We start from the raw sequence: 56581 nt of genomic DNA on the forward strand, positions 1-56581 counted from the left end.
GCGTGAGGCCCTGGCCGTGTGGGTGAACCACTACAACTACCATCGGCCTCATACCTCCTGCGGGAACGCCCCGCCGGCCTCGTTGGCCCCGGCCCGAGTCAACAACGTCATGACCTCCTACAGCTAGGGCGGATGCTCCGCGCTCTGCGCTTTCCCCTTCGGTTGAGGGGGGTTGGGATGACCAGCCAGTTGCCCGGCTGGACATGCCCACACCCTGGGGTGCGGGCTTGACGCTTCCACGCCCCTGCCCCGCGGCCCCGCCAGATGGCGGGCCCGAGACAGCAGCTCCACGTCCGTTTCGACTCTCCCGACGGCCTCGGGCGAGCCCGACCCCTGCTCCACGCTCCTCCTGCACAGCCCACGCCCGGATGTTGATCGCGGCGTTCACGTCGCGGTCGATCACCAGGTGGCAGGCCTCGCACTCGAAGGTCCGCTCGGCCAGGGACAGCGTGGATTTGACTGTCCCGCAGCGCGAGCACGCCTTCGAGGAGGGTGCGAATCGGTCGATCATCTTCACCTGGGACCCTGCCCAGGAGGTCTTGTAGTCCAGCTGCCGGCGCAGCATCCCCAGCCCGGCATCCAGGATCGCCCGGTTCAACCCGGACTTGGCGGCCACGTTCCTACCCGGCGCCTCGAGCGTCCCGCGGGCCGAACGGGTCATCCCCGCCACGTTCAGGTCCTCCAGGGCGACCACCGCGAAGTCCGTCGCCAGTCTCGTGGACACCTGATGCAGCAGCCCCGCCCGACGTAGGGCGATCCCGTGCTGGAGTGCCGCGATCTGCCGGCGCACGCGCTCGCGGCGGTTCGAGCCGGGCTGGGTGCGGGCGTAGGCGCGCTGGAGGCGGGTCAGGCGGGCGGCCTGGCGGGCACCGGGGCGGCCGTTGTCGATGACCTCGCCGGTGGAGAGGGCGGCCAGGTGCTTGACGCCCAGGTCCACGCCGACGGCTCCGTTGGCGCGCTGGCGACGGCTGGGCCCGGTCCGGATGGGGGTGGGGTCGGCAACGAGGATCGAGGCGTACCACCGTCCGCCGGCCTGGGAGATGGTCATGGACCGGATCTGGGCGCCGCGGCGGCAGGCGCGGACCAGGCGGCTGGTCTTGTCGTAGGTGCGGATGGTCCCCAGGGAGGCCAGGCGCAGGTGCCGGTGGTCGGTGATCACCCCGCGGCGGGGCTCGCCGCGCTTGTAGGGGGTGCCCGCGGCGCCGATGACCTCGGGGGCGGGGATGGTGAAGCTGTCCCGGGACCGGCCCTTCTTCTTGAACCGCGGCAGGCCGACGCGCGCGCCGGCGCGCGTGCCGGCGCGCGTGCCGGAGGCGGAGGCCATCCAGTTCTCGGTGGCCTTCGCGGCGTTCTGGAGGCCGGAGACCAGGACGCGGCGGGGCACGGTGTGCATCCAGGGCTCGGCGTATCGCTCGTCGGTCCATGCCTCGGCCGGGTCGGCGCCGGCGGCGATCGCGGCGGCGGCCTCACGGTGGCGGCGGATCAGCGGGGTCAGGTGGGCCGTGGAGTACGACTGGTAGCTGGCCACGCGGAGGGTGGGGTCGGCGGCGCGCTCGGCCTTCATGCGTGCGGCCAGCTCGGGGCCGGCCAGCCCGGTCTCGGCCAGCTCGGTGCGACGGGCGGCACCGGCGGCCAGGGCGGCCCGGTTGTGGGCGATGAGCATGTTGTAGGCGACGCGCGCGGCGCCGGCGTACTGGGCCAGCAGGGTGGCCTGGGCGGGGTTGGGGTCCAGGCGGTGCTTGAACGCGCGCAGCCTCGGGGCCAGGTCGGTACCCGTAGTAGTCGTCATCGCTCACACCTCCTCCTGCGCCAGCATCGTCCATCCGTTCAGGGGCATGGTCACCCACCCCCCGGACACGTTACGGCCTCGCTCACCCAGACGGGCAGGAGGCCAACACCCTGCGCATCGCCGCGCGCTCGCGCTCGGTGACGCTCAGCCCCCACTTGGCCTTCACCACCACCTGGTGCTCCACGAGCTCACATCGGCCCGCAACGGTGTCCGGCAGCCAGTCCGCCGCGGTCGCATCCGACTTCGAGGTGTTCGCCGGCCCATCCACGGCCAGCAGATTCGCCGGGTCGTTGGCGAACGCCGTGCGCTGGGACTCGTCCCACGCCCACGCCCCGGAGGCCCAGGCATCGGCAAGGGAGACCGTGTGGTCGATATGCACGGCCTGGGAGTCCTGGGAGGAGAAGGGGATCGTAGCGCCGCTGTAGGGGTCCACGAGCTGGCCGGAGAGCACCTTGCACCCCTGCGTGCCGGGCTTGATCTGCACCTGTGTCAGGTCGCGCCGCAGCACGTCGTTGCGGGTGTCACAGCCGTTGCGGTCCACGTCCGCCCAGCGCTGGCCGAATGCGTCTCGCGTGTAGGCGCTGGCCGGTGCCGCGGAGGTCAGGGCCAGCTGCTCGAGCTGGCCCCCGACCGGGCCGGCCGCCGGCGTCGGGGACGTGTCGCCGAGTGAGGGCAGCTCCACTCCGCTGGGCAACGCCACCTTGGGAAGCTTCACCTCTGGCACCTGGACCCCCTGCACATGTCCACCCCCGACGGCGCCAACCACACCCAGAGCGGCCACCACGGCGACGACGCTCGAGACCCATCGACGCACGCTCACGAGCCCGCCCCCTCACCCTCCTGCGGAGTGGGCACAGCCTCGATCACGGCGTGCAGCCCATGGCTCACCCGCAGCCGGCGCGCGGCCTCGGCGGTAGCCGCCCGGTGCAGCTCCACGGGAATCACCTCGATGCCATCACCCATGTCCGGCTCCTCCATCTCCGGCAACCACCTGTAGAAGGAACCGCGGGAAGCGTAGGTCAACATCAGCGCGGCACCGGCCTGCTCATGCACGCGCAAGGTCTCGGCGATCAGCTCCTCCACGAGGCGCTCGCGGTAGTCCTCCAGGCGGGTCATGGCCGAGTCGATCCAGGACCAGTCCCGCGGCGGGTTCTTGCCGAACTCCCAGCGGGTGATGCTCTTCTCCGCGACACCCAGGGTGTCGGCGAGGGCGTCGCGGGACAGACCGAGGGCCTCTCGGCGGCACTTCAGCTCGATAGCGTTCATGGCTCAGACCTCCGCCTTCTGGTCGGCCGGCTCGTCCTGGTCGGTCACGCCGTACTCCTGACGCAGGGCCTCCTCCTCGAGGCGCAAGCGGGTGATGGCCTTCATCAGGGGCTCGCGACGGGTGTGCAGCTCGTTGTTGGCGGCGTCCTCCCAGCTGTCCAGGGTCCAGCCGGCGCCCTGGATCTTGCTGACCATGACGGCGTCGGGGGCGCGCAGGTCGTTCTTGATGCGGGTCCAGGTGGAGGGCGAGGTGAAGCCGGCTTGCCGAGCCATCTCGTTGACGGAGTAGTAGAAGGTGGTCATGGGGGTGCTCTCTCAATCTGGAGGCGACAGAATCACCTCACGTAGGTCTAGCGATACACGTCAAACCATACGCGTCATTCCATACCCCCGCAACCCTTATCCACAACCTTCCCCCCGTCACCACTGCCCCTGCTACGGTTTGCACAGGTCGAACGTGAGCCCATCCCGTAGGGCCTGCGACTTAGAAGCCCTCCTGGCCATCCCCCCTCCGCGCCGGGAGGGCTTCGCTCTGCCTGGCGCCCAGAAGGGACATCACGGCCGCGCGACGGCCTTATCCACGGTGAAGGACACCCGCGGATCGGAGGAGCCATGAGTATCGAGGTCGAGCACCTGGAGGCCGCCCTGGCCGAGGCCAGCGAGGTGGTGACCGACAGCGAGCGCGCACATGCGAGCACCGCAGCCTGCCATTGGTGGCACTGCTGCCAGGTGCTACAGCGGTTCATCGACACCCCGGACGCCTTCCCGCCTGTGGCGCCGATCGCCTAGACTGGACCCCAGAAGCGCCCCGCTTTCCCGTTGATCTGACAGTCGCAGGAACCTCGCGGGGCGCTTTCGCGCGCCCAGAGCTTGTTGCCCTCCACCTGCCAGCCCACCTAGTATGTTGACGTCAGATCAACGTAAGGGTGGAGGTGTCCCTGATGATCCAGGTGTCCTGGCAAGGGCGGATGACCACGTCCCTGCCGTCCACAGATTCCGAGGTGGCCCGCTGGGTCGCCCACGACCGTCCCGAGATGGTGCGCGCCCAGACCGCCGACGGCACCGCCTACCGGCCCGACGCCGCTCAGGTCCTCGCGTTCATGCAAGCCCAGGCCCACCTGGCCCAGATGCTGCGCTTCCAGTACGCCGCCGCCCACGGGCTGGTGCCCGCGCACGCAGGCGCCGTGCTGACCGCGCCCTAGTCCCGCCACTTCTGCGGAATGGCATCCACCATCATCTCTCGAAAGGTCTCGGGAGCGTCTGCCTGGCCCCTCATGGTTGCCTTGTCCTGCACTACCACCGCGACGAGCAGAAACAACGGAGTGAGAGTACTGAGGATGTAGCCCGGAGCAGACCACATCTCCGCCGCAAGGCCCATCACCAGTAGCCACAGAGACCCGTAAAGGATCGTCGCCCATGCGGACCACGGAAACCGCTTCCATCCCGTAGGGCGAAGACTCGCCAGCACCCGCAAGCTGGTTGCCGCCAAGACCGCAAGGACAGCAGACTCCTTTACCCATGCAGGCTCGTCGGCGGTCGCGCCAGCCGCCGCCAGCAGAGCACCCCCCGCCGTTATCACGGAGGCCAACAACGTGATAACCGCCGCTCTGTATCTCCCCTTCCTCGCCCACTTCTCTTGCAGCTCCTTCGCGCGAGCAGCCACCACATCATCGGGCAGTGGGTCAGCGGGCCGTGGTGCTCGATCTTGGGCAACCACAGCGCGGAAAGCAGCTACCACTCCGCACACCCCCAGCACCCAATCGACCACGTTCAGCGATCCGCTCCTGCGCCTCGGTGCGCGCGACATCCTCAGCACCCCCTCTCGAGGACGCGGGTGTGTCGGGGCGTCTGCCCGGGACTCAGCGCCACGTGTTCAAGACCCGTGCTCTCGGTCATGGTCGTTCTCCGTTCAGGTAGTTCGGCGCCGTTTCAGTCGTCCTCGCCGCGCAGGTAAAAGCGCAACACGCCCACGATTCGCTTGTGGATCTCAGGGGTGGCCGTGACAGACATGGGTACGAGCACAAGTCCTCGAACCAGCCCCCCGGACAGACCAATGCCCACACCCGCAGCCGTCAACGTCTAGGGGATGGGCGCCATTGCGGCCGCGCAGCCTCAGTACCGGGTCACCTTAAGGGTGGTGTTCGTGCAGGAGGCGGCCTTCTTCACCAAGAACGCCTTCTCCGTGGCGTCAGCCTTCAACCCCCAGCGGATCTTCACCGCGGTCCAGTCAGCGATGTACTTGCACTGGTTCTTCGGCGGCAGCCACTGCTCCGGACCGCGGGCCTGCTTGGCCGAGTTCAACGCCGAGGTCTGCGCGTTCAGCGACCGGTCATCCCCCAAGTCGTTGTAGAACGCCACCCGCTTGGCCTTGGTCCAGTACCGAGCTCCCGAGCCCCACGCCTCATGCACGGGCACCAAGTGATCGATCTGCAGCGTCGATGCAGACGTGTGCGTGCGCAGATCCCAGCTGCTCACCCACTTGCCCGTGGCCACCGTGCACTTACGGGCCGTCGTGAACTTCGGGGTGGTCTTGGACTCCGCGATCAACACCTCCGCCCGCGTGTTCTGGCAGTCCCTGTTCGCATCCTTCCAGTCCCCGAACTGGGCGGCCCGGTCATAGCCGGCATTTTTCTCCGCCGCCACCGGCAACGACGCCACAGCCGTGCGCAACGGGGCCGAGTACGTGGTGCCGGCCGCCGCCGGGCCCGCACCCCCCAGGACAGCGGTGGCGACGAAAACAGCAGCAGTGGCCAGAGAAGCCAGAGAGCGTCGTGACATGGGCGAGTTCCTTGCTCGAGTGGATGACGCGATGCGAAGTCGCATCGCAGCTGAGCCTAAGGGGACTGGTACACGGATAGGTGACAGTTTGTCTCACGCCGCGTGTGCGGTCGTAGCCGAACAGACCAGCGGCCTCGAACGCTGACCCATCTCCGCGCCGGGAGCGCTCAGGCGCGCTCGGCGTACAGCTCCATCAGGCGCGTCTGACGGTCCTTCTCGGTCGCCCCCGCCGGCAGGCTGAGAAGGCCGTCCATGACGCGATCCAACCCGGCGTGCGCCTTCACCAGCGCAGGGTCCATCGCCAGCGGGTTGTAGTGCTGGGCCAGCGAACGCTCCGGGTGCAACGCGCGGGCCTCGAGCACCCCCTCACCTGCGGTTATGAGCTTCGACCGGTCCGTCTCGGACAGCTCCGGCAACGGCAGGGTGTTCCACACCAGCGTGTTCGAGAACCGCAAGTCCGACTTGATCTGTCCACCGACCATGCGCTGCCATGCGATGAACGCCGACGACGAGATCACTGCGAAGGCTAGGCCATCCTCGTCCGGGACGACGAAGTTTGCATCTCCCGCGATGACCTCGGGATCGAAGCGTGCGGCCGTGAAGAAAGCCCTGTTCTCCGACACGTGGCGGGGAATGCACAAGTACGCCTGGGAGGGAGCCCGGCGTTCTCCAAACAGGTGCGGCGTGGCTGCGAGCTTCCGCGTGGCCGCGCGCTTGCTCGCGGCCCGGTACTCCCGATTCCGCTCGATGCGCTCGCGCAGGAACGGAGAGCGAGCGACATCATCGGCATCGACGTCGACCAGCCACAGGCACCAACGGTCGAGGTCGTGGATGAGCTCGCGGGCGCCGACGAATCGGCGCACATATTTGGAGGCCCTCGCGTCAGCCAGCGCGGTGGCATGGCCCTCCGTGTCCAAGAGCAGGTTGCCGCCGTCGTTGGCCATGCTCCCAAACACCGCCCCCGGAAGGTCTGTGCTGAGCGGCTTGCTTCGGGGCTGCACAAACACGTCAGGCCCTTCAACCAGGTACGGGTTGATGCGGCTCACCGGCTGCATCTCCGGTGTCCCTGCGCCGGCCCGGTAGGAGAAGAGCGGCCTCGAGGAGCGCCGCTCCTTGACCATTCCGACGATCACGCAGTGCACGGCCGCGGCGTTCGCCGCTTCAGAGGTCCAAGTGAACGTGCGATGCGCGAACAGCACTGTCCACCCGTCCTCGAGCAGATCACTGAAGAGCGCAGCCACCTGCTGCCCCTGAGTGATGCTGTTCGTCGTCACGAACGCGAAGCTCGCCTGCTCGGTGTCGGCCAGGTAGGCCGCGGCCTTGGCGTACCAGCCCGCGCAGTAGTCCAGAAGCCCAGCCTTGCCACGCGGCCACAACGCGTTCGTTTCAGCCTTCTGCTCGGCCGTCATCAATCGTGCCCCGATGAACGGAGGGTTGCCCATCACCCGCACGTCCTCCGACGCCGGAAGAACCGAGTTCCAGTCCAGCTCGAGCGCGTTGCCGACCACAATGTGCGCCGACTCCGACAGGGGCAGCTGCTCCGGGGAGATGCCGATCTTCAACGACATGTCCTGGTTCGCCTGGTGGTTCACCAGGAACATCGCCGTCCGGGCGATGGTCGCCGGCCACTCCTCCAGCTCGATCCCGTGGAAGTGCGGCATGCGCACCTTCACCGTCTCGTCCTCATCCAGTACCAGCGCCGTCTGGGAGCGCTTCTTCGACAGCTCCTGCCGGCGCACCAAGATCTCCAACTCCAGGGCACGCAGCTCCCGGTAGGCCACGATCAGGAAGTTCCCGCATCCGCACGCCGTTATGTGTAGGTTCCACATATGTCTCTCGGCACGGTTGGCTCTCACGGCGACACGCGCATCCATCTGCGGTTCGCGGACGACGGTCCAGTTGCTCCCCACCCTTTACTCACGCCCTCGCTCGAGCACGCGGACTACTCTCGGCGGCTGACCCGCGGTACTCCGATCTTGTTGGACGAAACATGGCGGCCGTTGGAACCTTGGCTCGGCTACTTTCGACACCTCGCCGCAACTTCGAAGCCACTGACGCTGCGTAACTACGGATACGACGCCCTGCGATTCGCGAATTTCCTCCATCACCGCGGAAAAGACATCCTCCAGGCCACGTCCGATGACGTTCTCGCATATCGCGATCACCGGCTCAATGACCAGGAGAAGCCCGTATCGGCCGGGACTTGGCAACGAGAAACGGTCACTATCCGCGGCATCTACTCCTTCCTCCAACAGACGGGGCAACGCAACACTCCGCCGTGGCTCACCATCGGTGGCAAGTCAGCACTGGCCAGTCGATGGACCACCGAACCTGACATCCGCCCACTGACTCGGAACCAGTGGTTGGCCTTCCGGGACATCGGGCTAGGAGGCACCTTGCCCGACGGTGAACTCGACACCAGCTGGCGCGGCGACAACCCGTTGCGCTCAAAGGCCGGAGCCCAGCTCGCTCTGACCACCGGCATGCGTGTGGGCGAGTTCTCTTCCCTCATCACCGCCGAGCTCCCCGTGAACAACGCCGATGGAGCCACCCTGCTCCTGGAAGCCTGCGCGAAGTACTCCAAACGACGACGTGTCCATGTGCCGCCAGCGACCTTGCAACTGGTCGACCTCTATCGAGCCACCGAGCGCCGCAATCGTGTCGCCGCCTCACGTGGAGCCCTGTGGTCGAGACGTCGCGAGCTCTACCTAGTTACCGAAATTGACCACCACACGCAGACCGTACGAGGTGCGGTGAACGGAACCTCATCGACGTGGCGCTTCCACCAATTTCCGCCTCACCTTCGCCGCATCGCCGTCATGGACACGGAAGCCGGCATGGAGGCACTGGGACTCTTCCTCGGACGCGGTGGCCTACCCATCAGCCTGCGTGCATGGCACACCACCTTCGCGAACGCCAGCCGCCGAGTCGCCGACCTTGCACCGGTTCAGATGGGCGGACGCCGAGCAAGTGTCACGCCCCACGACCTGCGCCACACCTTCGCCGTAGTCCTCCTCAAGGTTCTTACGGCACGAGCACTGAGCCGAGAGAACGCCCGGCAGGCAGGGGATTTCGGGCCCTCGTCACTATCCGAGCACCTGACCATCAACCCACGGTTGACCGTCCAGCGCCTCCTCGGGCACTTCAACCCAGCAACGACGATGGTCTATCTGCGATACCTCGAGGACACCGATGCCCTTATCCAGGATGCCTTTGAGCAGTGGGATGACCAGGGCCGAACCTTCGCCGAGCTCGTCCTCGAGAAGCGAGAGACCACGTGACCGTCGAGGATCTTTCGCCCCGCGTCTTTGCCCGTGAGGATGGAACCGTCCTGAGGCGGCTGCGGATTGCCCCTCTGGACCACCGCCATCCTCGGCTGGCCGCGAATCTCGCAGACGCCCTGCAAACCCTGCGATCCACAACGGCTCTGAGCGACGGCACGACCTACCACTACAAGCGACTGATCATCACACTTCTCTCGGCACTGCCAACCGCCCTTCCCAGCATCGTCGACCTGAGCAGTCCAAGCGCCGCGCTCACCAACGCCTTCTACGACTGGGAAGCTTCGCTCCTGGGCCACTACGGCCATCGCAGCGCAGTCCCCCAGTCCCATGGCAAGCGCCTACGCCGCCTGGTCCGCACCACGGCGCTACAGGGAGCCCGCTCAACACCGGACTGAGAAGGTGGGCAGACAGCCCTCCCCTTCACGGCCCCGGCAGCATCAGACCCCTGGATGAGTTCTCCAACGCCGAGCGCCTAGCCATCCGCGACCACTGCCGACAGCTCATCCGGGGGCTAGAAGAACGCCGAAGCATGGGCCTTGCCCTCATGGAACAGGGTTCGGACCCCCGCATCGGCGGCTGGGACGGCCCCAACACCATGTGGGCGCTGGCGAATCTCGGACGGCCCGGGCAAGACACCATCGCCCATGAGGTGGCCGAAGCAGATGTCTTCCCCGCCGGCCCCGAGGGCACAACCCGAAACGTGAGGGCGGCTACCCGCGTCGCACTGAGCTACCTCTACCCCGACCGCATCGATCTCGTAGCCTTCCGCACCGTCCTCCAACTTGCCACGGGGGCTGCCCCCGAAGAGTGGACCGGCGTAACCCTTGCGGACATCGACGTCGAGCATGAGGTCGTGAGGGTCAGGTTGCGCAAGACGCGAGCTCACCAGTGGCGAACCCTCGTCTGCCCGGTCACGACAGACCAGCCGGGCACAGGCTGGAGGTCGGGTGACATCCTGCTACGGCTACTGAACGCCACCGCTCTCGTACGACACGAACTCTCCGACCACGGCGCCAGTCCGCTGTTCGCCACCGTCCTACGGAACCCGACGGGGAACTTGTGCGCCCGCCCCGTGAAGTTCAACCAGCAGGAGTTCAGCGAGCTCCTTGGTGCCATCGAGAGCCCGATCTCCCGACCGCACGACTCACGGCGGCTGAGGAAGACGGTCAAGAGCGTGCGAGCCGCACTGCTCCGCAGCATCGACATCGCCGCTGATGACAACACGGTTCCCGTCTTCCATCGACACTATGCCCAGAGCACGACCATCCACGTCCTCGCCGGTGAAGCCGTCACCGCCGCGCAGACCCAAGTCCTCGATCGACTCCACGCTGGCCCTACCGTCATCACCGCACCCTCACACGAACTCACCGGCGCCGCCGACCCGCAGATTGCGGCCGCCGCGACCGCTGAAACCGCAGCCTCGCCTGCTGACCGGGCCATGGGGCCGGCAACGTGCGCCGACCCCTACGCCTCTCCCTACAGCGTTGCGGGCCGCCTGTGCGAGCACCGCCCGTCAATGTGCTTCGCCTGCCCCAACGCGATCGTCTTCACCGATCACCTGCCGCGCCTGCTCGCCTATCGCGAGATCCTCGAAGGCCAGCGCCGCGAGCTAGCGCCCCAGCACTTCGCGTCCTCCCATGGGCAGCAGTTGCTCAACCTCGAGGCCGTCCTGAGCCAGTTCACCCCCGAGCAAATTGAACGCGCGGAGGGCGAACTCACTGATGCCTCCACGGCGATCCACGTCCCGATGTCTGAAAGAGGAACCCACCTATGAATCGCCGGCTCGCCCTCACCCAGAAACGGCTGCTCAGCCGGTACTGGGACGAAGCTGCTCCAGTCCAGTTGTCTCGTCCCGCCGGAACGGAGAGACCGGTCGTGCGATTCGGAGAGACCCGCCGGTGGAATCTCCTCGTGCCCGATGCAAACCCCGCTGCCGGCAGCGACGCGACCAGCCTGAACTTTGGACGACTGCACGGAGAATGGAACCTACGAGGCCGCGAGATCGCCATGGCACTCCTTAATCCCACGCATCCGACGCTCCGAGACAACGGCGTCCACCTGCGTCGACGGCCACCGTCCGTCAAGACCATCTCCAGCTACCTCTACGGTCTGCGAACCTTCGCCGCCTGGCACAACCAGCACCTCCTCGGAGAAAGCCTCTCCAATCTGAGCGACGACGATCTCGCCATGTTCCTGACATCCCTAGAGGCGTCACCGGTCAATACTCGGACCTGTGCGATCGAAGCCGTACGGCAGCTCCATCAGCTAAGTCCCGTCATCACTGGCGGCTCAGTCGCCGTCGCCCCATGGCCGGGGAAGAGCACGCAAGCCCTGACCGGACGCCGTTCCAGCGCGGAGCTCAGTACTCCGGTCATCGAACCCGCCGTGTGGTGGCCACTCCTGCGAGCGTGCTGGCAGTACATCGATGTCTTCTCTCACGACATCCTCGCTGCCAGCGCCGAGTGGGACGCGCTCAACCTCTCTCGGGAGCACCGCAGCCGGGTCAACGACCCCGACGCCCTCCTCGAGCGGTGGATGGCCAGCCCCTTGGCCACCGTCCCCACGCACCGACTCACCTACGGTCGCTTCCGAGCGGGGGAAATCCACTGGACTCTGCTCTCGCTCCTGATCACGGACGGCAACAGTCCGACTATCTTCGCCAACGTCCGATTCAATCCGGTGCGTGCCAGACGCGAGGTGATTAAGACTGCGGTGCGCAATGGCTCCCTCCGAGTGTCCCCCGGAGGACTGCGAACCAGGGCCCAGGACGTCAAGCGCGCCGACGGAAGTTCAGGCCCATGGATCTCAGGCTTCGACCCGGCCACCATCCGCCAGCAACTCACCGCCCTTCGCACGGCCTGCTACATCTTCACCGCAGCGCTGACGATGATGCGCGACTCCGAGCTCCTGAGCATCATCAAGGGCTCGCTGACCACGTTCTACGGGAGCCCGGCGGTCAACTCTCGCGTCTACAAGAAGCGTCGTCAACCCGAGCACCACCGATGGTGGATCATCGAGCCAGTCGCCCAGGCGATCACGCTCGCTGAGAAGCTCTCAAGCAACAACTACGTCTTCGCCAGCACCCGAAGTGGGCACAACCAGCGCTTTGACCGCACCGAGCAGATCCCCCACTTCATCCAGCGAGTTGCAGAACTAGGACCGGATTCCGGCCTCGAGCCGATCCCGCCGGACCACATATCTCCGCACCAGTTCCGACGAACCATGGCCGTCCTCACTGCCCAGCAGCCTGACGGTGAGATTGCTTTGGGGATTCAGCTCAAGCACGCCACGCGCCGTGCCCTCGCCAGTGTCACCACAAATGGCTACGCGGCCGAGACACCAGCATGGGCGCGCGACTTCGACCACGAGCTCCAAGACACAACCGCCGCCAAGCTTGTCGACCTGTGGGCCAACCGTTCCCCACACGACGAGCTTCCTCTCGCCGGCGCCGGAGCTGGCACGTTCCGGGACGGGATGCGCGCAGCCGCTGACGAGGCCATGGCCACCATGCAAATCGGTGACGAACGCACCCTGCGTAACCTGCTTCGACACAAGTTCTCCACACTGCGGTGGGGCACGATCAACCATTGCCTCGGGGTAACCGATCAAGCGCTCTGCCTGCAAGGACAGCCCGCAGACGCGGTAGCTCAGGGACCGATGCCAAACCGGTGCAAGCCGGGCCGTTGCCGCAACTCAGTAATCACCAGCGAGCACGCACCCGTGTGGATCGCTGAGGAGGCCGATCTGCGCAAGCACCTCAAGGATCAGCGCCTCGCTCCTCATACACGCCGGCAGCTCGAAGCCGAGCTGCACGATGTCCAACAGATCACCAAGGAGTTCCGCCGTGGCCGAGACGCCCCTCACCAGTGAAGTGAAGCTGAGGCAAGCCATGGAACGACTCCTGGCCGGAACGCCGGAGAGGACCGATGGACGCCTGATCAAGGAAAACCTCTATCGCGAGGCCGGCGTCAGCCGCGCCACCATGAACCGCTATTCCGACGTGCTCGCGGAGTGGGACTCGAGAGTGGACTCCCCCGCACCCCGCGATCGAGAGATTCAGGCACTCGAAGCCGCCCTCTCTGATCACCGAAACACCATCCGGCAGCTCCGTGCGAATGCCTCCGAGCTCGAGGCCCAGCTGACCAAGGCGGCCACGGTCATCGCCGAGCTCACCCTCGAGAATGAGGCACTTCGGGACCGAGTCGCCAGCAGCACGGTGCTGCCACTTCGCCGCCCTAGCTGTACCGACTCGGGACGTTAGTGGACCGCAGGCGGTGGGGATGGAGGACTTCTTGTCCCACTGGGAGGTTGTGCCGAAGGCGCAGCCGGATCAGTTTTTGAGAGACCCGACACGCCCGGGCATTTATGACCTCCCGCCCTAGGATGACCGTCATGGCAACCGAGCAGGTTATTGAAGTCGTCGATCGGATTCGCCGGCGAGACGCGAAACGTCCCGAAGCACAGTTGCAGGCCGAGATCTACCAGCTGCTCACGATGGGGGCCCTGAACCTAGAGACCGACGACGTCGCTCAGCTCGAGGTTCAGACTCAAGACGGCACCCGACGTCGTCTGGACGTGCAGATCGGGCACTGCTGCATCGAGGTGAAAAAGGATCTGCGCGTCGGGAATGTTCTGACTGACGCACGGGCCCAATTGGCCGGCTACGTGCTGAACCAGGCGCGGACATACGGCCAGCGATACGTTGGCATCCTCACCGACGGAGCTCGGTGGCACCTGCATCGCCTCGTCGACGGCACGCTCGTTGAGGTCGACGTTCTTGACGCTGCCTCAACCGATGCTGACGGGCTGCTCGTTTGGCTCGAGTCCGTGCTGGCCACGGCGGCACACATCATCCCTACGTCCGCGCAGATCGAAGCGCGCCTTGGAGCCGACTCCCCAGGGCACAAACTCGACCGAGATACACTCGCGAGTCTGTATGCCGCGGGGCAAGACAATCCCGAGGTTCAGGTCAAACGGGATCTATGGGCCAAGTTGTTGCGTACTGCCTTTGGCCACGGGTTCAATGACGATCCGGACCTGTTCATCAACCACACCCTGCTCGTTCTGACTGCCGAGGCTATCGCGCACGCCGTTGCCGGTTTTGATCTGACCCACGACGGTCTGACGGCCTCGGACATCGCCCGCGGCACCCGCTTCCACGAGGGACAGATCTACGGAGTTGTCGAGGAGGACTTCTTCGACTGGGTCCTCGACATCGATGGTGGCGCCGAGTTCATCACGGATCTCACCCGACGAATCGCGCGCTTCGATTGGAGCAAGACCACCGACCACGACGTCCTCAAGGCGCTCTACACGTCAGTCATCTCTCCCCGCGTCCGTGAAGCACTCGGCGAGTACTACACCCCCGATTGGCTTGCCGAAAGAATGGTTGCCGACGTCTACACCGACCCTCTGTCGATGCGCCTGCTGGAGCCCAGTTGCGGGTCCGGGACCTTCGTCATGCATGCCGTCACTGCCCACCTCGAGGCCGCCGAGCAAGCTGGTATGAGCACCGGCGAGGCCATTGCCAGCACGACGCGTCATGTGATCGGTATGGACATCCACCCCGTCGCTGTAGCTCTCGCCCGCGTCACCTACTTGATCGCGATCGGTACCCGTCGCCTGCAGGACCCCTCCCGCGGGGCGGTCTCCATCCCTGTTTATCTCGGTGACAGCATTCAGTGGGAGCAGCGTCGCGACCTGCTCACCGGAACGAACGACATCACCATCTCCACCAGCGGTGAAGATCTCATCGAGGGCGGTGGCGGCGCCCTCTTCGGCGACGACCTGCGCTTCCCTCAGAGCATCCTGGACGATGCGGGTGTCTTCGATCGCCTCGTCTCAGAGATGGCCGACGCCGCCGTGGACCCTCGCAAGGACGCCCAGCAAGCCGCCACCGTGATGAAGCCGATTTTGCGGCGTGCTCGGCTGATCGAGGATCCGGATGACGACCAGCGCGCGTCAGACCGAGCCTTGCTCATCACGACTTTTGACACCTGGCGCCGACTGCATCGCTCTGGTCGTAACCACATCTGGGGCTACTACATCCGCAACCTCATCCGCCCCCTGTGGCTGACCCGAGGCGACAACAAGGTCGACGTCTTGGTCGGCAATCCTCCGTGGCTCGCTTTCTCTAAGATGACCCCGGCGATGCAGGACCGATACCGGGCCATGGCGAAGGAGAAAAAACTACTCAGCGGGCGCGGCGTGGCCGGGCGCGATCTGTCGACCCTGTTTGTCGCCCGCGCCGCCGAGCTCTATCTACGTGAAGGTGGGGCCTACGCGTTCGTTATGCCCCACGGCGTTCTGAGCCGTCAGTCTCACGCCGCCTTTCGCACCGGATCATGGTCGTCCAGCGCGGAATCACTCCATGTGCGTTTCGACACGTCCTGGGACCTAGACGACATCACTACAGGGTTTCCCATGTCATCCTGCGTGATCCGGGGCCACAAGTCCTCTTCCTCACGTGCGCTGCCGAACACGACTCGGGCCTGGCACGGGCGCCTTCCCCACGGCGGTGACGTGCCCTGGGACGAGGCAGCATCGCGCGTGACGACAACTACGGCTCTGGTGGCAGACACATCTGCTGCGCCCGCCGCCGAGGAATCGCCGTATCGGGCCCGATTCCGACAGGGCGGAATCCTTGTGCCGCGCATGGCATTGTTGGTTATCCCGAACCGGCATACTGGCCCCTTTGGCGCGGGCGCTGGGCGAGTGGCCGTCGAATCCTTGCGGGTCGCACAGGAGAAAGAACCCTACAAGTCGATGCCGTCCTTGAGCGGCACGGTGGAGAGCAACTACGTCCGTGAGGTGCACCTCGGGGAGACCATTGCCCCCTACCGCGCTCTCTCGGCGCGCACTGGTGTCCTCCCTCTGGCCGACGACCACATTCTCACCCCCGATGAGGTCGATGACCACGACGGCCTAAGTCGCTGGTGGGCCGACGTCGAGAGCGCCTGGGAGGCCGGCCGCAAGCCCTCTGAGACCAAACCCCTTCTCGAGCGCTTTGACTACCACCAGCAGATTTCCCGCCAGCTCCCCCTCGCACCTCACCGGGTGGTGTATAGCAAGGCCGGAACAGCTCTCGCCGCGGCCCGTCTCGAGAACAGCGATGCGGTCATCGATCACAACCTCTACTGGGCCGCGACAGAGAGCGCGGAAGAAGGCCGCTATCTCGTCGCCATTCTCAATAGTGCGACTCTCCTGCAGCGGGTCCAGCCCCTCCAGACCAAGGGCCTGCTCGGACCACGTCACTTCGATAAGTACGTCTTCCACATTCCATTCTCCACTTACGATCCAAGAAACGAAAAGCACCGACGATTGGTCGACCTCGCCGCCCAGGCAGAAGGACTCGCTGCCGGCCTCGATCTTGAGGGGATCCACTCGACCAAGGCGCGATCTATAATCCGCGCGTCTTTGACCGACGCTGGGTTGACCGAGAAGATCGAAGCCGCCGTCGAGGAAATCCTGCCGCGCATCAATCCATGAGTGCTGTAGCGTCCAGGTCTTGAAGCATCCCATTGTCGATGGCGTGGGACATCGCGGATAGTCATAGGAGCACAAGTATTCATTCACCACTGGATCGCTGGCGAAGTCCTCGGCATTCGGTGAGCTCGGCGTTGCGCAGTGCACCTGTAATCGGACGGAGCACTACGCAAGGGTAGGCGGACGGTGCCTGCCCGCCGACGGCCGTGCCATCTCGGCCGCTCAGCCTTCAGGTCTCCGCAATGCTGACTCGTAGCGCCGCTTGCATAATGCGGATCACGCAGGGATCGCATGCTCCCTTGATCCGTTCCCGCGCGCACACCAATATTCCTATCGACAGCAGACACCAGACACACCCAGACAGCCTGATGAATCAATACCTCAAGGCAACGTAGCAAAACCCGGCCCGGTCATCCTCGTCCGGTCAAGGCACCCAGACCTCCAGCCCGGAACCCTGCGGCTCTGGCAATACGAAAGCCACAGAGTAACGCGCTCGAGTCACGCCGACATAGAGACGACAGGCCGAGCGGTCCGGGAGAGTGTCTACACCCTGGATAAATTTCCGTATCGGTCCAGTTGGATAAATTATGACTCGATCGAATGTCAGGCCCTTAACTTTACCGAAGTTCATAAATGGGAGATCCACTTCGCGAGCCGTAGCACCCGAGTCGCGCAGGGGTTGCGGATCAAACTCATCGATATAGGCAGCGGCATGGTATTCAGATACTGCAAACACCCCATCGTGGCCCGTTCGTTCATCCTGCTTCGAGATTGTCGAAGGAAATCCCGAGGACTGGGGAAGTATCGAGTCGGAGAAAGTCGCAATTTCCTGATTTGACCTCCACGTGTCCGAACGCTCATGAATAGCAAGATTCCCGGAGGACTCCTGTTGCTTAAACCAGTCGAGCATCCCTAGTCCCCGGTACTGCCTAAGCGCTTGATCGTGGGGATTCGTGTCAAACACGGACTGTCTGACATCACCAACCATGACGATTCTCAGATGCTTGCACTTCAATAGTGCCTCGAGTATGTGAAGGTCATTTCCAGTTAGGTCTTGCACCTCGTCAATGTAAATCTCGTCATACATCCTTGAGATCCGATCGACGACCGCACCCCTACTGCGGGTCATAACATCGCGCGCAAGCTTGGATAGGTGCATTCGAAACGCCCTACCGGAGCTATCAAAATACCGACTAGTCCCTTTCGCGTATCGACCGGGATTACCCTCGAAGTTCAAGCCCGACAACCGCACCTCTGGATAGAGCAGAGGAAGATACGGACCTATGCAATTTTGAAGGAGGAATGAATACCACCCAGTTATGGTTACTTGATTTCCATTTAACCTCGCCCGGCCCAGCCGTATCTCCAGCTCCCGTTGTCCACTAATAGTGTATGTAATAACAAGACGCCTTGCGTTACGGTCGCCCACCGTGCACGCGTCGACAATGGACTGAGTTTTTCGAGACCCAGCGACGGCCAGAGTGAGCTCATTCATTAATGAACTCGATTGCTCTCTGGATGTATTCCGGAACCTCCAGCGTGCCCGGATCCTCGGCGAGTCTCAGTGCAGCTTCGGTCTTATTCGCGGTCATCCAATCAGCCACATCTTTGCCGGCGTCCAAGCGCAGCATTTTCCGCAAGTGGCTGGTCGTGTTACTATGCATCAATTGCGGCTCAAGAGTCGCCCCAGCAGAGGGATCCCCTATAAAGAGTTGACGTTTACCGGGCACCAAGTACGACTTGAACTTATCCTTCCAGTGGGCAGGGGACTCGCCATCATTGTCCCTCAATGCCGCCACCTGTCTATCGAGTGCATGGCACAATTCCAGTGCTCGGGCTAGTGCTACGCCGTTCATGGAGAGCACGTCGACTCCATCGTTGATTGGCAACACCCCGCGAATTAAGTTGTACGCCTTCTCGAAGATCATCTCGTCGGATGGCCCTTCTACGAGAACGAGATGACGGGCTAGGACTATGCGAAGGGTATCGAACCCAGACAGCTTTTTGAAATAGCTCACCGTGTCAGGCGAGAGGCTCGCAAAATTAGTGCCTTTCCCTCCTGAGAGAAGCCGAAGACGGTCTAGTCCTAGGCGATTTATCACATAAGAACTGTGGGTGGCGATAAACACTTGACGATTTCCGGCCAGGGAGTCGATACGCGCAATAAGACGAGTTAGTGCAGTATGCGATAGATGATTCTCCGGCTCTTCCACCATTACAAACGTGGTAGAACCGGCCGAGCGAAACATTGCGAGAGAAACTTTCAGTGAGGCCTGCTCCCCCTGTCCCGCTAGGGCAAACGGGATTGATGACAAATGAGGGACGACGGTATTCTCCCAAGTCGCTGCTGAGGACTGATCCATGCCCAGACTTATTTCGTCCTCGTTGAATACTGTCTCGTCCTTCCCGATCCTGTCATTAACCGCTTTCAAGGCATTATTGGTAATCTCAGCACGGGCTGCGCGATTTGCGATGGAGACTTGGGCTCTTTCACGGGGTTCCATAAAGCCATTCAGCATTTGTCGTGTATGATAGTCAATTCCCCAACTTGACTTGACGGTCCGGGCGTCAATTGTCGACAACCCCAGTCCCTTGGGCCGTTTCCTAACCAGAGCGCCAGCGAAGGACTCCCATACCACTTCGTAGTATTCAACAGGAATCATGTCCGGCCGGCTATCGCCGTTCATATACTCGGCAATTTCGCTGAGGTAGTCAGTCGACGGGCGGATCGTGATCTTGAGCCCGGGAGCGTCGTCCCCAGCCGAATTGTGCACCCCTCGAAGAAGTTGCAGGTCGGGGTCAGCCTCTTCTCCGCTGTTCGATTTGAAATAGAGCTCTATGAGGATCTCGGGTGCAGCAGGTGCTTTGCCGAGCCTGTACTCTGCAAAGAAATCTTTTACCAAATCAGCATTGAACCAATAGGGATTCAGTTCATCCTGGGCCCACTTGCCGTTGATGTGCCCACTCAGGGCCATCGTCATGGCTTCCAAGAGCGTGGACTTTCCCGATCCGTTATCGCCGACAATGAGATTAATTCCCGGGGAGGGTGCCATGTCGAAATCACGGAATACTCTGTATCCTTGAATCCTTACCTTGTCGATCATTGTTCTTCCGCTCCTCTTGTTGCGCGTCGACTTCCGACCTGAGCTCGTCCTCCTGCGCCGGTCTATTAGCCACCGTAGCTCGGCTTTGTCCTGGTTATCATTGGTAGGTCATGTGCCGTGACCGGCCGATTAAGTTTCCTTTGCAGATTTTAACCCGTCTCCTTGCAGGTGGGCTGGCCACGACGATTCAGTCAGATTTGGTGTCATCGAGCACTTGGGCCGTGGCCCAGGCGGGACTGTCTCGTGAGACGTTCGACTTGCGTATAAAGGCCGGGTCCAAGAACCGCAGCTGCCCAAGTCGCTCGTGCAGCCGGCCCAGGGCGGCGCGGTCGTGGATGCTCCTCACGAACTCCGCGCGCAGCTCATCCAGGAACAACGGGCCGATCAGCTTCAGGATGTTCTCTTCGGTCGTGTAGTGCTCCCCCAGCTCCCGGCGCGCCTCCTTCGACTTCACCGCCTGGAACAGCGACCCGAAGATCGCCGGCGAAATCGACCCCCAGTTGAACAGGCACGCCTCGATCAGCTTCTGTCGCATGGAGGCGTTGAAGTATGGAATCGAGATGGACTCCCCGAACACGGACCCGTTCACGTACGGGAAGCGCAGCATCAGCTCGTCCGTGCCGGCCATGCGCTTGTTCACCGGACGGTTCAGCACCTGGAACAGCGCGGTCAACTGCGCGCCCAGGTCCGAACCGTCCTCCGCGGTGCGGGTCTGAATGAACTCCAAGAACAGATCCCGCTCCCACAGACCCGAATCGTCCGCGAACAGCGCGAACAACGTCCGCACGAGAAACACCGACGCCTCGTGCTCGTCGTACCCGGAGCCCTCGAGCTCCACGTAGAGGTCAGCCATCAACTGCGCGGCCTTCACGGACGCCGCGGCCTGCTCGGCCGAACCGAACTCGCGCTTCTGGTAACCGGCGATGAACCCGAACCGCTCGGCCTCCACTGGCAGCTGCTCCAGCGGGAACTCGACCACAGCCTCCTCCCCGGCCGGGGCGTCCAGGTCGCGCAGGCGGAACGTCTCGAAGTCGCAGGTGATCACGTACCGCGGCTGCTCCGCGTCGGGCACGTTCGCCAGGTACGTCAGCGCCTGATCCTCGGCGGCCGCCAAGTCCTTGCCCAGGGACTTCTGCTCCGCGATGAGCATGCCGGGCCAAAACACGTCGATGAACCCGGCTCCGCCGTCGGCCTTCTTCGCCCGGCTCTCGTACTGGGCCACCTTGCGGCGACGGATTCCGTAGACCGCGAACAGCTCCGTCCAGAACGACTGGGACTCACCCCGCTCGTAGGACTCCCCCGCCCACTCGTGCACGAACGCGGCAGCGTTCGCCCGGATCTGGTCCCAGGACAGGGGTTTGGTCTGCATGAGGGCCGGCCTTTCGACGGTGATCGATCCATCATGCCCCGCCCCTTCGGGCAGTGGAGGCAGTGGCGGGCGGCTGCAGTCGTGGCCCCACCACCCCACCCGCCGATTCAGCGCCTATGATATACTGTATTTCAGTACGACAATACCGTCATACATGAACAAGGGAGGCATCATGCCCACAATCACCATCCGACTGACCGACCAGGAGCACGTCACAGTGAAGCAAGCGGCCGAAGACGAAGGGGTGACCCTGAGCGAGTTCGTCCGGGCCGCCCTGCACACGGCCCTGCCCTCAGCGCAGCGGCCCAGTGACACGCTGGGGGGAGAAGTTCCGCCCCCTGACTCCATCCCTCTGCACGAGCGCCAGCAGCTCGCCCTGCTTCATCGCATCCTGGCCAACGTCCTGCCCAAGGACGCCAACGGCCCCGACGGTGACCGCGAGTACCAGCTGCGGCGGGCAGAAGTGCTCGAGAAGGGCTACACGGGCGAGTACCACACGGAGGTGGCCGGCTTCAGCCACGAGCTCTCCAAACCCGACTCGACCCTGTTGATGGACATCCTCGACATGTTCCGCGTCATCACCGCCAGCCGAGCCCGGCTGGATAAGGAAGAGGTCAGCCTCGATCCCAAGATCGAGTACAACCTCGTCTTCCGCGGCTTCGACTTCCACGAGCCACTGGAAGCACAGATGGCGGAGTACACCGAGTTCCTCATGAACGATGGCCGGTGGACAGACCTGCAGGAGCAGTTCAATGCAAGCGACCGGGGAAACTCACACGTGCCCATGCTCGGCGCCTACCGCCGCATGCTGAACGAGTACAGCACGATCATGGCCACCCGCCGCCCGGGTGACTACCGCGGCCGGCTCAAGCTCTCGGCCGAAGAGCTCACTCAGATCGCCCAGGCCAGCATCCACCCGTCTCACCGCCGGCACCCCTCTGGGGACCAGGCAGAGGCCACCTCACAGCAGACAGACTGAGACCCGGCCGGGGCACCCTCCTTGCGCTACGAAAGTGAGGAGGGCGCCCTAAGGATCCGACTAAGCGCCGCCCTTGTAAACCCCCCTCGGGACAGGCCTCAAAATGCCATCGATGGGATCTGGAAGTGCAGCCGGGTCGGCTTTGGATTGTCGGTTCAAACGATCTGCGCCAGCTGCAATCCTTGCTACCCGTTCCAGTGGGGACTCCTTATAGGCCCCTGACTCTGTCGGCAGTATGTCCTTGAGCTCCGGCGGTGAATGAGTGAGGCCTGGCACCGGGGAACCATCCCCCGCATGAATGCAGACTGCACCCGCCTCATGAATAATCGCGGGGAAAAATGAAGTCAAGGTAAAATCTGAAGCCGTATCTGGTAACGGGGTCGGGGAAAAAATCATGCTGATGCAGAGCAAAGTGTTGGACCCATAGCCCGACAAGTCAATTATGAACGTGGAGTCACAACTGGGAGACTGAATAATTGGCTCCCCTAGGGTCAACTGGCGCAACTGCACCTCATTGAGACTGTCCCTTCGATAAAGCACACCGGAGACGCCCAAGCTTTGAGCGATCATAAGGTCTCCCATGACGTATATCCCAATGCCTGCGTCCGATGCTGCGGGGAGACGCACGGGAAGCTTCATCATTGCCGAGAAAATTTGTACCCGGTCCACCATGTCAATCGATGGCAGACGGGCGACTTTACGATCCTGCCCGCCGGTTTTCTTCGAGGGTTGCACCGAGGTCATACCGGAACGGTGGTAATGGAGTTTAGGCCGGTCATCTGAGCTCCGGACGATTTCCGATGAGGGGTCAGAATAAAGACCGCCACCTTCCGGAACCACGAGACGAGAGTATGTAACATCTGCCCAGGTGTCCATGACGGGGAAGATCATGATCCCTCCATCCTTTTTTAGAATGGATATTGTGAAGATCTTTTTGACTTCGGTCGATCCCGCTTCCCGAAGAAAAACTGGCACGCTTCGTCCGCCTGGAAACTTTTTTCCAGGCATTATAATCCCTGAATTTGACGGGGATAGTTGGCTCATCAATTTTCTCCCATTCTCCGATTTATTACAAAGACTTGAATTACTCGCATACAGGGGCGTCCGACAAATAGATCTAATTGATGGCCCCTGCGGCCTGCGTCTGCGATCCGGAACGTCTCAAAGAGGTGTATAGGGTCTGCCGGCTCACCCCGAACGCGCGCGCCACTTCGGCCTTCGGGATCCCCATCTCGATCATCACGCGCGCCTGCTCCACGTCGGTGTCCGAGAGCTTCGGGGTCTGGACGTACTTGCCGCGGGCCTTGGCTAGGGCGATGCCCTCGGCCTGACGCTCCTTGATCCGGCGGCGCTCGAACTCAGCGAATGCCGCCAGGATGCCCAGCATGAGCCCATCGACTGGGGAGTTGCCGGACTTGTCCACGGTGATTCGCTCTGACACGAACTGCACCGCGCACCCCTTGCCGGTGAGCTCGTCCACGATTGCGTAGAGGTCCCGGGTGTCCCGGCCGAGCCGGTCCATGGAGGCGACCTTCACCAGGTCCCCCTCGCGGACGTACTTCATCAGCTCGGCCAATCCGGTGCGCTTGGCTCGGGAACTGCCGGAGATCTTGTCCTGGAAGACGCGGTCGCACTCCCCCACCGCCTCGAGCTGACGATCCAGGTTCTGCTCGGCCGAGCTGACCCGCACATAGGCTACAGTCTGTCCAACCACGTCTTAGACCCTCCGACACTTCTGTCTAACGGCCCGTTTTGGGACCGTCTCTGACGTGATGGTCTCGTGGGCGGGCAGGGTGTGTAAAGGGGTATACCCGACTGGACGGTTTCTCAGACACACCCTAGCCGTGCGTGCGCCCGTAGGGGGCGCGCCAGGCCGATTCTTCTGCCTGAATGCGGGTGACCCACCCAGCGGGCACCCATGCCTGCAACCGTTCGGTGCTGGGCGCCTCCTCCCAGGCGATCAGCACATGGGTGCTCGACCAGCGGGCAGCCATCGCATCGACCCGTCCCCGGTCGGGGAGCATGACCCGCACGTAGGGGGCGTCCTGGTAGAGCGCGGAGTGGACCTCCTCGGGGCTGCGGAAGGCCGGCGGCTCGTAGACCGGGATCACGACGCCGCGCGCGGTCCGCGGGCGGCGTCGTGGCGAGCCTTGCGGGCCGCGCGCATGCTGGCCTTCTGGGCCGGCTGCTCGTAGAGGACGAAGGCGGCCTCCCAGAGCAGCTCGGCGACGTCGGCGATCTCCTCGGGGGCGTACTGCACGCCGGCATGGATGCTGTCGTTGCCCACGACGCGGGACTCATGCAGGTCCTCCAGCACCTCGGCGTCCAGCCGCGGGGTCAGGCTGTTGATCTTGGCCTTGAGGTCCCGGCCGGTGCCGCCCTGGTCCTTGACCATCTCCTCGGTGGCCGCGCGGTAGAGGACGCCGGCGGCGCGCAGTGCCCCGGCGTCCTCGCAGATGCTGGCCTCCTCGTAGATCGAGGCGACGCCCGCTGGGGCGGCCTCGGGAAGCTGCCGCGGGGGCTTGGCCGGCACGATCATCGTCCGGGACGTCCGTTCCTCAGCGGTCATCGTCCGGTCGTCGGCCTCACGCTCCCTCGAGTGCTCGAGGAGGACGATGGTGCGATCGCAGAACTGGCAGCTGTAGACAAGGACCAAGTCCCTGGCCTGGCGCATCCTCTCGAGGTACCCGGTCGCACCCCCCTGAGCCGGGTCTGGCACGGGCTGGCGCGCGTAGTACGGATCCCAGGTCGGGCTCACCTGCGCCTGGCCGACGAGGTGGGCTGCCACGTGGTGTCCGCAGTGGGGGCAGAGGCCGGTGCCGTCGGTGAAGTCCTCGCTCATGCCGGTCAGTCTAGGGGCGGGCTCCGCGCGGCTGGGCCTGCTCACGCTGGGCCACACGCGCGCTGTGCAGCGCTCCGGGGCGGGGGGAGGTCTCGTGCTTGAAGGCCAGGTAGTCGACGACGTCAGGCTCGCACCAGAGCCGTCCGCGGGTGACCGGCTCGGGGAACTGGCGGTCGCGCTGGCGCAGGGAGCGGGCCGAGCGCTCGGCCACGCCCAGCAGCTCGTTGACCCGCGGCTCGGCGATCAGGCCGATCACCCGCGGGTCCAGGCCCGCCTCGTGCAGCTCGGTGGCCGCACTGGCCGCGCGGTGGCGCACGGCGGTGGTGGCCGCCTCGTAGGAGTTGGCCCCGGCCGCGCGGGCGAGGATGTCCAGCAGTGCCGCGGGGGGCCGGTAGGGGCCCTGGTGGGCGTGGGGGTCCAGGGCCTCGTCCCACCGGCGTGCCGGCGGGGCCGGCTTCTCGTGCTGATTCATCCCCATCGGGTGCGTCCTCCTCGTCGTCCCCACCGGCGGGCGCCGGCCTCATCCTGGGCCACGCGTTCCTCCTTGGAGCGCACGGCGTTGAAGCTGGTCACGGACAGTCCCACCAGCTGGCCCTGCGTGACGGCGTCGCGGGCGTAGCGGTCGCCCATCTGGGAGGCGATCCAGCCGCCCATGTCCCCGCCGTTGCGGTCGCGCACGTCGGAGACGACGTCGGCGGCCAGGTAGCCGCCCTTGGAGCCGACGTCGAAGGTGCGGGTGCGGCCGCCGCCGATGTCCACGGTGGCGCGGATGTGCACGCGCTTGTCCTGGTGACGGGCGCCGCGGGCGACGTTGACGATCGACATGCGGGCCGCGTGCAGGCCGGCCCCGCGCTCGGGCGATCCGACGGTCTTGGGCAGCTGGATCCGCACGATCCGGTTGCCGTCGGGCAGGTGGGTGGTCGTGGTGGAGTGGCGGGTCAGGGAGGGCCCGCGCCGGGTGTCCCTGGGGACCACGGTGGGCTTCTTGGCTCCGCGCTTGGCGCGCACGGGCACGATCTTGCCGGCCGCGTTGCGCCGGCGCCGGGGCGCCTTAGAGACGGCGCCGGTCTCGTGCAGCTCGGTCAGCGCGTCCCGGTAGGACTCGCCCGAGGTCTCCCCGCGGGCGATCTTCTGCATCATGCGCGGGGAGCGGTTCATGGCCGCGCCGAGTTCGGCCCAGGTGAGTCCGTAGGCCGAGCGCACCCGGGTGACGAGCTCGGCGGGGCTCAGCTGTGCCGGGTCACTCACCGTCGGCCTCCTGCTCGTCGTCGCCGGGCAGGTAGTCCGTCCCGTCGACGGGGGCGGCCTGCATCTCGTATTCGGAGTAGGCGGCGTCCACGCCCAGGCGCGCGGCCTTGGCGCGCAGCCTGTTGCGGGCGGTCTCGTCGGCGGGAATCTTCAGCGGTCCGGGGACGTAGCCCTGGAGGCGCATGCGTCCCACCCGGCCGTCATCACCGCCGCCACGCTCCTCGGTCAGGGACCAGGAGGGGACCTCGGTGGTGTAGATCGCGTCGCCGCGCACGCCCAGCAGGGTGTGGGCCGGCACGTGCAGGGCCCCGCCCTGGAAGCCATCGGCCATGGGTCCGGAGAGCATGCGCGCCCGGGCCCGGCCCCAGACCTGCACGGCGAACTCGGGGTGGTAGTAGCGCTGAGCCTGGCCGTCGAAGCGCGGCTTGGTGGTCCAGATGAAGGCCTTGCCGTGCTGCTTGACGTCGGGGGCGTTGGCCGGGACCTCCTTGGGGTCGAAGGTGATGTGGGTCTGCACGCGCCCGCGGGCCGCGAAGTTGCCGATCGTGTTGATCAGGATCGAGCGCAGTGCCGCGGAGACGGCGGTCTTGATGACCTCGTCCATCAGCGGGTCGCCGGCGACGGCGGCGCGAGCCTTGACCAGGTTGTCCTTCCAGGTGTCCAGCGGGCGTGCGCGCACGCGCCGGTCGCGGTCGCGGGCGCCGGGGACATCGGTGGTGAACGCGACGGACTCGATGGGGTCCAGCTGCCAGCCGTGGCGGGCGGCGACGAAGAACTCGGCGGCGTCGATCCAGGCGCTCCCGGTGGCGCCGGGGCGGTTGGGCCAGTACCAGCCCTCGGAGGCCTTCTCGTGCTGGACGCCGATCAGGCCGATGTGGTCCCAGGTGTCGGGGACCTTGAACTGCACGTGCACGCGAGCGCGGGCGTAGGGGTTCTCCCGGAGCATGTCCGCGGTGTCGTCGCGGCGCAGCCGGTACCCGGGGCCGATGCCCAGCTCACTGCACATGGCTCCGTACATGAAGCGGCCGTCGACGTAGGCGAAGCCGTCGATTTTGGGGGTCTTCACCGGGTCGTGCAGGGGGATGCAGTCCGGGTGAGTGTCCGAGGAGGATCCGGCCACAAGGTGCTCGACGTGGTGCTGGCCGGAGGTGCGGTGCAGCTCCTCGGCGATGTCCTCGGTCAGCGGGTACGGCTCGAGGTTCTTCGGCAGGGTCAGGGCCCAGAGGTTGGCGCCGGTGGCGGTGGGGCTGTCCATGAGCTTGGCTCCGCGGAAGTGCGCACCGATGATGCCTTCGGTGGCCTGCCAGGCCAGGCGGGCCTGCTCCGGGCTCAGCGGGGCGTCGCCGAACCACCCGGAGACGAACTGCACCAGCATGCGCTTGCCGGTCTGGCGGTGCTCGAAACGGCCGGTGGCCGGGGAGCCGAGGTTGTGTCCTCCGTCGATCCAGCCGGGAGTCTGCACCAGCAGCCAGTGGCGCTTGCCCGGCGCGGCCACCGGGGTCTTGCCCGTGAAGAAGATCCGGTCCACACCGACGGCGGCCGCAGTGTCGAGCATGTCGGTGAGGTTCGGGTTCTTCCGACGCGGGCCGATCTTCGGCGGCACCGCCTGCCCGTTGTCCAACACGCCCCGGCCCGTGGTGTAGTCCGCCCACAGGTTCTTGCGGGCGGCGAGGTTGCGGTAGGCCACAGGGCGGAACGTGGTGGGGGTGTTGTCGCGCAGGCCAGCGCGCCCTCCGGGACGCTCGCGGTTGGAGTAGGCCATGGGGACCTCCGGTCGATCTGACAGTTAGGACAACCCTACATTGCGCTAAACCTCCTCGGTAGGGAGCAGGTCCAGCGCGTCGAGCTGGCCGGGCAGCACCGCGGGCGGGGACGTGTCGTGGAGATCGTCGGTGCCGGCCTCCGGGGTCGGCTGGCCGGCGCGGGCCAGCAGGGCGAGCTCGGCGGCCAGGGTGTGGGCACCGCCGTGGCGGCTGCGGTGGCGGGCCAGGCGGCGACGGTCACCTGGCATGGGCCATCTCCGTCTCCAGGGAGCTGCGCCAGAGCGAGGTGTGCACCACGGTGGAGCCGGCGGCCATGGTCTGGCCCAGGTGGTGGGCGATGCCGCGGCAGGAGACGGACAGGTGGATGCCGACGGAGCGGCCCAGGCGGTGGATGCCCAGCAGGAGGTTCTCGGCGTCGTCGGCCTCGTGCTCCCCGGCCGGGGCGAGGTCGGCCCAGCGCTGGCGCAGATGGGCGTAGCCGTCCAGGACGAGAACGATGGGCTGGAAGGGCTCGGGGCGCTCCTTGGCGAGGGAGGCGACCTCCACCAGGTGGTAGCGCTCGCGCATCAGCTCGCTGGCGGCACGGATGCGCTCGAGCTGGTCGCTGACGTCGGCGGTGACCACCTGCGCATACCGATGGTCCTCGACCTTGTCCAGCTCCCCGGGCAGGCCCAGGCCCCAGGCCTGCCAGCCCACGGAGACCGCGGTCTCCATGATCCCGCGCTGGATCACGCTCTTGCCGCTGTCGCGGTCGCCGATGATCAGCAGGTGACCCTGGCGGGGGTCCCAGAGCACGTGCTCTCCGGCCTCGGCGGGGCCCACGTCGATCGTGGCCTGCACGTCGGCGGCCGGCGCGGCCTCCGGGGCCGGGGAGGCGTAGCGGTCGGGGAGGTAGCCGTACCAGTGCTCCCCGGTGGCCTCGTCCACGGTGACCGGCGCGCTGGAGTAGCCCATCTTGCGCAGCTTCTCGACGGCCGCGGGGTCCTGGGAGACGTCGACGAGGGTGTGCGGGATCTTGTGGGCGCGCAGGTGGGCCTTCACGGTCATGCAGGGGCCACAGCCGGGGCTGGTGTAGATCGTGTACATGGGTGCTCCTCGGTCAGGGAGATGGTCGGGGCCATGGCCGGCCCTCACTTCCCATAAGGCCGGCATCCGGCGCTGATGTCCCTCCCCGTTCCGGGGTCAGATTTCATGCGCCGGGTGCAGCAGCAACGCGTCGGCGGGGATCGTCGAGGTGTGCTCGAGGTGCCCAACCTTGAGGCCGGCGGCCAGCAGGGCCTGGACCGCGGGATGGTCCTCGGCCAGGTCCTGGAGGAGGACCAGGGGGACGTGTCGCGGAGATGCGGGCGGCGCCGCTTCCTCGGCCGGCGCGGCCGGCAGCGGCGGCTCCGTCGCACCATCCGCAGTGAGGGTGCCTTCTGGCTCGGCTTCTGGCGTGGGTTGTGGTGTGGAGTTCAGGCCGGCCTTCCGTTGCAGGCGGGCGAGGTCGGCGTGGCGGTCCGGGGGCAGCTTGGCGGTCTCGAGCAGCTCGAGGGCGCTGGTGAGTCCGGTGTGGTCGCCGCTGGCGAGCCAGGTGGCCACGATCAGGCCCACGCGGCCGGCCTTGCCGGAGTCGTGGCCGGGGTCGCCGGGAACGGGGTGGGCCGCGGTGAGGTCGTCGAGCTGGGCGTGCTTGAGCCCGGCGGTGAGCAGGCCGGTCAGTGCACGGCGGTCGCGGGCGGAGAAGGTGCGGGGCACCTGGTCAGGATGCCAGGTAGCCCAGGACGGCGAGCAAGGCGAGCACGTGCCCGGCGACGAGGTACGGGGCCATGGGCACGCGGGTCTTGCGCTGGCCGCGCAGCAGGGCCGGGACCGCGCCGAACAGGGCGGCGAGCACGTAGCTGGCCAGGATGGCCAGCACCCAGGCACCGGGGCCGTGGGCGCCGATGGCCAGGGCGGCCACGGTGACGAGCTTGACGTCGCCCATGCCGGTGCCGCCGATCAGGTGCATCACCATCAGCACGACGGCGGCGATCACGGTGACCACCAGCCCCTGGAGGGCCCAGGCGCCGTAGCCGGTGACCAGCAGGCCCACCGCGGCGCCGAGGTTGATGGTGCCCAGGGCGGCCACGGCCCAGTTCGGGATGAGCCGGTGGGCCCGGTCCACGCGCGCCATGTAGGTGCCCAGGCAGGCCAGGGCGATCAGGGCGAGCGCGGCGTGGACCATGAGCACGGGCAGCCCGGCGACCGCGGCGCCGGTGATGCCCAGCAGGGCAGCCAGGGCCGCGCCGGGGCCGATCAGGGTGCGCACCGTCCGCGGCGGCACCGTGTAGGGCGCCGGCGCGGGGTCGGTGGCCGCGGGGGACGTGTCGTGGAGATCAGGCGACACGGTAGCCATGGGCCCGCAGCTCCTCGATCAGGGCGGTGGTCTCCACCTCGGGCTCGAGGTCCTCCTCGAAGGACTCCAGGTAGGAGTAGAGCTTCTCGATCAGGCGGGTGACCTCGGTGTGGTTGCCGGCGGCGGCCTCGGTGACCAGAGCGTCGCGCCAGGCGGCCTCGTTGGCGGGGTCGATCGCGCGGCCGACGCGGGCGGCCAGCTGGGCGTGCTCGCGGTGGCCGGCGGCCAGGGAGCGGGCCACGAGCTCGTGGGCGGCGTCGCAAATGGTCTGGACCATCTCCTGGACCAGGGTCTCGGTCCAGGCGACGTTGGAGGCCTTGGCGTGCTCGAAGGGCACTCCCCTCACCAGACGCATGGCGGCGACCAGGGCGGGGGTGGAGGCCTTCACGGGGTCATCGCCGATCAGGGACTGCACGACCTGCCAGTCGGTGAGCACGTCCTCGTGGACGCGGTAGCCCTCGCTGCCCACGGCGGGCAGGTAGGGGGTGCCGTCCGCGGCCTGGCCGAGCAGGCGGCGGGTCTGGCCGGTGAGCTTGTTGCGGTTGCTGGAGGCGGACTTGCCGTCGGAGCGCTGGGTGGGCCAGAACGCGGCGTGGACGGCCTCGGCGCTCGCGCCGGGGTGCAGGGCCAGGTAGGCGGCCAGGGCGACGCAGCGGGCGGTCTGGGTCGCCGAGACCTCGCCGGTGGCTGCGGTGACGGGGGCCTGGCCCTGGGCGCCGACGAGCTTGAGCTCGCCGAGCATCAGGATCATCGGGGCCTGGGTGGTGGCCTGCTCCAGCAGGTGTGCGGCGTCCAGGTCGATCTGCTTCTGCGGGTCGGTCGAGGCCAGCTGCTCGGGGGCGGCGTCCTTCTCGTCCTCGTCCTCCGCGGGGGACGTGTCGTGGAGATCGGTGGCCGCCTCCTGCCGCGCCGGCTCGGCGGTCGCGGCCGGCTCGGGCTCGGGCTCGGACTCGGGCTCGGGCTCGGGCTCGGACTCGGGCTCGGGCTCGGGCTCGGGCTCGGGCTCGGGGGCAGTCTCGGCGGGTCCCGCGGTCTCGGTGACTGCGACGACGGCCGGGGTCTGGTCCTGGGGCTCGGGGGTGATGTCCTCGGGCTCGGTCGGCACGGCGGCCGCCGCGGCCTGGTCCTGGCTCTCCTCGTCCTCGTCCTCGTCCTCGTCCTCGTCCTCGTCCTCGTCCTCGTCCATGGTGTCGTGCGGGGCGGGCGCAGGGGTCGGGGTGTGGCGGGCGGCCTGGGCGGCGAGCACGTCCTCCTCGTTCTCCTCGGCCGGATCGGTCTCGTCCTCGGCGGTCTCAGCGGCGGGGACCGCGGGCTCGGGGGTCAGGGGCAGGTCCTGGGTGTTCTCCTCCTCGTGGAGCATCTCCTCGAGATCGGCCACCGCGCTGAGGTGGGGGCGCTCGTCCAGGACGGTGTTGATGTCGATCGTGGTGGTCGTCCCACGGCCGGTGGAGCGGGGGTTCTCCAGGGCGGTGGCCAGCAGCTCCTTGATCCGCTCGCCCTCCTCGGGGGTGATCTTCTGCGGGCGCAGGTGCTGATTGACCGGGAGCAGGTCGGCGTGGTCCTCGTCCTCGAGGTTCAGGATCCAGTCGGAGGCCAGGGGGTTGGCGGTGGTGACCGCAGCGATGCCCAGCCGCGGGATGGCGCCGGCCAGGTCGGTGAGGCGACGTGCCTGGGCGGGGGTGGGCTCCAGGCCCAGCAGGACGATCTCGGGGCCGAAGGCCTCTTCCTGGTTGGCGGCGCGGGCCTGGTCGAGGGTGGCGGCGTCCTGCTCGTCGAGGGCGCGGCGGATGTCCTTGGCCTTGCCGTCGAGCTGGCCGATCAGCTGGTCCAGGTCGTCGATCTGGCGGACGCGGCCGTCGCTGACGACCTTGGCCAGGCCGTCGGCGACTCCGACGAGCGTGATGGTGACGTTCTCGGACCAGCTGGAGGTGGCCAGCTCCACGGCCATGGCGTCGAGGACCTGGGTGGTCAGCTGGGGGTCGCCGTCGATGCCGAGGGTGCCCAGGCGCTCGAGGTCGAGCAGGACCTGGGAGCGAGTGTCGTCCTGGCCGACGGTGACCAGCGAGGGGTAGGGGGCGGCGGGCAGGTCGGGGTCGATGTCGATGGAGCCGGAGGCCAGCGTCCAGACGACGCCGTCGTCGGTCTCGGCCACGAAGGGCTCGGGCAGCTGCGCGGGGGCCATGAGGTAGAGGGCGATCTGCTCGGGCGAGACGCGCACGAGGAACAGCTCGGGCAGGTCCTGGCCGTTCTCGTGGGCCCAGCGGGCCAGCCAGCGCTGGACGACGTCGAGCTCCTCGGCCTGCTCGGGCTCGGCGACCACGCGCAGCTGGGTCTCCAGCTGCGCGGTCTGCTCCTCGGGCATGGGGACGGACTGGCCGGGCTGGCGGCGGCGGCGCTGGAGCTGGCGGCGCAGGCCGACGATGCCCAGCAGTCCGGCCGCGGCGAAGGCGCCGATGCCGCCGATGGTGGCCCATGCGGGGACCTCCTCCGGGGCAGCCTGCTCCTGGTGGGAGGACAGATCGGCGGGGGCCGGCGCGGTCTGCGTGAACGCGCCGCCGGGGACGGCGGAGGGGCCCTCCTGCTCGGCGGGGGCCGTGGAGGGTGCCGCAGACACGGCCTCGCCGGGCAGCGGGTGCTGGGCGTCCTGGGCCGGTGTGGAGTCCGAGGCGGCGCTCGGGGCGGCGGCCGCCTCGGGGGCCGCCGTGGCCGAGTCGTCGGCAGGGGCGGAGGGTTCGGCCGACGCCGATGCGGAGGGCGCCGCCGGGGCGGGGGCCGGCTGGGCGTCCGTGTCGGTCTGCGCCGGGGCGGGGGCCTGCTGGGAGGGGGCCGGTGTCGCGGAAGTGGAGCCGGCGCCGGTGGGTCCGTCGGGCAGCTCCACGGTCCAGCCGGTCATGATGAGGTCGGGATCGGTGAGGGTCTGGCCGTCGGCCTGGGGCGTGGAGCGCATCTGCTCGGCGAGCTCGCCCCACCGGCTGCCCTGGCCCAGCTCGTCCCGGGCGATGCCCCAGAGCGTGTCTCCCTCCTGCACGGTGTAGGTCCGCTCCCCCGCGGCGGCCGGGGTGTCCTGGGTGGTCTGGCCCTCCTGGGCCATGGCGACGGCGGCGGGAGCGGAGGCGGTGTCCTGCGGGGTCAGGGCGAAGGCGGGGCTGCCACCGCCGAGGGCGAGCACGGCGGCGATCAGCGCGCCGGCCAGGGCCTGCTGCGGGCGCAGCGCTCCGCCCAGGTTGGGGGTCTCGACGCGGCGGATGAGGCTGATCACCTCGACCACGAGCGAGTAGACGAAGGAGGCCCAGAAGCCCCACGCGATCAGGGGCAGCACGGTGCCCATCAGGAACGTGCCGCCGAAGTCGATGCCGGTCAGGGCCTGCTGGAGCTCGGCGGTGCTGGGGATGGGGTTGCCGGCCAGCAGGATCAGGGCGGCGGGGATGCCGACCACCAGGGCGGTCAGGGCCAGCAGGGCCGCAAGGCCTTTGAGGGTGCGCATGGGGCGTGTCTCCGCTCGCGTGGGTAGAGGTCTTCACGGGGTAGAAGGCTGGGGCGGTCCCCCGATGTCCCTTCTAAGTTGATCTGAGGTCAGTTTAGGCGGTGAGGTGGGCCGCCTCAAGGCTGTCACGCTCCGCGCCACCTTGCCGGAACAGCATCCGCATGGCCGCCAGGGCCGCGGTTCGAGCCGGAGACTCCACTCCCGCGGCCGCCGCGCGCGCTCGCGCATCCGCCTGGCGATCCCGGTGCATCGCCTCGCGCGCCGCCTCCGCCCGCTCACGAGCCCGGGCAGAGGCTGAGGCGAGCACGAGCCCGCCGGCGTCCTTCCAGTGCTCCAGGCGCCACCGCAGGTAGCCGCGAGCTCGAGCGGTGTCCTGGCCGGCGTCCAGGCTGTGGAGCCGGTGCGCGCCCTGGGGGGTGTGGTCCAGGGCGTGGAGAAGGTCGGCCGGGGTCCAGCCGGCCTCGAGGAAGGGACGGATCAGCGAGCGGACGTCCCGGGCCGAGAGCACGCGCAGACCCAGAGCGCGATCCTGGACGGTGCGGGCGGCGGCCAGCTGCTGACGACGGGTGGCCACTGCGCGGTTGCAGGGCCAGAGCTCGACGAGTCCGCGGTCGCGCGCGTGCGTGGTTCCTCTACAAGTTCTAGTAAGTGAATCCTCTAGCGAGGAAGGGTGCCAGTTTTTCTCCACAGCCCCACGGATCCGACGCTGACCTGCACGCTCCCGTGCTTCGGCCGCGGCGTCGGCACGGTGCCTGGCGAGGATCTTCTCCACGTCCAGGTGGGCGGTGCAGCACAGCACGTAGACCGCCGCCTCGTTGATCCGCTTGCCACGCTCGTCCGGGGTCGCGTAGGCGGCAGAGCGTCCGGCGGCGACGCGTCCGATCACCCCGTGTCGCATCAGCCAGGCGATGGCCGCGGTCACCGTCGAGGCGCTCCGGCCGATCATCTTCGCCAGGCGCTTGTGCCCGGGACGGGAGATCATCTTCGACCAGTCCGCGCAGGCCGCCAGCGCACCCACCAGAGATTCCATCAGCCGCCGACGGGTCCGGGAGAGGTCCTGCCAGGCAGGCAGTGCCCGCAGGGCGGGAACGGCGTCGCCCAGGTGCTCCAGACGCCGGGAGCCGGCGGGCACCGCGGCCAAGATCACGTCGATGTCGCCCTCCCGGGCACGCGAGGGCCGGCGCCAGTTCTGACGGCACGGATTCGTGATCCGACCCCGCACGGGCCGGGCTGGTTTCTGGCGATGGCGCAGCAGTCGGGCGAGGGTGGACTCCCCCAGGCACGGCGCCGAGGACACGGCCGACGGGAGGGGGGACGTGTCGCGGAGAGGGATTTTGGGTAGACTCGGGCACGACAAGAGAGACGTACCTCCTTCAGGTACACCTTGAGATCCAGCCCGTGTCGCCAAACACGGAGCCGGAACTCGAATCCAGAACCGAATGCCATGCCGGGTAAGCACTAGGGCATTCGGAACAACTTCAAACGTCAGTCACTACCTGTCGTCAGCAGGTCTTGACTCCAAGAAGCGGATCCGCGCCAACGGGTCCGCTTCTTGCTTTTTATGCGGATTTCAGGTCAAACGCCTCCTGGCCGTGCTCTTCGGGAATCTCGTGGGCGTCCAGATGCTCCGTAACCAAGGCGGTCACGTAGTCGTTGATGCTCTCGCCGGTGTACTCCACCCAGGCGTGCAACTTGGCCTCATAGCTACGGGGGATGCGCGCGGTCACATTGAAGCGGTCGCCGCGAGACGGGCGGCCGCCACGATGCCGGCGGGGCGTGGCTGTGGTGGGGCTCATGCGATCACCATACTTGTTTCAGCTTCCACAAACGGAGCGGTCCTAGCGGGACACGCCGGAGCAGATCTGCGACCTGCTCCGGCGCACGCGTCACGGGCGGACGTTCAACGCCTGGAACTCGCCGATCCGCACGTCCTGCGATGAGCGCGTGAGGGTCTCGATCACCCCGGACTGGCCCTGGGCCGTCCACTCCACAGACCACGTCGTGATCGCCGTGACCTTGTAGGTGGGGTTGGACATCTTCATGTACGTGTGCCCGCAGTCCGGGGACTCCTGCTTGCCGAAGCGGTCCTCGTAGACGGTGCCGGGACCGTCGCAGACCACCTGCGTCCCATCGCCCATGTCCCAGGTGACGTGCACCGGCCGCGCCGTGGCCTGCACGGCGATCCCGTTCACGTCCTTGGAGACCGTGTACGGCCCCCACGCCTGCGGATCGTCAGGGTTCCCGACCCACATCCACGCCGGCAGACCCACAGCACCCGTGCCGTTTTCCGCCACCGGGTACGGCACCATGCCGATCTCGATGCCCTTGAGCTGCATCTCCTTCACGACTGTCTGGGCGGCCTGGCGGATCTCCCCCGGCCCGGCCTGCGTGGAATCCATCCAGCGCGTCTTCACTGGCTGACCGAGCGTCAGCCCATCGCTCGGGTTGCACTGCTCCCACGCGCCCCGTTCCGGATCCTTGCCCGCCGGCGGAGTCGGCTGCGGCGACATGTTCACCCACACGCAGTCATTGACCGGGTCGTAGTTCACGTCACAGCGGTACGGGACGCTGTCGCCAGGCAGAGGCTCGTTGATCTCGCAGAAGTTCGCCCGCTTCGGGGCCTTCCCGTCCCGGCCCAGCACGGGCTGCGCGTTCTGTCCCTTACCCGGCACCGTGGCCTCCACCAGGCAGCTAGAACCCGTGCTGCCTGCACGGCATCGCCCATCAGCGGTCGTCCCCGCGGCCTGGGCCGCTGCCCCCGTCGCGCCGACGAGAGCGCTCGCGGTCAGAACCCCCGCGGCCGCCATGGCGGCCCACCTGTTACGGGTCAGCACGAGGTCTCCTCCGGTCCGTTCAGCGGAGGCAGCTCGCTGGAGACGACGCTCCAGACGCCGTCGTCCTCGTTCCAGAGCACCGCGTACTTCACGATGAACCGCTGCGTGGCGCCGGTGTCCACAGGCTTGCCATCCTTGCCGGTGATCTTCACACCCGAGTTGTCCTCGCACACGCGCAGGTTCACCGAGGCGTTCTCGACCAAGGTGCCATCAGCATGGACGGACGGGCCCGCCAGGCCGTCGATCAGCTCCACCTTCGAGGCGCCCCGGTAGGTGGCCCCCGTGGCGAGCGTCTTCTCCACGTTGGCCTTCTGCTGAGTCAGCTCGCCCTGCTGTGCCGCCACGGACAGGCGATCCGCGTTCTTCGCGTCACCGCTGTTCAGCACGTCCGACGAGACCGTGTAGAGCAGCTCAACCGCCTTGAACGCGCTCGCCTTCGCCTCCTCCTGGCCCCCCGGCTTCTTCGAGGTGACCGGCTTGTACTCCGGCAGCGCAGACGACGACGCGCTCGCGGACGACGAGGACGCGCTCGTCGAGCTCGAGGAAGCGGAGGACGAGGACACGTTCGCGGACGACGACACGTCCTCGATCGGCGCAAGCGAAGACTGCGAGGCGCTCGCAGACGTGGAATCGCCGCTCGGCTGGCCGCCGCCGTTGCAGCCGGTGAGCGTGAGCGCCAGAGCCAGGACGGCTCCGGTGTATGCGGTGGTCTTGGTGACGCGGCTCATGGTGTCTCCTTGCGGTCAGCGGGTGTTCGAGTGGATCTGGGCGGTGCCCTGGCCGTGGCCGGTCAGGACGCCGGTGGGGATGAAGCGTGGGGTGTAGGGGACGTCGACGTCCACAGTGACCTTGGTGGGGGTGACGTTGACGGTGCCGGTGGCTCCGGCTTCGGCGATCATCCCCTGGGCGGCGCGCGCGGCGGCCGCTCTGTCCAGGGTGATGTCCTCGCCGCGGGCGGCTCCGGCCGTGGTGCCAGCGTTGGCGCCGGCGCGGGCGGCCTGGTGGGCGATGGTGACGGCCTCCTCGGAGGCACGCACCTTGCCGTTCCAGTCGATGCCGATGCCGAAGCCGACGAGCACGATGATGGGGACGAGCATCAGGACCAGCAGGGAGGACTCTCCGTGCTCGCGGCCGAGCCAGGCGCGGAGGCGGGCGATCATGCTCAGCCCCTCTCTCGATAGGTGTCCACGGGGGACGTGGCGTCGGCGGTGATGGTCCAGGACCCGGGAGTGCCGGGGATGGCCAGGTCGGAGAGCGGCACCGTGCAGGTGATGGTGGCGGAGACGGACCCGGGGATGCCGGGGGCGTTGCGCAGGGCGGAGGTGTCCAACGTGATGTTCTGGGAGCCGCACGTGAAGTCGGTCTGGTCCAGGGTCATGCGGGCGGACTGGCGCGCATTGGACTCGGCCTGGCCGGGGTTGCGGGCCAGGGTGGCCTCGCGGGCGGCGACGCCGGCCGCCGACTCGATGGAGGTCTGTGCTGCTCCGATGCGGCCGCCCATGACGGCGAGGGCGATGAGCAGTCCGATGGCCGGAGCCACGATGAGCAGCCCGACGCCGGACTCGCCGCGCTCATCACGCAGCCAGGCCAGGGACATGTCGCGGAGGTTCACTTGACCACCCTCTCGACGGGCCCGGTCACGGACCGGGAGACGGACGGGCTGATCCACTGCCCGGTGTAGGCCGGCGCGGTGCCGGTGACGGTGACGGTCATCCGCTCCCCGGTGGTGCTGATGTTCACGGAGGCGCCCTGGAGGGTGCCGGAGTGCTGGGAGATGACCTGCTGGGCGGCCGCCTGGCCCTCGGCGCTCGAGCCGCCCATGACTCGGGAAGTTGCGTAGGCCGCGTTGGCCGCGGACTGGGCCACGGTCGAGGCCTGGTAGTAGGCGCCGGCCTGGGGGACGAGGAACACGAGCAGGAGGGCCACCGGCACGATCAGCAGCGAGGCGATGTTCGAGGAACCCGTCTCGTTGCGTGCATGGGCCTCGAGGTGCGCTCGAAGCGGTGCCGTGATGTTCATGGTGACCCCCCCTGCTCGTGGTGTTCCGTCCCTGGCTGGTCTAGTCAGCCCAGCTCGCCGACCTTGTTGGTGGCGAAGGTGTTGATGCCGGCCCAGACCAGGGCGGCCAGCACGACGGCGGCGAGCACGCCGAGGATGATCTCGATGGTCTCGGCGCCGGTCTCGTCCTTGTGCTTGTCCTGGATCCAGGCGCGGAGGATCAGGTACTGCTGCATCAGCTTGTTCATGGTGAGTCCCCTCGTGTGGTGGAGATGGCCTCGGGACGGTCCCGATGCGGGTGGGTGGGTGGATGGGAGATCACGATCTCTGGGAGGAGCTCGCGCGTCTCACGCGCTCATCAGCGTCAGCATCAGAGGGGTGAGGACGATTAGCGTGAACATCAACGCGATGAACATGATGATGTTCTTCATGCGGCCGGAAGCCTCATTCTCACGGGCTGCCTCGGCGTTGAGCATCCGCACGCGCATGTTGCGACCCAGCGCGCGCAAAGGCTCGTAGACGCTGGCCCCATTGTCTCCGCTCAGGCGCATGATGCGGGCGGCATCGGTGAGCTCGGGGACGTGGAGCTGCGTGGCCAGGGTCTCCAGGGCGGTCCAGGGCTGGACCTTGGTGAAGCGAGCCCGGACCAGTTCCTGACGGATCCGCTGGAAAGCCCAGGTGTCGCCGATGGCGGCTGCGTTTTCCAGAGCCACCGTGGGCTGGGCGTTGCGGCCGCGCTCAGAGGCCAGCAGCTCGACGAATACCGCGACCGCGCGTGCGAAGTCAGTGCGTGCCTTGGTCGCTCGCTTGCGGGCGGCCGAGTCAGGTGCCAGCCAGGCGACGGCGGCGACGAGCAGGCTGATCAGCAGGGACAGCCACAGCGGCAGGGAGTAGAGCACCTGTGCGGCCACGCTCAGGGCGAGGCAGACCACGAACACGAGTGTGGCGCCGTAGATCTTGGCCCAGGTGTGGCGGCTGCGGGTGGTGCCCAGGATGTCCAGGTCGGCGTCGGTGAGGCCGTTGACCAGGGCCGGCGGCAGCGTGCGCATCGTCCACTGCGAGGCCCGCTCCTGCCAAGAGAGCGCGCCGCCTCCGGAGGTGCTGGTCACGGTGCCGTCGAAGGCCGCCGCGCGCAGGCGCGGACGCTGGGGCAGCAGGGGCCAGATCAGCGCGGTCGCGGCCAGGCCGAACAGCATGCCGGCGATGATGATCATCATCATGACGAGCTCCTAGCGGTCAGCAGGCGGACCTGCGGCGGCGGGGCTACCACGCGGGTCATCCAGATGATGAGCCCTGCGGTGACCAGAGCCAAGACGAGGTAGAGCGCCTGGCCCAGCGGGGTCTGGTAGGCGGCCATGGGCCCGCCCATTCCGGGGACCAGGCACAGGGAAATCACCACGATGGTGATCACGATGCGGGCCTCACGGCGGGCGCCGGCGCGGTCGGCGTAGATGGCCCGGCGCTTGGAGACCTCTTCCTCCACGGAGGTGGAGAGGTCGTCCAGGGAGTTCGCCAGGCCCTGGCCGCGCTGATTGGCGGCCAGGATCAGCTGCATGACGACCAGGTCGCCGGTCTGGTCTCCCCATTCCAGGCCCAGGCGCTTGAGGGCGTCTGCGGTAGGCCAGCCGGCCTTGATGCGGGCATTCATCGTGGCGATCTCGTCCCGGATCAGGTCGCCGGCGTTGGGCATGGAAGCGGCCAGTGCGGTCTCCAGGGAGGTTCCTGCGACGATCAGGCCGGAGAGCGAGCGCGTCCACATCTCCATCTGCGCCAGCTTCTCGATCTGGGCCGATCCCCCGCCGGAGCCGAAGGCCAAGCGCAGGAGGATGACGGCGCCGGGCAGGGCGACGAGGTAGACGAGCAGGCCGGTGAACAGCGCAATGAAGAAGCCCGCGGCGGCGGCGATGCCCACCATGATCCACGTGTTGCGGTCCATGCGGCGGCCGAGTTCCTTGAGGGCGGTGAGCCAGCGCGGATCGGGTGCAGGGGCCTTGGGAGGGGCGGGCCAGAGCCAGTTCACGGCAGCCATGCCCAGGCCGAGGATGCCCAGGGCAAAGCTCAGAGGGAGCAGGAGCGAGCTCATCGGGCACCTCCGGCCAGGCGCAGCAGGTCGAAGCCGGTGCGCTCGAGATCGTTGCGCAGGCGGTTGTCCACGGGAGGGGCCACGGGCACGGCGTTCTCGTCGCCGGGACCCATGCGGAACAGGTCGGCCACCGAAATGCCCTTGTCGGTGTCGCCGGGCAGCACCTCGGAGATCGAGATGATCTTGCGCTTCACCGAACCATCGGGCTGAGGCACCTTGCGCATCTGCACGACGACGTCGATGTGGTAGCCCAGCTGGCGAGCCATGTAGGTCTCGGAGAACTCGTTCATGCCCAGGCCGACCAGACGGCGCACGGCCTCCTCGCCGGAGTAGGCGTGGACGGTGCAGTAAGTTCCCGCGCCGGTCTGCATCGCGGAGATCATCGCGCCGATCTCCGAACCGCGGACCTCGCCGACCAGGATGCGTGCGGAGTTCAGACGCAGGGCCTTCTCCATGGCCATGGTCAACGTGTACTCGCCGATGGTGCTGCCGTCGGCGGCGCGCTCGCCCGATCCGGGGCGAGCCTGAAGCTCGATCGGCGGGACCAGGCGAGAGTCGAGCCGGTCCAGGTGCAGCTCGCGCTCCTTCTCGATGGTCACGATCTGCTCCAGCGGGCCGATCTTCTCCGCCAGGGCGCGCATCAGGGTCGTCTTGCCGTCGCCGCCGAAGCCGCTGATGACGATCGTCTTGCCGGCCTGCACGAGCGCCGTGAGGAACTCGGCGGCCAGGGGGCTCAGGGTGCCGTTGTCGACCAGCTGCTCCAGGGTGATGTTCACCAGCCGATGGATGCGGAATACGGCGGTGGGCCGCGTGGAGACCGGGCGGGCGGTGGCGGCCAGACGGACCGAGCCCATCAGGTCCATGTCCAGGTCGGGGTGGGCCGCAGAGAAGGGGCGGGACTCCTCCCCCGCGTTCGCGGCGAGGAACTGGAGCTCGGCCATCATCTGCTCATCGGTCTCGAAGACGGGCGGGCGGCGCTCCATGCTGCCGCCGGTCTTCTCCACCCAGACGTGGTCGGAACCGATCATGTGGATGTTCTCCACCCCGGGCTCGTCCACGAGTGCCTGGAATCGGCCCAGACGGAACATCGCATCGAAGGTGGCCTGGCGCAGTGCCGCCTGCTCTTCGGCAGTCCATGCGGCGTCGCGGCCGCCGGTCTGCACGTTCTCACGCATCTGCTCGATGATCGCGCGGTCGATGTGCCGCCAGCCCATGGCGTGCAGCTCGCTCTCGGGCAGGTCGATGCGGTCGGCGGTCTCCTCGGCGTGCCAGTCCACGGCCTTGGCGCGCAGCACGTCGACGATCGACCAGAAGCCCGTCAGCTCCGTGGTGTTGCTCGGCCGGGTCGGGGCGCTCTGCTCGGCCTGCGGTGCCGGCTCGGGCACAGCAGTCAGCGGCCGGGACAGACCGGGCAGCTCAGCGGAATCGGTGGGAGACGGGGTAGTGCCCAGCGGGCGAGCCAGGTGAGCGCCGGCGGAGGCGGGGATCAGGGACGGCCGGGCCGGCTTGGCCGGGGTGCTCTCGGTCAGGAACGGGAGGTTGAGCAGGTCCAGGGACATGTCGGGGGTCTGATCCTTCATCGCTGCTCTCCTCCGGTCTCGGTGGGCATGTCCGCCTCGATGAGCTGGCGGCGGGCCATCAGCGCGTCCGCGAGGGAGGCGTTGGCGGCACCGATGGCCCGCGTGTAGGAACGCAGCCTCCAGGACGTCGCCTGGGCGCCCCCGCCGAAGTGAGCGCCGGCTTCCGGGCTCTGGGGAAGGCGTCCACGCACCGGCAGGCCCAGCACCTTGGAGATGTCCTTGGAGGGGAACTCCTGGGCTCGATCTTCGACCACGAGCAGGGAGGACGTGTCCACTGCCCCCGCGGTGGCGCGGGCCTCCAGCACGGCCGGCAGATAGGCACGCGCCGCGGCCACGGAGACCAGGTCGCTGCGCACCACGACGCTCAGGTGGTCGCTGTCGCGCCAGAGCGCCTCCCGGCCGTGGGCGTTCTCGGAGCGGCCAGCGTCGACGATCACGTCGATGTCCTGGCCGGAGACGGCGCGCAGAGCCATCATCAACTCCGGCCAGAGGCCCCGCATGGATCGCGCGGCCAGCGGCTCGGACATGGCGGGCAGGAGCCAGCGGGAAGGCTGGCCAGCGTCCTGGCCCGTTCCCAGGTCGACGGCGTAGTCCCAGATGTCCTGCTCCGTCAGGGCCTGTCGCATGGAGTTGTGGGCGATGCCCATCAGGCCGCTGTCGGCCGGCATGCTGCCCTGCAACCACCCGGCGAGCACGGATGAGGGCTTGCTGACGTCGGCCTCCACGAGCAGCACAGGGCGCGGCCACTGCAACGTCATGGCCACGGCCGTGGTGCTCACCCCCGGGCTGACGCCGAAGGCCGCAAGGGTCAGGATGCTCACTTCTGCGCTCCCTGCATGATCACGCTGGCGGTGCCGGCGGCACCCCAGGTGGCGACCTTCTGGGCGTCGGCCTGCTTCACGCGCAGATCCACGGTGGTCTTCCCGCTGTTCTGGTCATGGTGGCTGGCCTCGATCACGGCCGCGACGGGGTCGTGATTCTGGTTCTCGTCACCGGCCTTGGTGTTCTGGTTGCCCGGGGTGAAGAGGACCTGGACGTGATCTCCTGCGGCCATTTCCCGGGCAGGCAGGCGCCCGACCTCCAGAGCCAGGCCCACCAGCGATTCGCCGTCCTCCACACCCAAGGACGTTGCCGTGGACGTGCGCGTGATGGTGCTGCCCGGCTGGAGGTCGGTCGTGGCCACCTGCCCCTGGATCTGCTGGGCCTCGGTCGCGGGGACCAGCACGCTGGGGTCGCCAGCCACGCGCACGGACGAGAGCATGGAGGACTCGATCTTCTGCCCTCGCTCCACGGGAGCGTTCACCACCAGGTAGGGCTTGGCCTCGTTGGCCTGGGTCCCCACGAACGCGCCGAGGCCGCCCAGGGCAGCCAGGGCGACGGCGACAGCCACACCGCCCACGCGGCGCTTGGCCACCGGCGTCGGCGCAGGACGGCCCACGGGAGCCGCCGCGCTGGAGCCGGCCTCGCTGACGCGCGGGTTCTCGGTGGGGGTCACCTTGGGCGACCGCTTTCTCAGAGCCACCTTGGCCTGCCTTTCTCGCTACTGAGGGGACTGCACGGGGAGCGTATCAAACCTGCCAGCCGTAATGGCAGGTTGCTTGGTCCTTCACCAGACATAAAGCCCGGACCGCCCCCTCATGTCCCTCTGTACGGTAGACATTTCTGCATGAGCGCCCCCGCATCCCCCCTCGACACGGCCGTCGTCGCGTTCAACTCCACGCTGCGCATGCGCATCCTCGTGTTGATCGCCCGCTCCCCCGGCCTCGGCGCCCACGACCTCGCCACGTCCCTGGACATCCCCCGCGCAACCCTCTCCCTGAACCTGCGCACCCTCGAGGAGGCCGGCCTGCTGACCTCCAGCGACACCTCCGAAGCGCGCCGGGGCCGACGCCTGACCTACCGCCTCAACCGGGAGGCCTACAGCGCGATGATCGAGGCCCTGGGCGCGATCGTCGAGCGGTGACCTCATGCCATACCGGCACCACATTAGGAGTGCCGTTCATGCCATAACACCGCCGTATGCGGGCCAGTCCCCAACCGTCCGCTACACCAGTTGCATGCCATAACACTTCGGGAAATCTCTCGGTATTTCCCGAGAGATGCAGTAGGCTGAAGGAGTCAGATCACAGGGAACCTAGGAGGTCCTCATGTCCACCCCTGCGCGCTCATACGCCATCCCAGGCGTCCTGGCGGTCGCCAACGGCAAGGGCGGTACCGGCAAGACGTCGCTGGTCGCCAACCTCTCCGGTCTGGCCGCGGCCGCCGGCATCCGCACCCTCACCATCGACCTGGATCCCCAGGGCAACCTCTCCCCCGACCTCGGTCTAGAGAAGTCGGACGGAATCGAGCTGCGTCGAGCCCTCGAAGATGGGGCGCCGCTGCCGATCTCCACGGATCCCATGCGCCCAGGCCTGGGCGTCGTTCGCGGCGGCCCTCGTTTGGCCGACATCATCAGCCTGCTGGTGGCACGCGGCTACGACGCCCCGCCCCTCGGGGCTCTTCTGCACCGGAGCCTGAGCCAGGTCATGGAGGAGTGGGACCTGGTCGTCATCGACACGCCCCCGGGAGACCGCGCCCTGGTCGAGGCCGCCTTCAGTGTCGCCGAGGGCGTGGTCATCGTCTCCAAGACGGATCTGCGCTCCCTCGACGGCGTCGCTGTGACGGCCGAGCGCTTCCAGGCCGTTCACGAGACCACGAACCCCGACGTGCAGCTGTTGGGCCTGGCGCTGTTCGACGTGGAGGCGCGCGCCGTGAAGATCGAGCGAGAGGCCCGCCAGGCGCTCGAGCAGATGCTCCAGGGGCTGGCCTTCGACGAGGCCGTCTTCACCGCCCGTATTCGGCACGCCGCCGGCGCCGCCCAGGACCTGCGCAAGAGCGGACGTCTGGTGCACGAGCTCGAGAGCGATGTGGCCCGCGCTCACCGAGAGCGCTTCGCGCGCATCAAGGCCGGTGAAGCCTCGACCTTCCATGCGTCGACCATGGATGGCCTGGCAGGGGACTACGCCGCACTGGCCCAGGAGATTCTGGGACGCCTGAGCGCCCTGGGCCAGGACGAGGAGGAGGATGCCTGAGATGGAGACCCCCAATCGAGCAGACGGACTCGGCGCTGTGTTCAACGCGCGTGGCCGGGGCAAGAAGAAGCCGACGGAGAAGGTCGACTCTGTGCCATACGCCATGCCAGAAACCACACCAGATGTCACACCGGAATCCACGCAGGACACCACACCGGAAACGGTGCCTGTCGCCACGCGGGAGACCGCACCGGAACTGATGCCAGACGTGAGGCGCTCGGTCCCGCAGGAAGGCGCGCAGGTGGTCGAGCTGGACCGTGTGGACGTCCCCGAAGAGGAAGAGCTGGTCGTGCGCAACACGGCCGTCTACCTCCCCGTCCCGGTCCTGGATCGGTTGCGGACCGCGGCCGCCAAGCGGCATCGGACCTACACGGACCTGCTGATCGACGCGTTCGACGAGCTCAGCGACGATCAGCTCTTGGCGGCCTGCGGGCACAAGCCGCGTGCGGACGGGGGGATGCCGCGTGGGCGCCGAGGTGCCGCGCGCGGCCAGGGGGGCGTGCAGGTGCAGCTGCGCCTGGATCAGGAGCAGCGGGGTTGGCTGGATGAGCAGGTGGCCCGTCTAGGCGCCCCCTCCCGGAGCGCCATGGTCGCCTCGGTGTACGACGCCTGGCTGCCGAAGAGCTGAGCCCCCCTGCGTGGTGTATCAGCCCACGCGCAGGTGCCGGGGGCGCTGGTGGGCTGCCTGCGGGACGTGGGTGGCGGAGGGGTGCAGGCGCAGGCCGGAGTCCACCACGGCCACCTTCGCCTGGGGGTAGATCAGCTTCACGGGCTCGAGGTTCTTCAAGAAGGCGGCCTTGAACTGGCGCGGCTGAGCGTACTGGGCGCCGAACTGGGTCTCCAGCTGGCGCCAGGAGACGGTGGTGGTGCGCTGGAGCGTGGACATCCTGTAGGAGAGCCAGACGTAGAGGTCCATGCGCATGGGGGAGCCGCCCAGGGCTGCCAGGGCGGAGGAGAGGACCGGGACGGGGGAGCGCATGACCTCCTCGAAGTAGGGCTCGCTGAGCTCGATGCGCGCGTGGTCGGCCCCACGCTGGTACGTGAGCTCGTAGCGGTGGGCCACGTGCATGTTCTGGCCGCTGAGGGTGCGCCGGCCGGGCGTCTCGCTGCTGGTCTCGATGATGATCGAGGTCGTGCTGAGCCGGTGGAGCTGGTCCATCACACGGCGCTGATTCGCCCCGGAGGGGTAGGTGCCGACGCTGGAGAGGAACGCGCGCAGGGAGGGGCCGGGGTCCAGGTGGCGGGAGCGGGTGCGCACGGCCTCGGTGGACATCCAGGTGAGCAGGGAGCGGGCCAGGACGCCGAAGGGGAAGCCAGCCGGGCCGGGGGAGAGCGTCAGGGTGGTGTCTCCGTTGCGTCGGCTCCAGTGGGGGACCGTGGCTCCGGGGTCGCGGTAGGGCAGGCTCAGCTGGGCCCAGATGCGGGTGGAGAAGGCGACCTCGCCGGGGTTCTGCTCGATCTCCTCGCTGAGCTCGAGCAGCCGCAGGCGCCTGGGCGAGAGGGCCGGGCGCGTGGCCGCGTCGATGGAGGTGATGTCCGGCGTGTGGTTCATGGCTGAGGTGACCTTTCGGACCCGATGACGGGTGGGCGTGGAGGGGACGGAGCGGGTGTGGAGAACTGCGGTCGCCGGGGAGTTATCCACGTGCATCTTGTGACGGGGGCTCATAGTCGGCGGAGTGGACGCAGATTGGGGGCGAAATCGGCGGGATCAAGCCGATCGCGTGTGTGCATCTTGTGACGGTGTGCCGGTCGGGCCGGAGGTTATCCACGTGCATCTTGTGACGGCCAGTGTGTGCATCTTGTGACAGCCACCCCGTCAGAATCGGCATGATTGCAACGATTTTGGAAGGTCCCCATGTAGTAAAACCACATGTATTCCTCCTGTAGTGGGGGGCGGTTTCGCTGTGCATCCGTGGATAGCCGTTCGGTGAGGTGGTCGCGGTCTGGGGTTCAGGCGGCCGGGGCCTGCTCCATGAGGGCCGCGTAGTCGGGAGCCAGCCCGCTGCGCTCCAGGGCGTAGTCCTTCACGGCCTGGGTCAGGCGAGTGCGCAGGACGTTGATGCGCTTGCACAGGCCGCGGCCGCTGTAGCCGTACTCGTCGCTCAGGGCTGCGCGCTCGGCCTCGTCGGCCAGCTGGTAGCGCAGGAAGACCGCGGCATCGCGGCTGGAGAAGACGGCGTTGTCTCGAGCCCAGGCGATCAGGGCGCACAGGTCCCGGGTGGCACGGCCGTTGTCGGCGGCCTCATCGTCGGCCGGCTCCTCGGCCAGCTGCGGCAGCCAGGAGGGCAGGGCCTCGACGTCGGACTGGCCGTCGTAGAGCTTGCGCTCGAGCAGGGAGTCCTTGAGCACGTCCATGGCGAGGTTGCCGATGCACGAGCCAGCCCGGTGCAGGGAGGGCCGGCGGATCCACTTCCACGCTGCGGCGATGACGGCGGCGGAGACCTCCTCGCGGGCGGAGTGGTCTCCGTGCATGGTGGCCATGCGCATGCGGGTGTGACGGCCGGCGATCAGGGTGAAGCGAGGCAGCATCAGCTGGAGGACGGCGCGGGCGCAGTCCTCGTCGCCGACCGCGGCCTGCTCGAGCAGGCCGCGCATGATCTGCTCGCGGACCTCCACGGTGCTGCGGGCCACCGTCTGGACGAGCTCGATGCCGGTCTGAGCGCCGTGAGGCCAGGGGTGGGAGGTCTCGGCGTAGCGCACGGCCCACTCGGCGTTCAGGCGGTCGATCACGGTCGGGGCGTAGGTGGTGGTGCTCATCGGACTCGGTCCCTCCATCAGTGGTGTCCGGGCGTCCCGGACGGGTCACTGACCAGCCAAACGAGCAGGTCGGGAAACGAATCTGGATCTGGATCTGGATCTGCCGATCGTCTGGATTTCCAGAACCTGGACCGCAGGAGATCGGCGTAATCATGCGGATGTGGGGGAGGGGCGGAGAAAAAGTTCCCGCACGGGAGGGACATCGGTTCCCGCGGGCGGCCTTTAGTCCGGTGAGAGATCGCCCGTCCAAGGAGCCCCCGTGATGTCCGAGCAGACCCCCGAGATCGTGACCGATGAGCAGCTGGCCAGCTTCGTGCGTGAGGGCCAGACCATGCGGGAGGCCGAGGCCGTCCTGGAGGCGGGTCTGGCGGACCTGTGTGCGCGGCCGTTCGACCAGGCCAGCCAGGAGGAGATGCGTCGCCTCCTGGACTCCGACCAGCTGCGCGAGGCCACCCTCATCGCCCGGCGGATGGGAGGGCAGGATCGGTGAAACTGCTCTCTCGCAAGAAGAAGACCGAGCCCGCCGCAGAGGCGCCGGAGCAGAACAGCCCGACGCCGGCCAAGTCCAAGGTGAACAGCCTGGCCTCCCGGGTCCTGCTCTACGGGTTCTACGGGGCGATGGTGCTGTGCCTGGGCCTGTCCGGCCTGGCCGTCGTCCTGGCCGCCTCGACGGCATCCCAGCCGGCGCCGACGGTGGAGGTGCCCGACACGTCCACAGCCGAGGGCGTGGCGACCTCCTACGTTTCGGCGTGGCTGCGTGCCACCCGCGATGACCAGAGCCTGCTGGAGCCCTACATCGGTGGCACGAAGATCCCCCAGCTGCCCGTGGAGCCACTGGGCGTGCGCGACGTCGCCGTGGCCGGCGTCCAGCGCGGCCAGGACCCGAGCATCACCTCCGTGACCGTCGCCGCCCACGTGGAGCAGCGCTCCGGGGCGCCGAGCACCCCGGGCGCTCCGCAGGCGGCGGATGCGACGGAGAGCCTGTCCCTGGTGGAGCAGGCAACCGCCTCGTCGACGTCCTCCGCCTCGCCGTCTCCCTCGCCGTCTTCGGCCAGTCCGTCTCCGGCGGCTGGGGCCACCACCAAGCCGGTCCCCTACACGCTGCGGTACTACCAGGTGGCCGTCCACGAGCAGGCCCCCGGCCAGTTGCAGGTCATCGGCTACCCCACCCCGGTGCCGGGGCCGGCTCATGGAGACCCCGTCACCCTGAACTACTCCCAGCGGGTCGGCCCGGACACCGACCTGGGAAAGATGCTCGACGGCTTCCTCCAGGCCTACGGCGCCGGCCGCTCGGATGTCTCCCGCTTCCTGGCCCCCGGCTACAAGCTCGCCGCCATCGACCCCGCCCCCTACACCCGCCTGTTCATCCAGGAGATCCGCACCGACCAGGCCCTGGACTCCGTCCAGCCTGGCACCCCGGTGCGCGCCCTGATCCAGGCGGAGGCAGAGCTGCCCGATGAGCGCAACTCGCGTATGGGCGTGACGGTGCCGGTCACCGTGACCTTCCGCGACGGCCGATGGGAGGTGACCTCCCTCGACCCGGCCCCCCTGATCGACACCTCAGCCCCTCAGTCCACACCGACCCACTGACCCCTCATCTCTGAAAGGGAGACCTCGTGAACGTCTTCACCCCGTACCTCCACTCTTCCCTCACGCTCGGCGCCAACTTCTTCACCTCGATCAACAACCTGATCTCCCAGGCCCAGACCGTGCTCAACACGCTGATCATCTTCCTGGGCGTGGTGATCTTCCTGATCGGCTCGGCCCGCGGCAAGTGGACCCTGCCGGCGATCCTGCTCTCCGCTCTGGCCGGCGGCCTGTTCATCTGGGGCGGCGTGGCCGGCGTCCAGTGGGCCGCGGACTCCGCCGGCACGACCATCAAGTGATCGGCCAGGAGTAAGCCATGACCGAGACCGGACGGTTCTACAGCAGCATCCGCCGCATCCCCACCACGCTCTACCGGCTGCCCGACGGCACCCGCGTGCCCGGGGGCCCCTACACGCTCGTGCAGGGCGTGGGCGGGGCGATCACGGTGGCGCTGCTGTGGGCCGTCCGGGGGTCCTGGTCCACCGGCTTCGACCTGTTCGATTTCGCCGGCGCCCTGGCCGCTGGCTTGGCGGTCACCTGGCTGCTGCGCTTCGCCCCGGACAACCTCCACGAGCTGGGCCTGGTCATCACCGGAGCCTTCCTGGCCTGGTCCAAGCCCCCGCACGGGCATTACCGCGGCGAGACGTTCGCCCCCAAGAAGGCTCCCGCAGGGATGCCCGAGAAGCCCTCCAGTCCCACCGCTCCCACCCGCGCGCCGGCCACCGACGAACCGCAGGGCGAGCCCGCGCCGACGTACCGGCCGATGGGCACCTCCTCCGTGGCACGCCTCCTCCAGCAGAGCACGACCGAGAACAAGGACACCCAGCGATGAAGAACTCCCTCCTGTACCTGCGCGAGAACCTCATGTGGACCTCCACGGGCACGGTGTGGGCGATGTGGCGCGTGCACGGGCTGCCCTACGGCTTCGGCAAGGGCGAGCACAAGGAGCGGGCCATGCTCGCCCACCAGGCCCTCTTCCAGGGCCTGCGCGGGGAGGCCATGCTCATGGGCCTGTGCGCCGAGCTCGACCCCGCCGCCGTCGTCGAGCGCATGCTCGACGGTGTCGACCTGGAGCAGTGCCCCAACTACCTCGAGGAGGTCGAGCTCTCTTTGGACGAGCTCGAGACGATCCCCGTGGGCGAGCGAGCCTACTGGCTGGCCGTGCCGCTGCCGTCCAAGTCGATCACCGACCGCCTCCAGACCCTGATCCGCTCCGTCGACGGCAAGCTGCGCGAGCAGCTGGCCCTGCCCACCTGGCGACCCACGGAGGCGGAGATCCAGGCTCTGGGGCGCACGGCCGAGCACATCGGCCGGGCCATCCCCGCCGCCTTCAAGGCCGTCCCCTCCTCTCCGGCCGAGGTCGCCTGGATCTACGCCCACTCCCAGAGCCGGGGCCTGGGATCGGATCCCACTGCGCCCGCCGGCGGGGAGGACGTGCAGGCTTTCACCTCCGGGGCGAGCCTTCCCGAGCCGCTCGTGGACGAGGGCGGCCAGTCCGACGTCAGCGCCAAGGAACGGCTGAACCCCTTCGGCCGCCGGTACGTGAAGATCGCCTCCGAGACCACGGCAGGCCAGGCCTCGTACCAGGTGGTGATGGCCCTGACCGCCGGCCCCCGCGAGGGCTTCACCTTCCCCGACGACGAGTACGTCTCCTACATCGACTCCCTCAGCGTCAACGCGGACTGGATCATGCGCATGAACGTGCTGCCGGCCAAGCGCGCCGCCGCACGGAACAAGCGTGCCGAGGAGAAGCTCAACGAGGAGTACAACCAGCAGGAGGGCGACTCCCACGCGATCACCGGCGGATCAACCCGCCTGGACGCGATCGCCGAGGACCTCAAGGCCTACCACGCCGCACTGAACTCCTCGGAGGCCGAGGTCTCCGTCGACGTCGCGGTGATGTTCATCGTCGGCGCCGAGACCCCCGAACAGGCCCAGGACCAGGCCCAGATGATCCAGGCGGCCTACTCGGCCCGCGACTTCAAGGTGATCACGCCCCTGGGCTACCAGGAGTCGCTTTGGTGGGCGTGCCTGCCAGGCACGCCGGCCTCCTCCGTGGTGAAGAAGCTCGAGCTGCTGGTCACCGGCCGGCACCTGGCCTTCGGCGTGCCCCTGGTGACCGACGCGCTGGGCACCCGCACCGGATTCCGGCTGGGCACGAACATCTCCTCCTCGCGCCGCAGCCCGGTGTTCATGAACATCGGCGGCCTCATGGAGGCCGACATGTCCGGCTCGTTCGCCGTCACCGGCGAGAACGGCTCCGGCAAGTCCACCCTGCTGAAGATCGTGGCCGGCAACGTCTTCGACCGCGGAGGCCAGATCGTGGCCATCGACCGCTCCGACAACACCGAGTGGGCGGCCCTGGGTCGACTGCTCACCGAGCGCGAAGGCTCCCAGCCCACCGTCGTCGAGCTCGGCGACACCCGCTGGTCGATCGACCCCCTGCGCCTGTTCCCGGGCAAGGTCGCCGCGCGCGTGACCCGCTCCCTGGTCTCCGTGCTGCTGGGCTTCGGCTCGAACTCCGCCGAGGGCCGGCTGCTCGGCCAGCTGCTGCACCCCGACTACGCGGAGGAGCATCAGATCACCTCCATGGGGTCCCTGGTAGCCCACCTGCTCTCCGGCCAGGGCTTGGCGGGGGAGGAGCCGGAACAGACCCGCGCGATCGCGTTCGGCCTCCAGAACGTGCAGTCCACCGAGTTCGGGCCCCTGCTCTTCGACGAGTCCCTGCCGACCCTGGACCTGTCCTCGCGCTTCCTCACCTTCTGCACCCGCGGCGTGGAGCTGCCCCGACGCCACGAGCTGGAGTCCGCCGCGCTGAAGGCGGAGCTGCCGGTGGAGAAGGTCATCGGCCGCGCCCTCTATGCCCTGATCGTGGCCATCAGCCGCGTCGTGCTCTACGCCGACGACTCCATCGAGTCGCTGATGATCGTCGACGAGGCCCACCACGCCACCGGCTCCCCGGAGACCGAGCTGGAGCTGTCCAACGTGGTCCGCTACGGCCGCAAGCACAAGGCCGCCGTGGCGTTGGGCTCGCATGACGCGTCAACGGACTTCGGATCCCAGCAGCTCCAGGCGCTGATCCCCGTGCGCATCGTCTGCCGTTCCCGCGACTCCAAGATGGCCCAGCGCAACCTCGACTGGATGGCCGACATGGGGCAGGACGAGTGGGTCGAGCTGGTCACCTCCGGGCTCTCCCCCCTGGACGACAACGAGGAGGTGGCCCCCGAGCGCCGCGGTGAGGCGCTGATGCGTGACGCCTACGGAAACGTCGCCAAGATCAAGGTGCTTCCTCCGCTCTCGCCGGCCCGCTTCAAGGCCGTGATGAGCTCCCCGCCCAAGCGCGGAGCCTCCACCGAGACCGCCAAGGAGCTGGTGCACGCATGAGCGCACGCGGATGGATGCGACGAGCCGGCGTCAGCGCTGCCGTGTTGCTGACCATGCTCTGGGCCGCCCCGGCCGCCTCTGCGGCCCCGGCAGCCCCGGCGCAGTCGGGGGTGATGGGCCTGGAGGAGTGGTCCCAGCAGATCACCGACTCCTCCGGTGTGCCCATCTCCAAGTACGAGGCACTGCCCCTGGACCACGGCGCCGGAGGCATCGACATCAACCCCGCCCGCGACGCGCTGGTCTCCGTGCTCGACCTCTTCTGGGGCCTGCACTACATGTGCGTGACCACGTGCATGTGGCTGCTGCACACCCTGCTCAGCTTCCAGTGGGTCTCCTGGTTCTCCGGCCCGATGGAGGTCCTCGGCCAGAACTTCGGGCAGCTGGTCGCGCAGATCCACTGGATCCCGCTGGCGGCAATGATCTCCGGCACGACCATCGGCCTGCTGTTCTTCATGCGCAAGCGCGGCGCGGCCTGGGGGGAGATGTTCGTCTCCGTGATGATGGTCGTGGTCGCCACGAACATCGCGCTGAACCCGGTCGCCTACATCACCGGCCCGGACGGCGTCCTCCAGACCTCCCAGCAGACCGCGGCGCAGATCGCCGTGGAGGCCACCGGCGGCAAGGGCGCGATGGACGGCGGCGCGGACGCCTCCTCGGCCCTGGGCCAGTCCGTGATGGCCGACCTGACGGACGCGATGCTGCGCGGCCCCTCCCAGGCCGTCGCCTTCGGCCAGTTGCTCGAGGGCAGCTGCGCCAGCACCTTCACCGAGACGATGAAGGCCGCGGACCCCATGGACGTGAAGTCCAAGTCCGTGATGGACCCGGTCAAGGGGTGCAGCGAGTCGGCCAAGAGCTGGTCCGAGTCGACCTCCTTCACCAAGGTCGCCCCCATGCTCATGACCAACCTGGGCTCGGCAGCCTTCGCCGTGCTCGTGGCCACCATGGCGGTGGTGCTGTTCCTGGCCGTGCTCACCGCCCTGTTCTACGGGGTCTACCAGGTGCTGGCCGTGATGATCTCGATCGTGCCGGGTACCTCCCGCAAGGAGTTCTTCGGCGCGTTCGTCGGCGTGATCGCCTGCGGCGTGGTCATCGTGGCCGCGATCGTGCTCGTGGCCGTGTCCCTGCGCCTGGTGGCCAACATGTTGCTGGCCACCGCAGCCCTCGGTGTGACCCTCCAGATGCTGTTGCTGGTGCTCATGCTGATCGCGCTGATCTGGCTGGTGCTGCGCGTGCGTCACGGGATCATGAAGAAGGGCGACCAGACCGCCCGCTGGCTCTCGCGCTTGGGCGCCGGCCAGGAGAAGAAGTCCAGCGTGCCGATGAAGTCGCTGGTGGGCATGGCCGGCACGGCCCTGGGCGGCTACAAGTTCGGCCGCCTCGGTCTGGCCAAGGGCGGCGGCCAGGACGGGCCTGCGCGCTCTCGGCCGACCGGCGGCGGCGCCGGCCCCTCGGGCGGCTCCGATACGCCCAGCGGAGGACCGCGCCGGCCGGATCCCCGCGGCCCCCAGGTCTTCGGCCGTGCCGCGCGCGCCGACGGCGGCAGCGGGCCTGCGCGCCGGCGCCGTCCGGGCGGGCAGCTGCCCCCGGCTCCGCTGGTGCGTGCCGTCGGCGTCGGGGCGGCCGCCATCGGTGGTCCGATGGGTGGGGCGGTCAACGTCGTTGCCCAGGGCGCGGCCTGGTCCATCGAGCGCCAGAACCGCAAGGAGCTCACCGGCCCCGGCAAGCCCCAGCGGGTGCCTCGCCAGTCCCGGATCACGGTGGGCAGCGACGGCAAGGCCACCGTGACCCCTCGCCGGCCCGAGGTCGTCGAGGGCACCGTCGTGGATTCGAGCCAGGGCCCCCAGCAGCCCCCGCGGCGGCCGCGGGCGCACAGCACGGAGGCCACCCAGCGGATGCGCGAGCGCCTCCGGGCCGCCCAGGGCCCGCGGGGGCAGCACGCATGAAGCGCCGCGCCGTCTTCATCGGGGCCGGCGCCGTGGTGGCCGTCGTCGCCTTCGTGGTGGTGCTGATCCTGCTGATCATCCTGATGATCGGTGGCGCCCAGCAGAAGCTGAAGATGCAGCAGTCCTCCCTCTCCTGTGTCGTGGGGGGCCTGACCGCCGCGGACGGGTCCCTGGCCATCCCGCTGATGGGCCGGGTCACCTCCGACTACGGGCCGCGTCCGAACCCCTTCGGGCCCGGGTACATCCCCCCGGGCTACACGAGCGAGGCGCCCTTGCTTTTCCACGGCGGCGTGGACATCGGCGGCATCCCCGAGGGCACCCCCATCAACGCCGTCATGGGCGGCACGGTCATCGGCACCAACATGGAGGGTGAAGAGGGCGGCAACATCCTCAAGATCGACTCGGGCAACGGGATCGAGTGGCGCTATGTCCACATCGCCAACGGCACCACCGTGGTCAAGCCCGGCCAGCAGGTGAAGGCCGGGGACCACCTGGCCGGAGCCGGCGAGACCGGCGTGGCCACGGGCGTGCACCTGCACCTGATGCTCTACGTCAACGGCGAGCGGTCCAACCCGCAGACCTGGCTGGCCGAGCGCGGCCTGATCCTGGAGAAGGGCCAGATGCCCCGGCTGACCTCTCCGGCCGGCGGCGATGCCGCGGGGGCGGCGTCCTCGAGCTCGGCAGCAGCCTCCTCAAGTTCGGCTCCCTCGGCCACGCTGGCCAGCGGATCCTCGCCCGCGGGCGCCGCCGCCTCGGACGGGCAGCCCCCCAAGGTCAACGGGCCGGTGCGGATCACCTTGCCCGAGGGCAGCGAGTGGACGCTCTCCCCGGAACAGGTGGAGAACGCGGCCCTGATCGTCGGGGTGGCGCGCGAGCTCAACATCTCGGACAAGGGGATCCAGGTGGCGCTGATGACCGGGCTCCAGGAGACCATGCTCCAGAACATGGCGAACCCGACCCTGCCGGAGTCCATGAACTTCCCGCACCAGAAGACCGGCACCAACAAGGACTCGGTCAACGTCTTCCAGCAGCGCACCGTGGCCGGCTGGGGAAGCGTGCCGGAGCTGATGAACCCCGAGTACGCCGCACGAGCGTTCTTCGGCGGCCCAACCGGCCCGAACAAGGGCATGCCCCCGGGCCTGCTGGACATCCCCGGTTGGGAGGGCATGGCCCCCGGGTCGGCTGCCCAGGCCGTACAGAACTCGCGCCACCCCGACGAGTACAACAAGTGGGAGAACGCGGCGAACCAGATCCTGGGCCAGGTCACCGGCACCACCCCCATGATGTGCCAGGGCGCCGGCGGGGCTGCGGCCGCAGCCAGCGCCACCTCCAGCACCGCCCCCGAGGGCAACCACGCCCTGGACGAGGACACCAAGCGCCTGGAAATCCCGGCCGACTTCTCGCGCTCGAAGATCGTCTCCCGCGCCGAAGCCGGCATCGGCGGCACCTACACCTACGGCGCCGCGGACTTCCGATCCTGGGATGCCACCGGGCTGGTCTCACGCGTCTACCAGGACAACGGGATCGACATGCCCCGCCAGGCCCCGTGGACCGTGGGCAAGCGCACCGAGACCCC

General features: G+C 67.6%; 56 protein-coding genes and 1 pseudogene (1 of these 57 cut by a window edge). 20 read left to right on the forward strand and 37 right to left on the reverse strand.

Features of this window, described 5'->3' with window-relative positions; translation table 11 throughout:
* Positions 1-127, forward strand: a 127-nt coding sequence (locus tag O3T09_RS10135; RefSeq protein WP_269295539.1) for an integrase core domain-containing protein, incomplete at its 5' end; no start/stop codon positions are given.
* Positions 128-418: 291 nt separating this feature from the next.
* On the opposite strand, the pseudogene O3T09_RS10140 reads toward O3T09_RS10135, so the two are convergent.
* The 4 genes and pseudogenes from O3T09_RS10140 to O3T09_RS10155 form a co-directional block, all read right to left on the reverse strand.
* Positions 419-1789: pseudogene (locus O3T09_RS10140) on the reverse strand (RNA-guided endonuclease InsQ/TnpB family protein); the annotation flags it as partial.
* Positions 1790-1871: 82 nt separating this feature from the next.
* On the reverse strand, positions 1872-2504 hold the full coding sequence (locus O3T09_RS10145) for an HNH endonuclease family protein (protein WP_238692754.1): 633 nt from the start codon (positions 2502-2504) through the stop codon (positions 1872-1874).
* 101 nt (positions 2505-2605) lie between these two features.
* Entirely contained in the window at positions 2606-3055 is a 450-nt protein-coding gene (locus tag O3T09_RS10150; protein ID WP_119218018.1) for a helix-turn-helix domain-containing protein, read from the reverse strand.
* A gap of 3 nt (positions 3056-3058) precedes the next feature.
* Positions 3059-3358 carry a hypothetical protein gene (locus tag O3T09_RS10155; RefSeq protein ID WP_135019235.1) on the reverse strand — a complete coding sequence of 100 codons (300 nt, stop codon included), beginning with the start codon at positions 3356-3358 and terminating at the stop codon, positions 3059-3061.
* 309 nt (positions 3359-3667) lie between these two features.
* On the opposite strand from O3T09_RS10155, the gene O3T09_RS10160 reads away from it, so the two are divergent.
* Both O3T09_RS10160 and O3T09_RS10165 read left to right on the forward strand, forming a co-directional pair.
* Positions 3668-3844: a hypothetical protein gene (locus O3T09_RS10160; RefSeq protein WP_153239426.1), complete on the forward strand. Its 177-nt coding sequence runs from the start codon at positions 3668-3670 to the stop codon at positions 3842-3844.
* A 152-nt stretch (positions 3845-3996) separates the two neighbouring features.
* Entirely contained in the window at positions 3997-4257 is a 261-nt protein-coding gene (locus tag O3T09_RS10165; protein WP_127435104.1) for a hypothetical protein, read from the forward strand.
* Here the strand turns inward: O3T09_RS10165 and O3T09_RS10170 are convergent.
* The 3 genes from O3T09_RS10170 to O3T09_RS10180 all read right to left on the reverse strand — a co-directional run bounded on the left by O3T09_RS10170 (position 4254) and on the right by O3T09_RS10180 (position 7707).
* The gene (locus O3T09_RS10170; protein WP_069941825.1) at positions 4254-4718 is read right to left on the reverse strand and encodes a hypothetical protein; all 465 of its coding nucleotides are present in this window, start codon (positions 4716-4718) and stop codon (positions 4254-4256) included. The genes O3T09_RS10165 and O3T09_RS10170 overlap by 4 nt on opposite strands.
* A 449-nt stretch (positions 4719-5167) precedes the next feature.
* Positions 5168-5833 carry an HNH endonuclease family protein gene (locus tag O3T09_RS10175; RefSeq protein WP_087114239.1) on the reverse strand — a complete coding sequence of 222 codons (666 nt, stop codon included), beginning with the start codon at positions 5831-5833 and terminating at the stop codon, positions 5168-5170.
* Positions 5834-6000: 167 nt separating this feature from the next.
* Entirely contained in the window at positions 6001-7707 is a 1707-nt protein-coding gene (locus O3T09_RS10180; protein ID WP_331282721.1) for a DNA methyltransferase, read from the reverse strand.
* Between O3T09_RS10180 and O3T09_RS10185 the strand changes: the two genes are divergently transcribed.
* The 6 genes from O3T09_RS10185 to O3T09_RS10210 all read left to right on the forward strand — a co-directional run bounded on the left by O3T09_RS10185 (position 7663) and on the right by O3T09_RS10210 (position 16605).
* Positions 7663-9114, forward strand: a complete 1452-nt coding sequence (locus O3T09_RS10185) for a tyrosine-type recombinase/integrase (RefSeq protein WP_269295521.1) — start codon at positions 7663-7665, stop codon at positions 9112-9114. The two genes, O3T09_RS10180 and O3T09_RS10185, sit on opposite strands and share 45 nt — an antisense overlap.
* On the forward strand, positions 9111-9512 hold the full coding sequence (locus O3T09_RS10190) for a hypothetical protein (protein ID WP_269295522.1): 402 nt from the start codon (positions 9111-9113) through the stop codon (positions 9510-9512). The genes O3T09_RS10185 and O3T09_RS10190 overlap by 4 nt, the downstream gene beginning before the upstream one ends.
* A 134-nt stretch (positions 9513-9646) precedes the next feature.
* On the forward strand, positions 9647-10891 hold the full coding sequence (locus O3T09_RS10195; RefSeq protein WP_269295523.1) for a hypothetical protein: 1245 nt from the start codon (positions 9647-9649) through the stop codon (positions 10889-10891).
* A gap of 137 nt (positions 10892-11028) precedes the next feature.
* Positions 11029-12987 carry a site-specific integrase gene (locus O3T09_RS10200; RefSeq protein ID WP_269295524.1) on the forward strand — a complete coding sequence of 653 codons (1959 nt, stop codon included), beginning with the start codon at positions 11029-11031 and terminating at the stop codon, positions 12985-12987.
* On the forward strand, positions 12962-13378 hold the full coding sequence (locus O3T09_RS10205; RefSeq protein WP_269295525.1) for a TMF family protein: 417 nt from the start codon (positions 12962-12964) through the stop codon (positions 13376-13378). The genes O3T09_RS10200 and O3T09_RS10205 overlap by 26 nt, the downstream gene beginning before the upstream one ends.
* A 131-nt stretch (positions 13379-13509) precedes the next feature.
* A complete protein-coding gene (locus O3T09_RS10210; RefSeq protein ID WP_269295526.1) occupies positions 13510-16605 on the forward strand; it encodes an Eco57I restriction-modification methylase domain-containing protein in 3096 nt (1031 codons plus the stop codon).
* Positions 16606-17026: 421 nt separating this feature from the next.
* Here O3T09_RS10210 and O3T09_RS10215 read toward each other — a convergent pair whose 3' ends face one another.
* The 3 genes from O3T09_RS10215 to O3T09_RS10225 all read right to left on the reverse strand — a co-directional run bounded on the left by O3T09_RS10215 (position 17027) and on the right by O3T09_RS10225 (position 21075).
* Positions 17027-18097 (reverse strand): UvrD-helicase domain-containing protein, encoded by a 1071-nt coding sequence (locus O3T09_RS10215; RefSeq protein WP_269295527.1) that lies wholly within the window; start codon positions 18095-18097, stop codon positions 17027-17029.
* Positions 18090-19706 carry an ATP-dependent nuclease gene (locus O3T09_RS10220; RefSeq protein WP_269295528.1) on the reverse strand — a complete coding sequence of 539 codons (1617 nt, stop codon included), beginning with the start codon at positions 19704-19706 and terminating at the stop codon, positions 18090-18092. Before O3T09_RS10220 ends, O3T09_RS10215 begins: the two co-directional genes overlap by 8 nt.
* A 187-nt stretch (positions 19707-19893) precedes the next feature.
* Complete coding sequence (locus O3T09_RS10225; protein WP_269295529.1) at positions 19894-21075, reverse strand: type IIL restriction-modification enzyme MmeI; 1182 nt, start codon at positions 21073-21075, stop codon at positions 19894-19896.
* A 172-nt stretch (positions 21076-21247) separates the two neighbouring features.
* Here O3T09_RS10225 and O3T09_RS10230 point away from each other — a divergent pair, with 172 nt between their 5' ends.
* Complete coding sequence (locus tag O3T09_RS10230) at positions 21248-22054, forward strand: YfbU family protein (RefSeq protein WP_087114241.1); 807 nt, start codon at positions 21248-21250, stop codon at positions 22052-22054.
* 60 nt (positions 22055-22114) lie between these two features.
* On the opposite strand, the gene O3T09_RS10235 is transcribed toward O3T09_RS10230, so the two are convergent.
* From O3T09_RS10235 to O3T09_RS10355, 25 genes are all read right to left on the reverse strand, one after another.
* Positions 22115-23098 carry a hypothetical protein gene (locus tag O3T09_RS10235; protein WP_127434973.1) on the reverse strand — a complete coding sequence of 328 codons (984 nt, stop codon included), beginning with the start codon at positions 23096-23098 and terminating at the stop codon, positions 22115-22117.
* Positions 23099-23171: 73 nt separating this feature from the next.
* Positions 23172-23768, reverse strand: coding sequence for a recombinase family protein (locus O3T09_RS10240; protein WP_087114237.1), 597 nt, complete (start codon positions 23766-23768; stop codon positions 23172-23174).
* A gap of 124 nt (positions 23769-23892) precedes the next feature.
* Positions 23893-24165 carry a hypothetical protein gene (locus O3T09_RS10245; RefSeq protein ID WP_135019665.1) on the reverse strand — a complete coding sequence of 91 codons (273 nt, stop codon included), beginning with the start codon at positions 24163-24165 and terminating at the stop codon, positions 23893-23895.
* Entirely contained in the window at positions 24162-24896 is a 735-nt protein-coding gene (locus O3T09_RS10250; protein ID WP_119218016.1) for a DUF4145 domain-containing protein, read from the reverse strand. The genes O3T09_RS10245 and O3T09_RS10250 overlap by 4 nt, the downstream gene beginning before the upstream one ends.
* A gap of 10 nt (positions 24897-24906) precedes the next feature.
* Positions 24907-25374, reverse strand: a complete 468-nt coding sequence (locus tag O3T09_RS10255; protein WP_119218015.1) for a hypothetical protein — start codon at positions 25372-25374, stop codon at positions 24907-24909.
* Positions 25365-26144, reverse strand: coding sequence for a hypothetical protein (locus tag O3T09_RS10260; RefSeq protein ID WP_153239422.1), 780 nt, complete (start codon positions 26142-26144; stop codon positions 25365-25367). The genes O3T09_RS10255 and O3T09_RS10260 overlap by 10 nt, the downstream gene beginning before the upstream one ends.
* Positions 26137-27906, reverse strand: coding sequence for a hypothetical protein (locus tag O3T09_RS10265; protein ID WP_262391185.1), 1770 nt, complete (start codon positions 27904-27906; stop codon positions 26137-26139). Before O3T09_RS10265 ends, O3T09_RS10260 begins: the two co-directional genes overlap by 8 nt.
* A gap of 45 nt (positions 27907-27951) precedes the next feature.
* Positions 27952-28155, reverse strand: coding sequence for a hypothetical protein (locus tag O3T09_RS10270; RefSeq protein ID WP_119218014.1), 204 nt, complete (start codon positions 28153-28155; stop codon positions 27952-27954).
* The gene (locus tag O3T09_RS10275) at positions 28145-28993 is read right to left on the reverse strand and encodes a glutaredoxin family protein (RefSeq protein WP_269295530.1); all 849 of its coding nucleotides are present in this window, start codon (positions 28991-28993) and stop codon (positions 28145-28147) included. Before O3T09_RS10275 ends, O3T09_RS10270 begins: the two co-directional genes overlap by 11 nt.
* Before the next feature lie 96 nt (positions 28994-29089).
* Positions 29090-29644 (reverse strand): hypothetical protein, encoded by a 555-nt coding sequence (locus O3T09_RS10280; protein ID WP_119218013.1) that lies wholly within the window; start codon positions 29642-29644, stop codon positions 29090-29092.
* A gap of 4 nt (positions 29645-29648) precedes the next feature.
* The gene (locus O3T09_RS10285; RefSeq protein ID WP_119218012.1) at positions 29649-30284 is read right to left on the reverse strand and encodes a prepilin peptidase; all 636 of its coding nucleotides are present in this window, start codon (positions 30282-30284) and stop codon (positions 29649-29651) included.
* The gene (locus tag O3T09_RS10290; protein ID WP_269295531.1) at positions 30265-33768 is read right to left on the reverse strand and encodes a hypothetical protein; all 3504 of its coding nucleotides are present in this window, start codon (positions 33766-33768) and stop codon (positions 30265-30267) included. The genes O3T09_RS10285 and O3T09_RS10290 overlap by 20 nt, the downstream gene beginning before the upstream one ends.
* 94 nt (positions 33769-33862) lie before the next feature.
* Positions 33863-34915: a hypothetical protein gene (locus tag O3T09_RS10295; RefSeq protein WP_119218011.1), complete on the reverse strand. Its 1053-nt coding sequence runs from the start codon at positions 34913-34915 to the stop codon at positions 33863-33865.
* Between the two features lie 412 nt (positions 34916-35327).
* Positions 35328-35564, reverse strand: a complete 237-nt coding sequence (locus tag O3T09_RS10300) for a hypothetical protein (RefSeq protein ID WP_087114226.1) — start codon at positions 35562-35564, stop codon at positions 35328-35330.
* Positions 35565-35654: 90 nt separating this feature from the next.
* A complete protein-coding gene (locus O3T09_RS10305) occupies positions 35655-36440 on the reverse strand; it encodes a hypothetical protein (protein ID WP_135019327.1) in 786 nt (261 codons plus the stop codon).
* A 155-nt stretch (positions 36441-36595) separates the two neighbouring features.
* Positions 36596-37330: a hypothetical protein gene (locus O3T09_RS10310; protein WP_087114224.1), complete on the reverse strand. Its 735-nt coding sequence runs from the start codon at positions 37328-37330 to the stop codon at positions 36596-36598.
* 15 nt (positions 37331-37345) lie between these two features.
* Positions 37346-37762 (reverse strand): pilus assembly protein TadG-related protein, encoded by a 417-nt coding sequence (locus tag O3T09_RS10315; RefSeq protein ID WP_031943859.1) that lies wholly within the window; start codon positions 37760-37762, stop codon positions 37346-37348.
* 2 nt (positions 37763-37764) lie between these two features.
* Positions 37765-38214 (reverse strand): TadE/TadG family type IV pilus assembly protein, encoded by a 450-nt coding sequence (locus O3T09_RS10320; RefSeq protein WP_087114223.1) that lies wholly within the window; start codon positions 38212-38214, stop codon positions 37765-37767.
* Positions 38211-38621: a hypothetical protein gene (locus tag O3T09_RS10325; RefSeq protein ID WP_031943861.1), complete on the reverse strand. Its 411-nt coding sequence runs from the start codon at positions 38619-38621 to the stop codon at positions 38211-38213. Before O3T09_RS10325 ends, O3T09_RS10320 begins: the two co-directional genes overlap by 4 nt.
* A gap of 44 nt (positions 38622-38665) precedes the next feature.
* Positions 38666-38848 carry a hypothetical protein gene (locus O3T09_RS10330; RefSeq protein ID WP_069941622.1) on the reverse strand — a complete coding sequence of 61 codons (183 nt, stop codon included), beginning with the start codon at positions 38846-38848 and terminating at the stop codon, positions 38666-38668.
* A 99-nt stretch (positions 38849-38947) separates the two neighbouring features.
* Positions 38948-39820, reverse strand: a complete 873-nt coding sequence (locus O3T09_RS10335) for a hypothetical protein (RefSeq protein ID WP_031943863.1) — start codon at positions 39818-39820, stop codon at positions 38948-38950.
* On the reverse strand, positions 39817-40683 hold the full coding sequence (locus tag O3T09_RS10340) for a type II secretion system F family protein (protein ID WP_069941623.1): 867 nt from the start codon (positions 40681-40683) through the stop codon (positions 39817-39819). The genes O3T09_RS10335 and O3T09_RS10340 overlap by 4 nt, the downstream gene beginning before the upstream one ends.
* On the reverse strand, positions 40680-42263 hold the full coding sequence (locus O3T09_RS10345; protein WP_081339252.1) for a CpaF family protein: 1584 nt from the start codon (positions 42261-42263) through the stop codon (positions 40680-40682). Before O3T09_RS10345 ends, O3T09_RS10340 begins: the two co-directional genes overlap by 4 nt.
* Positions 42260-43084, reverse strand: coding sequence for a hypothetical protein (locus O3T09_RS10350; RefSeq protein ID WP_031943866.1), 825 nt, complete (start codon positions 43082-43084; stop codon positions 42260-42262). Before O3T09_RS10350 ends, O3T09_RS10345 begins: the two co-directional genes overlap by 4 nt.
* Positions 43081-43785 (reverse strand): SAF domain-containing protein, encoded by a 705-nt coding sequence (locus O3T09_RS10355; protein WP_077272438.1) that lies wholly within the window; start codon positions 43783-43785, stop codon positions 43081-43083. Before O3T09_RS10355 ends, O3T09_RS10350 begins: the two co-directional genes overlap by 4 nt.
* 144 nt (positions 43786-43929) lie before the next feature.
* On the opposite strand from O3T09_RS10355, the gene O3T09_RS10360 reads away from it, so the two are divergent.
* From O3T09_RS10360 to O3T09_RS10370, 3 genes are all read left to right on the forward strand, one after another.
* Complete coding sequence (locus tag O3T09_RS10360) at positions 43930-44226, forward strand: ArsR/SmtB family transcription factor (protein WP_069941626.1); 297 nt, start codon at positions 43930-43932, stop codon at positions 44224-44226.
* A 184-nt stretch (positions 44227-44410) separates the two neighbouring features.
* Positions 44411-45334 (forward strand): ParA family protein, encoded by a 924-nt coding sequence (locus O3T09_RS10365; protein WP_061873039.1) that lies wholly within the window; start codon positions 44411-44413, stop codon positions 45332-45334.
* A gap of 1 nt (position 45335) precedes the next feature.
* Positions 45336-45962, forward strand: coding sequence for a hypothetical protein (locus O3T09_RS10370; protein ID WP_069941627.1), 627 nt, complete (start codon positions 45336-45338; stop codon positions 45960-45962).
* 18 nt (positions 45963-45980) lie between these two features.
* Here the strand turns inward: O3T09_RS10370 and O3T09_RS10375 are convergent, their stop codons facing one another.
* Together O3T09_RS10375 and O3T09_RS10380 are read right to left on the reverse strand one after the other, a co-directional pair.
* Positions 45981-46886 carry a replication protein RepA gene (locus O3T09_RS10375; protein ID WP_069941628.1) on the reverse strand — a complete coding sequence of 302 codons (906 nt, stop codon included), beginning with the start codon at positions 46884-46886 and terminating at the stop codon, positions 45981-45983.
* 398 nt (positions 46887-47284) lie between these two features.
* Positions 47285-48091 carry a hypothetical protein gene (locus tag O3T09_RS10380; protein WP_269295532.1) on the reverse strand — a complete coding sequence of 269 codons (807 nt, stop codon included), beginning with the start codon at positions 48089-48091 and terminating at the stop codon, positions 47285-47287.
* 262 nt (positions 48092-48353) lie between these two features.
* Here O3T09_RS10380 and O3T09_RS10385 point away from each other — a divergent pair, with 262 nt between their 5' ends.
* The 7 genes in view from O3T09_RS10385 to O3T09_RS10415 are tightly spaced (at most 26 nt apart) and all read left to right on the forward strand, a layout consistent with a single transcriptional unit that may run on beyond the window.
* On the forward strand, positions 48354-48581 hold the full coding sequence (locus O3T09_RS10385) for a hypothetical protein (protein ID WP_031943872.1): 228 nt from the start codon (positions 48354-48356) through the stop codon (positions 48579-48581).
* Positions 48578-49681 (forward strand): conjugal transfer protein, encoded by a 1104-nt coding sequence (locus O3T09_RS10390; RefSeq protein WP_049159503.1) that lies wholly within the window; start codon positions 48578-48580, stop codon positions 49679-49681. The genes O3T09_RS10385 and O3T09_RS10390 overlap by 4 nt, the downstream gene beginning before the upstream one ends.
* Before the next feature lie 26 nt (positions 49682-49707).
* Positions 49708-49977 (forward strand): hypothetical protein, encoded by a 270-nt coding sequence (locus tag O3T09_RS10395; protein ID WP_049159501.1) that lies wholly within the window; start codon positions 49708-49710, stop codon positions 49975-49977.
* 17 nt (positions 49978-49994) lie between these two features.
* Positions 49995-50510 (forward strand): hypothetical protein, encoded by a 516-nt coding sequence (locus O3T09_RS10400; RefSeq protein ID WP_049159498.1) that lies wholly within the window; start codon positions 49995-49997, stop codon positions 50508-50510.
* Complete coding sequence (locus O3T09_RS10405; RefSeq protein ID WP_049159496.1) at positions 50507-53062, forward strand: ATP-binding protein; 2556 nt, start codon at positions 50507-50509, stop codon at positions 53060-53062. The genes O3T09_RS10400 and O3T09_RS10405 overlap by 4 nt, the downstream gene beginning before the upstream one ends.
* Positions 53059-55005, forward strand: a complete 1947-nt coding sequence (locus tag O3T09_RS10410; RefSeq protein WP_269295533.1) for a hypothetical protein — start codon at positions 53059-53061, stop codon at positions 55003-55005. Before O3T09_RS10405 ends, O3T09_RS10410 begins: the two co-directional genes overlap by 4 nt.
* A protein-coding gene (locus O3T09_RS10415; RefSeq protein WP_069941854.1) for a peptidoglycan DD-metalloendopeptidase family protein crosses the window boundary here: on the forward strand, positions 55002-56581 show its 5' portion. It continues 187 nt past the right edge of the window; the window shows 1580 of its 1767 coding nt (coding positions 1-1580); the start codon lies at positions 55002-55004; its stop codon lies beyond the right edge, outside the window. Before O3T09_RS10410 ends, O3T09_RS10415 begins: the two co-directional genes overlap by 4 nt.

It is taken from the genome of Micrococcus sp. H39-S4, assembly GCF_027158145.1.
Taxonomy (GTDB): Bacteria; Actinomycetota; Actinomycetes; order Actinomycetales; family Micrococcaceae; genus Micrococcus; species Micrococcus luteus.

Bases quoted from the DNA above. Each gene is read 5' to 3' on its own strand.
- O3T09_RS10165 (WP_127435104.1), top strand. From the start codon at position 3,997: ATGATCCAGGTGTCCTGGCAAGGGCGGATGACCACGTCCCTGCCGTCC.
- O3T09_RS10330 (WP_069941622.1), bottom strand. From the start codon at position 38,848: ATGAACAAGCTGATGCAGCAGTACCTGATCCTCCGCGCCTGGATCCAG.
- O3T09_RS10180 (WP_331282721.1), bottom strand. From the start codon at position 7,707: ATGGATGCGCGTGTCGCCGTGAGAGCCAACCGTGCCGAGAGACATATG.
- O3T09_RS10335 (WP_031943863.1), bottom strand. From the start codon at position 39,820: ATGATGATGATCATCATCGCCGGCATGCTGTTCGGCCTGGCCGCGACC.
- O3T09_RS10400 (WP_049159498.1), top strand. From the start codon at position 49,995: ATGACCGAGACCGGACGGTTCTACAGCAGCATCCGCCGCATCCCCACC.
- O3T09_RS10250 (WP_119218016.1), bottom strand. From the start codon at position 24,896: ATGAGCGAGGACTTCACCGACGGCACCGGCCTCTGCCCCCACTGCGGA.
- O3T09_RS10215 (WP_269295527.1), bottom strand. From the start codon at position 18,097: ATGAATGAGCTCACTCTGGCCGTCGCTGGGTCTCGAAAAACTCAGTCC.
- O3T09_RS10370 (WP_069941627.1), top strand. From the start codon at position 45,336: ATGGAGACCCCCAATCGAGCAGACGGACTCGGCGCTGTGTTCAACGCG.
- O3T09_RS10220 (WP_269295528.1), bottom strand. From the start codon at position 19,706: ATGATCGACAAGGTAAGGATTCAAGGATACAGAGTATTCCGTGATTTC.
- O3T09_RS10325 (WP_031943861.1), bottom strand. From the start codon at position 38,621: ATGAACATCACGGCACCGCTTCGAGCGCACCTCGAGGCCCATGCACGC.
- O3T09_RS10380 (WP_269295532.1), bottom strand. From the start codon at position 48,091: ATGAGCACCACCACCTACGCCCCGACCGTGATCGACCGCCTGAACGCC.
- O3T09_RS10410 (WP_269295533.1), top strand. From the start codon at position 53,059: ATGAGCGCACGCGGATGGATGCGACGAGCCGGCGTCAGCGCTGCCGTG.
- O3T09_RS10375 (WP_069941628.1), bottom strand. From the start codon at position 46,886: ATGAACCACACGCCGGACATCACCTCCATCGACGCGGCCACGCGCCCG.
- O3T09_RS10385 (WP_031943872.1), top strand. From the start codon at position 48,354: ATGTCCGAGCAGACCCCCGAGATCGTGACCGATGAGCAGCTGGCCAGC.
- O3T09_RS10235 (WP_127434973.1), bottom strand. From the start codon at position 23,098: ATGAGCCAACTATCCCCGTCAAATTCAGGGATTATAATGCCTGGAAAA.
- O3T09_RS10210 (WP_269295526.1), top strand. From the start codon at position 13,510: ATGGCAACCGAGCAGGTTATTGAAGTCGTCGATCGGATTCGCCGGCGA.
- O3T09_RS10270 (WP_119218014.1), bottom strand. From the start codon at position 28,155: ATGCCAGGTGACCGTCGCCGCCTGGCCCGCCACCGCAGCCGCCACGGC.
- O3T09_RS10155 (WP_135019235.1), bottom strand. From the start codon at position 3,358: ATGACCACCTTCTACTACTCCGTCAACGAGATGGCTCGGCAAGCCGGC.
- O3T09_RS10265 (WP_262391185.1), bottom strand. From the start codon at position 27,906: ATGGCCTACTCCAACCGCGAGCGTCCCGGAGGGCGCGCTGGCCTGCGC.
- O3T09_RS10230 (WP_087114241.1), top strand. From the start codon at position 21,248: ATGCCCACAATCACCATCCGACTGACCGACCAGGAGCACGTCACAGTG.
- O3T09_RS10290 (WP_269295531.1), bottom strand. From the start codon at position 33,768: ATGCGCACCCTCAAAGGCCTTGCGGCCCTGCTGGCCCTGACCGCCCTG.
- O3T09_RS10345 (WP_081339252.1), bottom strand. From the start codon at position 42,263: ATGAAGGATCAGACCCCCGACATGTCCCTGGACCTGCTCAACCTCCCG.
- O3T09_RS10160 (WP_153239426.1), top strand. From the start codon at position 3,668: ATGAGTATCGAGGTCGAGCACCTGGAGGCCGCCCTGGCCGAGGCCAGC.
- O3T09_RS10175 (WP_087114239.1), bottom strand. From the start codon at position 5,833: ATGTCACGACGCTCTCTGGCTTCTCTGGCCACTGCTGCTGTTTTCGTC.
- O3T09_RS10310 (WP_087114224.1), bottom strand. From the start codon at position 37,330: ATGAGCCGCGTCACCAAGACCACCGCATACACCGGAGCCGTCCTGGCT.
- O3T09_RS10315 (WP_031943859.1), bottom strand. From the start codon at position 37,762: ATGATCGCCCGCCTCCGCGCCTGGCTCGGCCGCGAGCACGGAGAGTCC.
- O3T09_RS10185 (WP_269295521.1), top strand. From the start codon at position 7,663: ATGTCTCTCGGCACGGTTGGCTCTCACGGCGACACGCGCATCCATCTG.
- O3T09_RS10300 (WP_087114226.1), bottom strand. From the start codon at position 35,564: ATGAGCCCCACCACAGCCACGCCCCGCCGGCATCGTGGCGGCCGCCCG.
- O3T09_RS10340 (WP_069941623.1), bottom strand. From the start codon at position 40,683: ATGAGCTCGCTCCTGCTCCCTCTGAGCTTTGCCCTGGGCATCCTCGGC.
- O3T09_RS10150 (WP_119218018.1), bottom strand. From the start codon at position 3,055: ATGAACGCTATCGAGCTGAAGTGCCGCCGAGAGGCCCTCGGTCTGTCC.
- O3T09_RS10195 (WP_269295523.1), top strand. From the start codon at position 9,647: ATGGGCCTTGCCCTCATGGAACAGGGTTCGGACCCCCGCATCGGCGGC.
- O3T09_RS10225 (WP_269295529.1), bottom strand. From the start codon at position 21,075: ATGCAGACCAAACCCCTGTCCTGGGACCAGATCCGGGCGAACGCTGCC.
- O3T09_RS10255 (WP_119218015.1), bottom strand. From the start codon at position 25,374: ATGGGGATGAATCAGCACGAGAAGCCGGCCCCGCCGGCACGCCGGTGG.
- O3T09_RS10285 (WP_119218012.1), bottom strand. From the start codon at position 30,284: ATGGCTACCGTGTCGCCTGATCTCCACGACACGTCCCCCGCGGCCACC.
- O3T09_RS10360 (WP_069941626.1), top strand. From the start codon at position 43,930: ATGAGCGCCCCCGCATCCCCCCTCGACACGGCCGTCGTCGCGTTCAAC.
- O3T09_RS10365 (WP_061873039.1), top strand. From the start codon at position 44,411: ATGTCCACCCCTGCGCGCTCATACGCCATCCCAGGCGTCCTGGCGGTC.
- O3T09_RS10405 (WP_049159496.1), top strand. From the start codon at position 50,507: ATGAAGAACTCCCTCCTGTACCTGCGCGAGAACCTCATGTGGACCTCC.
- O3T09_RS10275 (WP_269295530.1), bottom strand. From the start codon at position 28,993: ATGTACACGATCTACACCAGCCCCGGCTGTGGCCCCTGCATGACCGTG.